We start from the raw sequence: 45,904 nt of genomic DNA on the forward strand, positions 1-45,904 counted from the left end.
TTGCCGAAGGCGCGACGCGCGACGTCGTGGTCGCCTACACCGTCTCGGACGGCAACGGCGGGACCAAGACGGCTGATCTGACCATCACGGTGACGGGCGTGAACGACGCGCCGGAGGCCGTGAACGACGCCAATTCCGGAGYCGAGGATGCCTCGATCACCGGCTCGGTGGCGACCAACGACAGCGACRTCGACGGCGATACGCTGACCTAYRCGGTCTCGGGCACCGTGCCTGCGGGCTTCACGCTKCAGAGCGACGGCAGCTACACCCTCGACACGACCAACGCGGCCTACCAGARCMTCGCCGAAGGCGCGACGCGCGACGTCGTCGTCGACTACATCGTCACGGACCCCACCGGCGCCAACGATACCGCACAGCTGACCATCACGGTGACGGGCRTGAACGACGCGCCGGAGGCCGTGAACGACACCAAKKCCGGRGCCGAGGATGCCTCGATCACCGGCTCGGTGGCGACCAACGACAGCGACGTCGACGGYGATACGCTGACCTAYRCGGTCTCGGGCACCGYGCCTGCGGGCTTCACGCTGCAGAGCGACGGCAGCTACACCCTCGACACGACCAACGCGGCCTACCAGNGATACGCTGACCTAYRCGGTCTCGGGCACCGYGCCTGCGGGCTTCACGCTGCAGAGCGACGGCAGCTACACCCTCGACACGACCAACGCGGCCTACCAGAACCTCGCCGAAGGCGTGACGCGCGACGTCGTCGTCGACTACATCGTCACGGACCCCACCGGCGCCAACGACACCGCACAGCTGACCATCACGGTGACGGGCGTGAACGACGCGCNGACGCGCGACGTCGTCGTCGACTACATCGTCACGGACCCCACCGGCGCCAACGACACCGCACAGCTGACCATCACGGTGACGGGCGTGAACGACGCGCCTGTCTTCACCTCCGCAGGCACAGCATCGTTCCTTGAGAACGGCACTGGCACGGCCTACCAGGCCGTCGCAACGGATGCCGATCAGGGCCAGACGGCCTCCTATGCCTTCGGTTCGGGCGGAGCCGACAATGCCCTGTTCAACATCGACACCAGCACCGGTCTGGTGACCTTCAAGACAGCGCCCGACTTCGAAAACCCCGCCGATGCCGGCAAAAACAACGTCTACGACGTCGTCATCCAGGCGACGTCTGGCGGCGAGACGGTCAGCAAGTCCGTGGCCATCACCGTTACCAACGTGGATACGAAGGTACTCAACGACGGCGGTGAAACCTTCAACGGCACCGGTGCGATCGACGAGGTCAAAGGCGGCGCGAGCGACGACACCATCAACGGAGCGGGCGGCGACGACGACCTGTTCGGCGGTGCCGGTGACGACGTCATCAATGGCGGCTCGGGCAGCGACCAGATCTTCGGTCAGGCCGGCGACGACACCCTGGCCGGTGGCTCGGGCAATGACATCCTGACTGGCGGCGGCGGCGACGACACCATCGACGGCGGAGGCCAGGATTCGGGCGGGGCCGACGTCGCTGCCTTCAGCGGCAACCTGCGGGATTACACGATCGTCGCGAGCGGTTCCGATTTCCTCATCACGGACAAACGGCTCAACAGTCCCGATGGGACCGACACCGTGCGCAACGTCGAGCAGTTCCGGTTCGCCGACGGCACGATCTCGGCGGTCCAACTCGTCAACGACGCGCCGGTGGCCGTCGCCGACGCCCTGACCGCCACGGAAGACACGGTCGTCACGTTCACCGCGACCCAACTGCTCGGCAATGACACCGATGCGGATGCCGATGCCCTCGTCATCCAGTCCGTCACGGAAGGTACCGGCGGCACCGTTGCGATCGTGAACGGATCGGTGGTCTTCACACCGACGGCCAACTTCAGCGGTCCGGCCACCTTCACCTACACGGCGTCAGACGGCCGCGGAGGCGTCAGCGCTCCCGCGACCGTGACCGTGAATGTCGATCCGGTGTCGGAYRCKCCGACCCTGACGGTCGGTGCGACGGCGACGGGCGACGAGGACARCGCGATCGCGCTGGAGATCACCCCGTCGCTCACCGACGGCAGCGAAGTGCTGACGGTCACGATCAGCGACATCCCTGCCGGCGCGACCCTCTCGAACGCGGCAGCGACGACGACGGCCGAGACCATCGCGGTCACGGTGAACCCGGTGTCGGATGCTCCGACCCTGACGGTCGGTGCGACGGCGACGGGCGACGAGGACAGCGCGATCGCGCTGGAGATCACGTCGAGCCTGGTGGATAGCGGCGAGACGCTGTCGATCCGGATCAGCGGTCTTCCGGAGGGAGCGGTGCTCTCGGCCGGTACGCTGAACCAGGATGGCAGCTACACGCTGACGTCCGGCGAGCTCACCGGTCTGACGGTGACGCCCGCCCCCAACTCGGACGCGGACTTCCGCCTGACGGTGGAGGCGATCTCCCAGGACGGGACGGCCGTGGCCGCGAACGCGATCGCGCTGGAGATCACCCCGTCGCTCACCGACGGCAGCGAAGTGCTGACGGTCACGATCAGCGACATCCCTGCCGGCGCGACCCTCTCGAACGCAGCGGGTGACACGCTGGCGGTGTCGTCGGGCTCGATCACCCTGACCGCGAGCCAGCTCGCGGGCCTGGCGATCACGCCTGCGGCCAACTCGGACGTGGACTTCAGCCTGACCGTGACGGCGACGTCGAAAGACGGGACGGCGACGGCAGCGACGACGACGGCCGAGACCATCGCGGTCACGGTGAACCCGGTGTCGGATGCTCCGACCCTGACGGTCGGTGCGACGGCGACGGGCGACGAGGACAGCGCGATCGCGCTGGCCGAGACCATCGCGGTCACGGTGAACCCGGTGTCGGATGCTCCGACCCTGACGGTCGGTGCGACGGCGACGGGCGACGAGGACAGCGCGATCGCGCTGACGATCACCCCGTCCCTGACCGATGCCGGCGAAGTGCTGACGGTCACGATCAGCGACATTCCGACCGGCGCGACCCTGTCGAACGCGGCGGGTGACACGCTGGTGGTGTCGTCGGGCTCGATCACCCTGACCGCGAGCCAGCTCGCGGGCCTGGCGATCACGCCTGCGGCCAACTCGGACGCGGATTTCCGCCTGACCGTGACGGCGACGTCACAGGACGGAACGGCCGTGGCTGCCACGACGACGGACACGATCCGCGTCACCGTCGATCCGGTGAACGACGCGCCGGTGGCAGGGAGCGACACGAGCACCGTGACCCAGCGTCTCTCGGTTTCCGAGAACGTTCTCACCAACGACACCGATGCCGATATCGGTGACACTAAGACGGTGTCGACCATCGCCTTTGCCGGTGGAGGTTCGGTCGCCTTGGTGAACGGAACCGCGTCGATCGCCGGTGCCTATGGCTCGCTGACGATCAACGCGGACGGCAGCTACACCTACGCCGCGGATAGCGAAGGCCTCTTGAAGGTCGGTGAGACCCGAAATGAAACCTTCAGCTACACGATGCGGGATGGAGCCGGCTTGACGAGTTCGGCCGATCTCAAGGTGGCGGTGACCGGGTCGTCGCTCGGAACGGAGGGGGCCAACATTTTCCTCCTCACCGGCAGCGGCACGTCGGCCAGCGGTCTCGGTGGTAGCGATACCTACGTCGTCGACGATGCGAGCGATCGGGTAATCGAAGCGAAGAACGGTGACGGAATCGATGTCGTACAGTCCTCGGCTTCCTACTCCCTCGGTGGGACCTATGTCGAAGAACTGACCCTCACTGGCTCCGCCAATCTCGACGGAACCGGCAACTCTCTCAACAACATCATCCGCGGTAACGGGGGGGACAACACCCTCGATGGCGGGCGCGGTGCCGATACGATGATCGGCGGCGTGGGCTCCGACACCTTCATCGTCGACAGCGCTGGCGATCGTCTCGTCGAGTTGAAGGGCGATGCAGGAACGGACGTGGCGCAGGCTTCGGTTTCGTACTCGCTGGCCGGTCTCTATGTGGAGAATCTGACTCTCACCGGCACCGGCAACATCAACGGCACCGGCAACTCGCTCGCGAACGTCATCACGGGTAACGATGGCGCCAACATCCTCAACGGCGGCACCGGGGCCGACAGGCTGATCGGTGGTGTCGGGTCGGATACCTATGTCATCGACAATGCCGGTGACCGGGTGATCGAGCTGAAGGATGACGCGGGCATAGATCTGGTCCAGTCGACAGTGTCCTTCTCCCTCGGGGGAACGTATGCCGAGAACCTGACCCTGACGGGCTCCAGCGCCATCAACGCACTGGGCAACTCGCTGGATAACACCCTCATCGGTAATGCGGCGAACAACCGGATCGATGGCTTGGCCGGTCAGGACATTCTGACCGGAGGTGCCGGGCGCGACACCTTCGTCTTCAGTACCGCATTGCGGGCCAGCAACGTCGATCACATCACGGACTTCATCGCGTTGTCGCCGACCACATCGGCAACGCACGACACCATCGCGCTTTCTCAGGCAGTCTTCGCCGCTCTGACGGCGGGAACATTGGCTGACGCTGCGTTCAAGGATATCTCGGCGACATCCGGTGGGATCGTCGATAGGACCGACCGGATCCTCTACGATCGCGACTCGGGCGCATTGTTCTACGATGCGGACGGAAGCGGGAAGACCAAGGCGGTTCAGTTCGCGACCTTGGACAACAAGATCGTCCTCACCCATGACGACTTCTCGATCATCGGTTAAATAGACCAGAGGCGGGTCGTCATTCGATCCGCCTTTCGAATTCGACACAGTATCGCCGAGACGAGTTGGCCTGTAGGCCGGGTCGCCTCTCGTCTTGAACGGCATATCGGGCTCGGCGAATCGAAGGATTCGTCGGGCCCGAAGCCGTATCTGGGCGATGTTGGCGGCCGTCTCCGCGAGAAGCGGCGCGGAGGCGCCCATCGCCGCGTGGTCGGAAGTGCCGAGGAGTTACTTGTCGATGGCGGTGGCGGCCAGGGCTTGGCCATCCCGGCGCAAACAGGCCGGACGACCCATGAAGATTCAGACCGAGCTCGCCAGCTCGCGCGCCAGATCTCCGACCCGTTTCAGGTCGGCCACGAAGGCCGCGTAGGCTTCGTCTTTGGCCTCGTCCGGCAGGCGCAGGAGATAAGAGGGGTGCACGGTGATGAACCCCTCATAGGCCTTGCCGAAGGAGGCCGGGCCACGGGCGCGGGTGATGGGGATCGCCTTGCCCGTCAGGGCCAGGACGGCGGTGGCGCCCAGGGCCACGACGAGCTTGGGAGCCACGAAATCCAGCTCCCGGTCGAGCCACCAGCGGTAATGGCTGACCTCGCCGGCGGTGGGCTTCTGGTGGATGCGGCGCTTGCCACGCTCTTCGAACTTGAAGTGCTTGACCGCATTGGTGAGGTAGGCCGCGTTCCGCTCTATCCCGGCATCCGCCATGGCGCGGGACAGCAGCTGCCCGGCCGGTCCCACGAAAGGACGGCCCTGCCGGTCCTCCTGATCGCCCGGCTGCTCGCCGACGAAAGCGATGGCGGCATGGGCGGGGCCTTCGCCGAGGACCGCCTGAGTCGCGCCCGGCACCAGGGGCTCGGAGCGCCGGATGATGGCGTTGAGCTCCTCCAGTGAGGCGGGATCCTGGTCGGACATCGCGGCGACGGCCTTGGCGGGATTGCGCTTGGTCGGCATCTGCGGCTCCCGTTCGATCATGGCGTCCGTGCGGGCGGACGCAGCACGGACGAGGCCGGGAATCGCCGCAGTCTCCGGCATGTTGCGCCAGTACTTCTTCGGCATCTCCGCCCGCATGGCGGCGAGGTTGGTGCGGGCGGGGTTGAACGTGCTCTCGTAGTAATCGCGCCAGCCGGCCTCGAACCCATCGGCCTCGGGGGCATCCTCGCGACGTCCCGGCGGCCCAAAGGTCAGGGTGTCGCCGTCCCAATGGGCCGAGCCGTCCGGCGTGAGGATCGACCAGTTCAGGGATCGGAAGCGCGCGACGAAGAACGTGCTCGCCGCCTCGAGGATGTGATGGTCCGGCTCGAACCAGGCGACGAAGCGCTCGACGCCATCGGCTTCCGTCCGCCGGAACCGCAGGAAGGCGTGCATCTTGTGGAGGTCGCGGGCGATGGCCTTGCGCATCCGGTCGAGGCGATGGACCAGCGGATCGCTTCCGACCTCCATCAGCCCGCGCTCGCCATGGGTGACGCGCCAGATCAGGGTGTAGAGCAGGGCATAGCGCTCGGGGTCGCGGTGCGGGACGACCATGCGGATCAGGTCGGCCGCCGCGCGCGGCAGGCTTAGTGGCGCATCGGAGCCGGATTCTGGCTGGGAGACCTGTCCGAACAGGCCGGGGGCCTGCCCGATGGACCAGACTACTCTATCGGGCGGGACCGATGCGGCGGCGAGCAGGCGCGCTGCGGCGCGGAACCCGTCGAGATCGGCGCCCTCGCGGAGGGTGATCGTTTGGAGTGATCCACCCGACCTTGCCCCCTCTGCGAGGGAGAGTGGCCCTCGCGTAAGCGAGGGTCTGGAGAGGGAAGCGCCATCTCCGGAAAGGTCGCCCCCTCTCCCGCCTGCTCCGCAGGCACCCTCCCCCGCAGAGGGGGGAGGGTGGTGCTCACCATCGCGGTCCATCAGAACAGGCTCAGCTGCCGCGCCGGCTCGACGAGCTTGGCGCGCAGGTCCAGCCTGTCGGTGCCCCCGGGTCCCGGGTGATAATCGGCGGCAATCAGGAACGGGCGGGCGCGCTTGAGGCCGGAGGTGAGACGGGCGACGTCGTCCAGGCGCAGCCGCGTGTGGCGGCGCGCCTTCACGATCTTGTCGACGGCCCGCGCACCGAGGCCCGGCACCCGCAGCAGCATCTCCCGGTCGGCGACATTCACGTCCACGGGGAAACGCCCCCGATGCTTCAGCGCCCAGGCCAGTTTCGGGTCGATGTCGAGAGAAAACATCCCGTCTTCGGCGGCATCGGCCACGTCGTCGGCGGAGAAATCGTAATACCGGATCAGCCAATCGGCCTGATAGAGCCGGTGCTCGCGCTGGAGCGGCGGGGATTTCAGGGGCAGGATGGCGGAGCCGTCTGGGATCGGGCTGAAGGCCGAGTAATACACCCGCTTCAGGTTGAACGAGCCGTAGAGAAGGGCGCTCTTGCGGATCAGCGCCTCGTCGGTGGTGGTGTCCGCACCGACGATGACCTGCGTCGACTGCCCGGCGGGCGAGAACCGGCGCTTCTCGGCCTTCGCCTCGGTGATCCGGGCGCCGATCTGCTTCATCGCGTTCTGGATGACCGGGCCGTTCTTTTCCGGCGCCAGCCGGTGCAGGCTGGCATCGGTGGGGAGTTCGAGGTTGATCGAGAGCCGGTCGGCATAGAGCCCCGCCTCCTCCACCAGCCACGGGCTCGCCTCCGGGATTGACTTGAGGTGGATGTAGCCGCGAAAGCCGTGGTCGCGCCGCAGGGACTTCGCCACCCGCGTCAGCAGTTCCATCGTGTGGTCGGGCGACTTGATGATGCCCGAGGAGAGGAACAACCCTTCGATATAGTTGCGCTTGTAAAACTCCACCGTGAGGGTCACGACCTCCTCGACGGTGAACTTGGCGCGGGCGACGTTGGAGGAGCGCCGGTTCACGCAATAGGCGCAGTCGAACAGGCAGTAATTGGTCAGCAGGATCTTCAGGAGCGAGATGCAGCGCCCGTCCGGCGTGTAGGCGTGGCAGATGCCGGCGCCGGTGGTCGAGCCGAGTTCGCCCTTGCCGGCCACCCGTTTGGGCGCCCCCGACGAGGAGCAGGACGCATCGTATTTCGCGGCATCGGCCAGGATGCGCAGCTTCTTGGCGAGGGTCTCGTCCATGATAGGGACATGCGCGTCGTTCGTGTTTCGTTCAAGTTTTTGTCGGGCGCGGCCGAAAATGTCGCAGCGCGCTTTCCCGTCTCCCCGCATGTGGGACCACCGGGTTCATCTGGCATCGCGCGTCCCTCTCCCCCCTGTGGGGAGAGGTCAGGAGTGGGGGTGGCGCCGCTGGCCTCCGACGGCTGAGGGTCACCCAACCACCCCCACCTCCAATTCCTCCCCACAAGTGGGAGGACGGCCGCGTAGCGCGCGAAAGGTGTGAATGCCGTAGGCGTGCGAGGAGTGGGGCAGCACCGCCCGGCTCACGACGAGACGGCCATCACCGGTCGAGCCCGTCCTCCGCAATCACCTCCTCGTCGACGATCGTTTTCGCCAATCCGTACGAGAACCCGGCCCTCGCCATCGAGGCGAGATCCTTGTCGCGGTGGGCGGCGCGGAGGTCGGGGCGGCGGAACGGGCCGAGCCGGCGGCGCTTGGCATAGGCGCGGGCCGCCACCTCCTCGGCATCGGTGCCCTCCTCCTCACCCCGGTCGCGCTCGGTCTCCAGGGTTTCGGCGATGAGCGTCCGGTCGACCCCCTTGGCGGCGAGCTTGGCCGAGAGGCCGCGGGCGGAGGCCCCGCGCCGGCGCAGGGTCGCCGCCCGCGCGGCGGTGAACCGGGCGTCGTCCACGAGGCCGGAGGAACGGGCGCGCTCCACGATGGCGGCGACGGTCTCGGCGAAGGCGGCGGGGTCTTCGTCCCGGAGCCGGCACCGCTTGGCGACCCGGCGCTCCAAGGTCTGGCGCAGCATCGCTACGGAGGCGCTGTAGCGCTCCAGATACTGCAGGGCGACGCGCTCCAGATACGCGGCCGTGATCGGCGGCGTAGGTTTCGCCGCGCGGGGCGTGGGCTCTGCCTCGCGCGACATTGGCTTTGCCTCGCGGGGCGTGGATTTTGCCTGTCGCGAGGGCACGACACGTCCCGCTGCAACGTTTCGAGCGCTCATCGGTTCATCACGCTTCGGACAGGTTTCAGGATCATGAGGCGCCTCGTCTCGACCGTGAACCGGTTGCCTGTCTTACCCCGAGAGGACGCATGCATGTCATGCCGGCATTCCTCCTGAAGCGCGAGTGGCTCCTGGTCGCGCTCGGCCTCGGCTTCGCCGTTCTCGCGGCCGCCGTGGTCTACCTGTCGCGCCCGACGGTGCTCACCGTGGCGGTCGGTCCGCGCGACGGGGCCGAGGCGCAGTTGCTCGAAACCTATGCCCAGGCCCTCAAACGGGCGCGGGAGGACGTGCGCCTCAACGTGCGGACCTATGACGACGTGCGCGACAGCGCCGCCGCGCTCCAGGCCGGGAACGCCGATCTCGCCGTGGTCCGGCCCGACGTCTTCCTGCCCGATAACGGCCTGACGCTGGCGCTCCTTCACGAGGAGACGCTCCTCATCGCCACCCCCGAGGCCAGCGCGATCGAGAGCTTCCCCGACCTCGCGACCAAGCGCCTCGGCATCGTCGAACGACACGCGGCCGACCGGCCCTTCGTCACCAACCTCCTCGGCTTCTACGATTTCACCCCCGTGCCGGCGCCCGAGCCCGGCCATGCCCTCACCGCCGGCCATATCGCCCTGGTGCCGCTCAAGCCCGGCGAGGTGACCGCCGCGCTGCAGGCCGGCACCGTGGACGCCGTCGCCGTCATCGCGGCGCCGACCTCGAAGGCCGCGATCTCCACGGTCCGGGCGGTGGAGATGGCCTCCCATGAGAAGAAGATCACCATCGTCTCCGTCCCCGACGGCGACGCCATCGTGCAGCGGATGCCCGAACTGCAATCGGCGACGATCCCCGCCGGCACGTTCGGCGGCCGGCCCAAGCGCCCCGAGGAGGACGTGAAGACGGTGGGCGCTTCCTACCGGCTGATGGCGCGGGGCGGGGTGAGCCGCTACTCGGTGGCCTCCGTCACGCAGCACCTGTTCGAATGGCGCTCGAAGCTGGCGCCCGGCGCGCCCATCGCCAACCTGATGAAGGCCCCGGATTTCGAGACGTCGGTGGCCGCCACCAGCGCCCGCCTGCCCAACCATCCGGGCGCGGTCGATTATTTCGAGCGGGAGCAGCAGACCCTGTTCGAACGCTACGAGGATTACGTCTACCTCCTCGCCTTCTTCGGCGGCACGATCGGCTCCGGCATCGCCTGGCTCGGCCAGCGCCTCGCCCGCCAGCGCCGCGAGCGGGTGGACGTGGTCCTCGACCGGCTCCTCGACATCCTCAGGGACATCCGCTCGGCCACCACGAGGGAGCAGCTCGACGGCCTCGTTCGCGAGACCGACGACCTCGTCACCGACGTCGTCCAGCACGCCCGCGAGCGCAACGTCGACACCCGCGCGATGAACGCCCTGATCCTGGCCATCGACGCCGTGCACGGCGCCATCGCCGATGCCCGCCGGTCCCTCGTCACCGGCGCCGAGCCCGAGCGCCGGCCCCTGCGGACGCGGTCCGCGCGTCTTCTCAGGCTGGATCGGCCGGCGGCGGAATAGGCGCGGCTTCTCCCCTCATCGCCTCATCTCGTCGAGCATGGCCTCGACGACGTTGCTGAAATCGTCGCTCCAGGGACGGCGGCCCATGTCGGGCACGACCCGCGTCCACTCGCCCGGTTCGGCGAGCGTCCCGAGATGGGCCTCGTCGCGGGCGATGGCGACGACGATGGAGGCCTGACGGAAGCGCGGTCCGTCGATGCTGTCCATCAGGCGCCCGTCGCGGACGAAGGTGACGAGGCCCTTGTCGGCTGCCGCGCGGGCGAGGATGTGGCGCAGTTCGAGGTGCCGGTTCGAGATGTGGACGACGAGGGCGCCGTCGGGCGCGAGCTTCGCGGCGTAGAGCGCCAGTGCTTCCCGCGTCATGAGATGGCTCGGGATCGAGTCGGAGGAGAAGGCGTCGACCACGATCAGGCTCTTCCCGCCGGGCTCGTCGGCCAGGGTCAGGCGCGCATCGCCGAGGACGATCCGGGCATCGGGGGCGCAGGCGCCGAGGAAGCGGAACAGGGCGGGATTCCGCGCGATGCGGACCACTTCCGGGTCGATCTCCAGGAAGGTCCAAGCCTCGCCGGCCTGGGCATGGCAGGCGAGGCTGCCGGCACCGAGCCCGACCACGGCCACCGTGTCGAGGCGTCCGCCTTGGCGTGACCGGACGGCTGCGATCGCGCGGCCGATGCCGCCCTCCATGGTGAAGTAGGTCACCGGCTCGGGCCGCCCGGTGAACGGCGTACCGTCCTCGTTGGTGATCCGCATCGCGCCGTGCAGGGTGGTGCCGTGGCTGAGGGTGCGGAAGTGTCCGTCCGTCGAGGTGGCGATCTTGTGCACCCCGAAGAACGAGCGCACCGACGCGCCCGAGGTCAGGGCTCCGCTGACCGTGGCCGAGAACAGGGCGAGGCCCATCGCCAGAAGCGCCACGTTCTGCGGCTTGCGCCAGAATGCGATCATCGCCCCCATCAGGCAGAGGGCGCCGACGATGAGCCATGAGCGTGGCAGGATCGTCAGGTTGATCAGGAGGGCCAGCACGATCAGCCCGGCCAGGATGGCGAGCGACCGCCGGTTCTCGCGCCAGGACGCGGCGGACAGGATGGACAGGTCCGGCCGGCACAGCAGGGCGGCCACGAGCAGGATCGGGTATTCGAGGACGGTGGAGAAGATGCGCGGCGCGAGGAGCCCACAGAAGATGCCCCCGAGCATGCCTCCGAAGGACAGGCAGAGATAGAACTCGGTGAGCCGCGCCGCATCCGGGCGGCGCGTGTAGAGCGCCCCGTGGCAGATCATGGCGTTGACGAAGAAAAGGCCGAGATGGAGCGCCAATCCGATGCCGAGCGGGAACGCCGCCGTCATGGGCAGGAGCGCCATCGCGGTGCCGAAGACCTGGATACAGGCGAGGACGGTCTGGGACGGGACCATCCGCTCGCGGAAGGCGAGGACGAAGGTGAGGAGGAACAGCGCCAGGGGCGCGACCCAGAGCAGGGGCGCAGCCGCCACATCGGTGGAGATGTGCGCCGTCACCGAGACGAGGAGGCCCGAGGGCACCAGGGAGAGGGCGATCCAGCCGAACCGCTGGCGCCAGATCTCACGCCGGGAGGCGGAGGCCGCTGCGACGCCGGCCGCGATCCGGGACGGGGCCGAGGCGTTGCGCGCGGCTGCGGCGGCGCAGATCGCGATCAGTCCGGCGAGAACCGCGAATCCCAGCATCCAGACCTGGCTCTGGTCGCGCAGGGTGAGGAGCGGCTCGATGGCGAGGGGATAGGCGATCAGGGCCGTGAAGGAACCGATGTTCGACGCCCCGTAGAGGAAGTACGGGTCGCGCGCATGGGGGTGGTTCGAGCGCGAGAACCAGGCCTGCAGCAGCGGCCCGTTCGCCGACAGGGCGAAGAACGGCAGGCCCACCGAGAGGAGGAACAGCCCGAGCAGCCAGACGGCTTCCCCATCGGCGGGCGGCTTGCCCCAGCCCGCGGCCAGTTCGATCGGCAGAGCCGCCAGGGCGCAGCCCATCACGGCGAGGTGGAGCGGGGCGGCGACGCGCAGCGGCAGGTAGCGGGCCAGGGCATGGGCATAGGCGTAGCCGGCCAGAAGCAGGGACTGGAACACCACCATCGCCACGGACCAGACCGAGGGCGAGCCGCCGAGGACCGGCAGCACCATCTTGGTGAACATCGGCTGGACGCCGAAGAGCAGCAGGGCCGAGAGGAAGATCGTGGCGACGAACAGCGCGAGAAACGCCGTCGCTCGGGACGATCCGCTCAAACCGGCATGCCGGGCTCCGTCCGCTGCCATGGTCATTGGTCGAGCCCACTCCGTTTCCGCCGGCCGATTAACGGAAGAGGCCGTTAAATTGTGGTTGCTCCGGAGGAGGCGGATCGCTCGCGGACGTCATGATTCGTCATGGACGGCGCTCGTCCGACCGGCTTCGATGACCGGGGGGACAAGCGAGTTGGTCGAAGCGTGCGGCCGATCCTTTGCGGAAACCTCGCCCGCGACGTCGAGGTGAATGCCGGTTCGGCGAAAAAGAGCGCGGCACAACAAAGGCCGAGAGTTGTGCCTCGACCCAACCTGGTCGGGCGCAGCTCTCGCCGGGCGCACGCTCCGCGCGATTGATCTCAAATGGCCGATACCGCCGTTCGAGGGTGCGCGGAGGCCGGCTCGTGCCAGGACCATTTGCGCCCATATGCGCTGATCGGCGCCTCCACGAGACGCGTCAGAAGCCAGCCTACGGCAACGCAGACCGGCAGGGCCGCGACGGTGACCCCCCATTGCGCCGCCGTTCCGACATCGGGTTTTGTGCCGAGAATGAGCCCGTGCATCAGGCCCAGCACCGGCATGTGCGTCAGGTAGACGGCGTAGGAGGTCGTGCCGAAGAAGCACAGGATCGGCGAACGGAAGCGTATCGCTTCGGGTGCGCCGCGCACGAGGGTCAGGAGAAAGGCAGTGCATCCCACTGAAACGGCGAGCGGCCCGAAGACTTGGAAAACGATGCCTTGTTCGCTGTCCATCAGCTTCAACAGGCAAGTCACGAGGAGAAGCAGCGGCGCGGCCAGCCGCAGCGGCAACTCCAGGCGTGACCCTAAGGTTCGCGGCGAAGCTATCGCGAGTGCCCCGAGCACGCCGCAGATGAGTACGTCGGCTCGGGTGGGCAGGAAGACGAGTGTCGCCATCCGCCAGTCCGGCGCCAAAAGAAGAATGCCTGCCCGAGCGCACACCGCCGCGAGCATGATGATGCAGAGCACTGCAGCGAGGCGGCGACGCGGCACGAGCAGGCACAAGAGTGGCAGCGCGAGGTAGAAGTGCTCTTCGAGGCCCATCGTCCAGGTCGGACCGAGCCACTCATGTCCAACGTCGTTGCGGGCCGCCATGAACACGTTTTGGCTGAAGGTGAGGTAGGACCAGAGCGGGAAGGTCGTGTCGGCGTGTGCCCAGGGCCGATCGACCAAGCTAACGAGACCGAAGATCGCGAGAACGCACAACATGTAGATCGGCAGCGTGCGGCAGGCCCGACGCACGTAGAAGACGGTCAGAAAGTTCCGCGCGTGGCTCTTGTCGAGGATCAGCTTGCCGACGAGGTAGCCGCTCAGCACGAAGAACATGTCCACCGCAAGCCAGCCCACCATGAAGACGGAAAGGCCCCTCGGCACTTCGCCGAAGTAATGCGAGATCACAACGAAGATCGTCATGAGACCTCGAAGACCGTCGAGAGCAACCACACGTCGATCAGGGCTGAAAGGGCTGGCAGGATCGCGGCGGCTCATCGTGACAGTCGTCATCAGTTCCGTTGGCTGCATGAAGACTGCCCCGGTGATGAGCTATTCTACCGCGGAAGCGTCAACGCAGTCTGAAGGCACTCATCGATGAGCAGGGATAGGTGGGGAGACCTCCCGATCCCCGGGCACACCAGCCGTGTCGGCAACGAATCGATGTCCGCGTCGAGTCGACGGTGGAACGTCCACCTTTGGGTTGAAGGCCAGAATCCGGCCGCCATCCGACCCGGTCCTTCGGGGCGGGACCCGACGACGGCGTCCTGTCACGAGGACCGCGACGCCGGCCTTCCACCGCCGGCCGGAGCGTGTCCGGGGGGCTTCAATAATGCGGCGGGGGCGGTTCCGGGGCGCCGGTGCCCGTGCGGGAGCCGGCCTCCTCGACCTGCTCCACGAGCTTGGCCAGATGCCGCGTCAGGGCATCGATCTGGCGCCATTGCGCGGTGATCGTCGCGTTGAGGTCGTCGATCACCACGTCCTGCTCGGTCAGCCGCATCTCCAGGGCGTCGATGCGGGCGGAGAGCGTATCGTCATCGGTCATGGCTGGCCCCGCCTCATCGCAGCGTCTCGGGATCGTGGTCGGGCCGCTCGACGAGGCCGGGTCCGAGCGCAATGCGGTGGTCGAAGACGAAGCAGTCGCCGCGCCAGCGGCTCTCGGCCTCGGGGATCGTCTCGAGATAGCGCAGGATGCCGCCCTCGAGATGGTGGACGGTGGCGAACCCCTTGGCGCGCATATAGGCCCCGGCCTTCTCGCAGCGGATGCCGCCGGTGCAGAACATCGCCACCGCCGGATGCGCGGCGGGGTCGAGGCCGTCGACATAGGCCCGGAAATCCGAGAACCGCGACAGATGCGGGTCCGTGGCCCCCTCGAACGTGCCGAGATTGACCTCGAAGGCGTTGCGGGTGTCGAGGAGGAGGAGGCCCGGCGTATCGAGCAGCGCGTTCCACGCCTCGGGCGGCACGGGAATCCCCGCCTCGCCCGCATCGGTGGCGCCGTCGTCGAAGGTCACGATCTCCCGCTTCACCCGCACCTTGAGATGAGCGAACGGCGCTGCCACCGCCCTCGAGAGCTTCACGTCGAGATCCCTCAGGCGCTCGCCGAAAAGCGGGCCGTCGCGCAGGTCGGACAGGAGCGTGGCCATGCCGGCCGCGCTGCCAGCGATGGTGCCGTTGATCCCCTCGCGCGCCAGGAGGAGCGTGCCGAGGATGCCGAGTTCCACGCAACGCCGCTCCAACGCGTCGCGCAGGTCTGCGGCGTCGGGCAGGGGAACGAAGCGGTAGAGGGCGGCGACGGTGTAGGGCATCGGCGGCAGGGTCTATCAGGCGTGGCCTTTAGGGGGAACCGCTGGGCGCCCCGCCCTCGATCCGGCGCAGGACGAAGGTGGTGCCGACTTCCGGCTCGCGCCGCCAATGGTTCTCCCCCGCCGGCACCAGGCCCACCACATGGCCGCGCCGTGCCACCAGGGTGAGCCGGCCGGGAGCCGCCAGCCAAGCGGCCGGATCGAAGGTCGTCAGCCCGCTGTCGCGGCAGCCCTCGAGCAAGCGGACCGGGGCGGTCCCTCCCCCCTCCGCGGGTTTCAGTTCCAGGCGGCAGACGTCCTGCTCGCGGTAGCGGTCGAGGGCGTAGACGCCCGCCGTCGGCCGCGCGCCGGCAGGCGTCGCTGCGCCAGTCTGCGCCCCGGTATTCTGGCCCCCTGCGGCAGTCGGATCGTCCCGTTCGAGCTTGAACCCGGCGCCGCCATCCGGCGCGGGCGCGGGAGGGGGCGCCATCGCCACGATCTGGAGCGGGACGAGGCTGTAGACCTCACCCCCCTCGGTCTTGGCCATGAGGCTGCGCCGGTCGTCCCGCGCCTTGAAGATCAGGACCGGCCGGACGTTCTTGTCCACGAGGCGGACGACGCCGTCCACGAACAGCCAGGCGGCGACCTCGTTCAGGATCGGCAGGGCGCGGCGGCACCCGGCGGGAAACGACAGGCGCCGCCCGCCCTCGAAGCTCTGCGACGCGAGGGTCATGACGCAGCGCCGCGTGCTGCCGTCCCGCGACAGGTCCCAGGTGCCGGGAACCCCTTCGATGGTCGGCGGCAGGGTCTCCACGAAGCCGGGGGGCGGGCTCGCCGCGGCGGGCGTCTCCGAGGGGCCGGCGGCGGCGGGGGGCTCCGAAGGTGTCGGCGCGGGCGTCGCGGACGGGGCCGGTGTCGAGGGTGTCTGGGGAGCACCCTGAGCCATCCCCTGCCCCCCATTCTGGGTCATAGTCTGGGCCTGCGCCGGACCGGCCAGGGCCGCGATCGTCACCAGGCCGGCGAGAAATCCGGCGCGGGACCGTGCGAGACAAATCATCGGGCTGCTCCGTTCGCCGGCGTTTCCGGCACCGGCGTCAGCGCCCCTCTGCCGGAGAACCAAGAGAGCAGGTTGTCGACCACGAGCCGGCCCATGGCCTCGCGGGTCTGGACGGAGCCCGAGCCCACATGCGGCAGCAGGACCACCCGTTCCAGGCCGAGGAAGGCCTCCGGCACCTGAGGCTCGGCGGCGAAGACATCGAGCCCCGCGCCGTGGATCGCGCCCGATCGCAGGGCCTCGATCAGCGCCGGCTCGTCGACGAGGCTGCCGCGGGCGACGTTGACGACGATCCCGTCGGAGCCGAGGGCGTCGAGGATCTCGGCATTCACGATGCCGTTCGTCTCCGGGCCGCCGGGCGCCACGATCATGAGGACGTCCACGGCCCGCGCCATTTCCAGCAGGGTCGGGTGGAAGGCATAGGCCACGTCGTCCTGCCGGCGGCGGCCGTGATAGGACAGGGTCACGCCGAACCCTTCGAGGCGGCGGGCGATGGCCCGCCCGATCCGGCCGAGGCCGAGGATGCCGACATGCCGGCCGCGCAGGGTCGCGGTGAGCGGGTAGGTCCGCGTGGGCCAGTGCCCGGCGCGCAGGTAGCGGTCCGCCTGCGGAATCTCTCGGATTGTCGCCAGGAGCAGCCCGAGGGCGAGGTCGGCCACCTCGTCGGAGAGCACGTCGGGCGTGTTGGTGACGACGATGCCCCGCTCCGCCGCGGCGCCGACATCGATCGTATCGTAGCCGACGCCGTAACTCGCCACGATCTCGAGATGGGGCAGCCGCTCGAAGAGGGCGCGGTCGACGGGGGCCTGCGCCCCGATCGCCATGGCGCGGATGCGCGGTCCGATCTCGCGATAGAACGCGTCGGGATCGGGCGCGGTGTCGGCACGGTGGAGGGTGAAGGCGCCCGCCAGCGCCTCCATCACGCTGGGCTGCATCGGCTTCAGGAGCAACAGGTCGGCAGGCTGCATGTCGCGCTCGTCATCCGTCCCCGGAACCGGCCATGGAAGGAGTGGCCATGAGAGGATACGGCTGTAATCCGCCCTCCGGGCAGGGTCCAGCCATCGCGGCCGGCCCGCATCGGCCAAGGCCGCCATGCGGCGCGTGGGCGGCAGTCATGAGCCCGATGCGCCGTGTGCGCCGGCCTACTTCCAAGCGGGCCTTTCGAACATTACTAAAGAGGTCGAGAGTCACATATTCGCCCGTGATCCGATCAACGACGAAAACCGAAACAGCCACGCCATGACTGCCCCGCGCACCCTCTACGACAAGATCTGGGACGACCACGTGGTCGATGTCGAGCCGGACGGCACCAGCCTCCTCTACATCGACCGCCACCTCGTCCACGAGGTGACGAGCCCACAGGCCTTCGAGGGGCTGCGCGTGGCCGGACGGCGCGTGCGCCACCCGGAGAAGACCCTGGCGGTGGTGGACCACAACGTCCAGACCTCGGACCGCCGCTTCGGCATCGAGGATCCCGAGAGCCGCCTCCAGTTGGAGACGCTGGCCGAGAACGTGCGCGACTTCGGCATCGAGTTCTACGATGCCCTCGACCGCCGCCAGGGCATCGTCCACGTCATCGGCCCGGAGCAGGGCTTCACCCTGCCGGGCCAGACCATCGTCTGCGGCGACAGCCACACCTCGACCCACGGCGCCTTCGGCGCGCTGGCGCATGGCATCGGCACCTCGGAGGTGGAGCACGTGCTCGCCACCCAGACGCTGCTGCAGCGCAAGGCCAAGAACATGCGTGTCACCGTGGACGGCACCCTGCCGCCGGGCGTCACCGCCAAGGACATCATCCTCGCCATCATCGGCGAGATCGGCACCGCCGGCGGCACCGGCTACGTCATCGAATATGCCGGCGAGGCGATCCGCGCCCTCTCGATGGAGGGGCGCATGACGATCTGCAACATGTCGATCGAGGGCGGCGCCCGCGCCGGCCTGGTGGCGCCGGACGCCATCACCTACGCCTACGTCAAGGATCGCCCCAAGGCCCCCAAGGGCGAGGCGTTCGAGCGGGCCCGCGCCTATTGGGACAGCCTCGCCACCGACGAGGGCGCCTTCTTCGACCGCGAGGTCCGCCTCGACGCCGCGAGCCTGCCGCCCCTGGTGAGCTGGGGCACCAGCCCCGAGGACGTGGTCTCGATCTCCGGCCTCGTGCCCGATCCGGCCGCCATCGCCGACGAGAACAAGCGCCAGTCGAAGGCGAAGGCCCTCGACTATATGGGCCTCACGCCGGGCACGAAGATCACCGACATCAGCGTCGACCGGGTCTTCATCGGCTCCTGCACCAACGGCCGTATCGAGGACCTGCGCGCTGTGGCCAAGATGGTGGAGGGCCGCAAGGTCCACCCGTCGGTCTCGGCCATGGTGGTGCCGGGCTCCGGCGTGGTGAAGGCCCAGGCGGAAGCGGAAGGCATCGACCTCATCCTCAAGGAGGCCGGGTTCGACTGGCGCGAGCCGGGCTGCTCCATGTGCCTCGGCATGAATGCCGACCGCCTCAGCCCCAACGAGCGCTGCGCCTCCACCTCCAACCGCAACTTCGAAGGCCGCCAGGGCCATCGCGGGCGCACCCACCTCGTCTCCCCGGCCATGGCCGCCGCCGCCGCCGTGGCCGGCCGGTTCGTCGACATCCGCGAGTGGCGCGGCGAGGCCTGAGCGCCGAGCTTGGGCGGAATCGGCGAAACGGGCCGGAATCGCGATTGACGCGGCCGGCCCGTCCGCCTAAACGAACCTCCGCGTCGGCAAACATCTGCCGACCGGCCCAGGTGGCGGAATTGGTAGACGCGCTGGTTTCAGGTACCAGTCTTGCAAGAGGTGAAGGTTCGAGTCCTTTCCTGGGCACCAAGCAAAAACTAAGTGACTGATGTTGACTTAGTTTTTGGCCCCGCTTTCCGCACTTCGTCGATCGATGCGGGATAAACCGAGCCTAGCGGGCTCAACGGGCATGACCCGCGATTTCGGCACAGGTCGTCCTGTCCCAACTTCAGCATTCCCATCCTATGGCGCGCGTCGCGCTGCGCCGGGCGTTCCAGCTTTGCGTCGGTTCTTTCCAAACGACATCCCGAACCATGTGCCGTCGGAGCGTGGCGGCGGCGGGTGAACGCCCGAAGCCGCAGGCCATTGGTGGCCGTCATTCTCCGGCTTCCTCGCCTGGGGCGCGCCGGATCCACACCGTCGCAAAGGGTTCGCCCGGTCGAAGTGCGGTCTCGAGGGCGCCTTTCCGGTGGAGGCCCTCGAGGTCAGGCCCGATCGGCAGGCCCGCCTTTGCGGCGATACGCTCGCTGAAGGCCACCCGTTCGACCCATTCGGCCGGCACGTGTTCGAGCACGGTGCGTTCCTCGTCGGTGAAGACGGGCGGCACGTTGAGCGCATCGATCGCCGCCTCGAGGCTGGCGACCGGCATTCCGTCCACGCACCAGACCCGCTCGAAAGGCAGTCCGGCCGCCTGCCGCGCCGCGCCCGCATAGCCCCGGTCGATGCAGGTCAGCCGCGGGATGGCGCTGTGCTGCATCAGCCAGCCGGAGCCGTTCGGCCCATAATTCATGTGGCCGTCGTCACGGAGTTTGCCGGCCTTCACGTCGTCGAGGGTGATCGTCATGCTGCGGCTCCAAGGTCGAGCGCGTTGGAGCGTGCCGTGCGTGCGAGGCCCGACCGTGACATCCGCCTCGGCCTCTTCGGGCGGGATTCCGGGCCAGCGTTCCCGCCGGGCCAGCGCGGTCCCGGTGCACTCTCCAAGCGCCCCATCGCCGGCCAGGATATCCCGGTGCCCTCGGCAGGCAAGTCGCAGGGCAGCTTTACCGCCCCTTCGCCGGGACACAGGCCCTCGCGCGCCGGGCCGATGCGGACGGTTCACGCACGGCTCCCGGTGACTTGACGCTCCAAGCGTCCGCCGGCCAAGCTCTCGCGGCTTCCGAGCAGGCGTCGGGGCAAGCCCCGCCGACGCCGATGTCCCACTCTCGAGAGACGCTTCCAGAATGGTTCTTTCCCGTTTCCGCCGGGCCACCGGCCGCCTCCTCGCCCTCCTCGGCCTCGTCTCCCCGCTCCTCTCCGTCCCGCTCCTGCCCGCCCTCGCCGCCGAGGCGGTCTTCCCGCCCGCCGGCGGGATCGGTCTCGTGCCGCCCGCCGGCATGACGCTCTCCAGGAGCTTCGCCGGTTTCGAGCATCCCTCCGGCGCCTCCATCGTCATCGTCGCGATGCCGGCCGAGGCCTACGGGCAGCTCGCCGAAAAATTCACCCCTGATTCCCTGCGCGCGACGGGCTTCGCCGCCGTGGGAGCCGCCGAGCCGCTGGCCGTCGCCGGCGGCGAGGGGCGGGTCCTGCGCGGCAGCCAGTCGGCCAGGGGAATCGCCTATACCAAGTGGGTCGCGGTGGTGCGGGGCGGGGACGGCACCGGCCTCGTCACCGTGCAGGTTCCGGAAGCGGCCCGTGCACAGGTGCCGAACCAGGCGGTGGAAGCCGCGCTCGGCACCATCGCCTTCCGCTCCCCCGGCAGCGTCGCCGACCAGATCGCGGCCATGCCCTATTCGGTGGGGGACCTGGCCGGGTTCCGCCCGGTGCGGACGCTGATGGGAAACACCCTCCTGCTCACCGATGGCCCCAAGGACGTCGATCCCGAAGGCACCCAGCCGCTCGTCATCGTGGCGCCCTCCCTGGGCAAGGCCCCGGTCGCGACCGGCCAGCAGAGCGCCTTCGCCCGCAAGGCGCTGGGCACCATCCGGGAGGTGAAGGACATCGCGGTCACCGACGAGAGCCGCACCAGCGAGGGCGGCGCGGTCCTCATCCGCCTGCGCGCCACCGGCAAGGACGTGCGGTCCGGCCGAAAGGTCGGGGTGACCCAGACGATCCGCTTCGAGGGCAAGAGCTACCTGCGCGTCATCGGTCTCGCCGGCGCGGACCAGCCGGACGCCCTCGCGCGGGCCGAGCGCGTCGCCGCCTCGGTGATTCCGCGCTGAGTGGGCGTGTCCTGGTGAAGGGCAATCCGTCGGCCTTCACGAAGGTGGAGCATGCCATGAACGCCACGATCCGCTGCGTCTGCGCCCTCGCCGCGTTCGTTCCCGTCGCGGCCCCGGCCCAGGATGTCGGAGCGAGCATCCCGCAGGGGCTTCAGCAGCAACAGTTCCAGAACCTCGACGCGACCATCGGCGCCGGATGGTGGAGCCCCTGGCGGGCAAGACGCCCCTGTCGCGGCCCGCCACGCGCGCCGCCTTCGCCGAACGGGTGAAGCTGCGCGCCGTGCTGCACCATGCCGGCTGGCAGGCCGCCCGGCGCCTCGGGACGGTGCCGGCTTTCGTCGCCGGACTCTCCAAGGACTTCATTCCGCCAGCGACGCTCCGGGACGTCACGCTGACGGAGGACGGGCTGGTCGCGAAGGACCGCCGGAACGGCCCCGCGGCCGGGGCGGGCGGCGGCCCGGCGCCTCGGCGGGCGCCGTGAGAATGCCTCACAAAACTTCCGATCCCGGGCGGTTCTCGCTCCAGGCACGACAGTGCAGCGGGAGTTTTGTGAGAGACACTCAATTCGGGCGTGACCTCCGGGACGGACGCTACGGTCTCGACCACCCCTCGCCGACCCCGATCGGCGATGGCGGGCGAAGTCGGCGGCTGTTCCCTCGCGAAAGCCGCCGCCGCGACCCGGCCCGGAGATGGTCTCCATCGGCACCCGCATGGCCTCGCGTGAGGAGAGCGGACCCGGTGTGACCGCACGGTGCGGGACTATTCGTGGCCCGGCCCACCAGGGTTGCCCCCGCGATCCCAGGGCGGCTAGACATCCCTGCGACCGGAACGCCGCATGTCACCGCGCCGGTCGCCGCCTCTTCCCCGTTTCGCGAGGAGCCACGATGCAGAGACCCGAGGATCGCACTGTTGCCCAGACCGGGTCCGCTGCATGAGGGTCGTCCGCGCGGCGCGCCTCCACCTGAAGGAGGGGGCCTCCGACAAGGTCTACGAGGTGGACCTCGTGGAGAACGACGCGGTCGCCGCCCCTGAGCGCTTCCTCGTCAATATCCGCTACGGACGACGCGGCACGATCCTGCGCGAGGGATCGAAGACGGCGCAGCCGATCACCGCCGATGCCGCCGCGAAGGTGTTCGACAGCGTGGTCGTCGCGAAGGTCAATGCCGGCTACCGCCGGATCGACCCGGCCGCTTCCTTCCCCGGACCGACGGTCGAGGCGGAATCGCGGGAGGGCGGCACCCCGGCCGAGGGCCGCGACGGCATCCTTCTCGCGCGGCTGGCCTCCTGCCGGCGCGGGCTCTGGCCGGAGAAGGATCGCGAGCGCCTGCTCTGGCGCATCGGCCAGCTCCGCATCGCGCGAGCGGAGCCGGACCTCGTCGCCCTGGTGCGGGACATCGGTCCGGCGGGGGCGAGCTACGCCCTGGTCTGGGCGCTGGCGCGCGCCGTGGGGGGCAAGGCGGCACCGATCCTCGAGGCCGTGGCGGCCGAGACGAGCAGCGTCGTGATCCGTGACCTCGCCCGCTTCGCCCTGGTCTCGCCGCTGATGGGCGCGCAGCGACGCTCCTCGGGAGAGGAGGCCGACCTGCCGGAGGCGGTCGCCCGGCCGGCCCGCGCCGGCGACGCGGACAGCCTCGTCGCCGCGCTGACCGCCCTCGCGAGGGGCAAGCCCATCTCCGTCGGGCCAGCGCTGGTGGCGCTCGGCCGCTGCGCGCAGGACGATGCCGTGCTGCATGCGGGCCTCTGCGCCGCGCTCCCGCATCTGCCCGCCCGGCCGCCCTACCTCATCGGCCTGCGCCGCCTCTTCAAACATGCCGAGATGGCCGACGATGCCGGCCTCTTCGGCGCCACCGCGCTGCGCCTCGAGACCGCGAAGGCGATGTACAAATCCGGCGCCCCCCTGGTCTACTCGGCCGAGTTGCGGCGGCAATTCGTGGTGCGCGATGAACGGGGCGGTCCGGATGCGCGGATCGGCCTGTCCTCGGCCACCTCGCTCTACCTCAAGCGCCGGATCTGGCGGGCCTTGCGCAAGCGCGGCGAGGTCGGCGATCCGGCCTTCGCCGAGATGGCCGCCGGCCTGCTGATGAGGGTGCGGCCGGAGGATTTGGGTCCGCGCACGGTCTCGACCCTGTGGCGGCGTCAGGCGAACGGCAATTGGGGCCGCGATGCCCGCCTGCGCGGGCCGCTCGCGACCCACTGGGCGGCGAGCCAACTCTTGTTCCGCCACGCGCGCCAAGCACGGCCGCGCTCGGGCTCGGCCACGTTCTTCCTCGATGCCGATACCGACCTCGACTCGCGGGACGAGGCCTTCCCCGACCTCTGGAGCGCCCGGCCCGACCTCGCGCTCCGGCTCGCCACGAAGGGGCGGATCGAGCCCGTGGCGATGCTGGGCCTGCGCGTCCTGCGGGCCGACACCGCGGCCTGCGCGGCCCTGGATGCCGCCGTGATCGGCCGCCTGCTCGGCGCGACTCTGCCCGCCGTCGCCGCCCTCGGCCTGGAGATCGCGCGGGAGCGTCTCGCCCGGGGCGGGGCCGATCCCGAACTCCTCGCCGTCCTCGTCCAGGCCCGGTTCCCGGAGGCGCGGATGCTGGCCCTGCTGCGGATCGAGGCCGAGGCGGATTTGCCCTGGTCGAACGTGGCGCTGGCCTTCGCCCTGCTCACGAGTGCCGCGCCGGAGGTCGGGGCCGCGCTCGTCCCCCTCGCCCGCGAGCGCGGGCTTCCGGGCGGCGTGGCCGGGCCTTTGGCCGAGCGGCTGGTGGCGTGGCTGCGGGCGATGCCGCCCGTCCTCGACGAGGAAGCGAAGGCGGCGATCCGGGCCATGCGCGGCAGCCTCCCGCTGCTCTGGCCGAACAACGACATGCCGGTGGCCGGGCACGACATCGGCGCGCTGATGGCGCATCCGGCCCCGGAGATGATCGCTGCGGGCGTCGCGCTGCTGGCCCTGTCCGGCACCGATGCCGATGGCCTGCCCGCCGAGCAATGGTACGCCCTGATCGGATCGGACTCCCTGGACGTGCGGGACGCCGCGATCGGCCTCCTGTCGCGCCTCGACGATGAGCGGCTCCGCCGGCACGCCGACCACATCCTCGCCTTCGCCTGCGGTCCTTCGCCCGTCCTGCGAAAGGCGGCGCGGCCCCTGGTCAAGCGCCTGGTCGATGCCGACCCGGACAGCGCCGCCCCCCTGGCGCAATCCCTCATCGGGAGCCTGTTCCGCACCGCGCCGGACGACCAGTTCGTCGCCGATGTGGTCGCGCTCCTGAGCGAAGCGATGCCCCGCGAGCTCGCCGCCCTCGACGCCGGCACCCTGTGGCGCCTCCTCCAGGCGCAGGCCAAGGGCGCGCAGCGCCTCGGCGCCGTCGTGCTGGCCGAGCGGGCGCCGGGCCTCTTCAGCGTGCGCCAGATCGCGCGGCTCGGAGGGCATTCGCATCTCTCCGTGCGGCAATGGGCGATGGCCGCCTATCTGGCCGAGCCGGCCCGCTTCCAGGCCGAGGCGGCCGAGGCCGTCCTCCTCGTCGAGAGCGACTGGCCGGAGACGCTCGCCTTCGCGGAGAGCCATTTCGCGGCCTGGCCGGAGGAGGCCTGGACGCCCGATGCCCTCGCCGTCGTCACCGACAGCGTCAAGCCGGAGGTCTTGGCCTTCGCCCGCCGGATCCTGCGCAGCCGGCTGCGGCCGGGGGAGGCGGATGCCCAGATCCTGCGCCTCCTCGAACATCCCTCGCCCTCGATGCACCTTCTGGTGACGGAACTGCTGACGGCAGAGGCCGTGGCCAGCGAGGACGCCTTCGCGCGTCTCGTGCCGCTGGCCCGCATCGTCATGCTGCAGGTGCTGACGGGGCGGACCGCCAAGGACAGGATGGCCGCCTTCCTGAAGGGGGAAGCCCTGCGCAGCCGGGAACGGGCTCAAAGTTTGCTGCCCTTCTTCGCCGACCTGTCGCTCAGCGGCACGGCCCGCGACCGGAACGCCGCGATCCTGGCGCTCCGCGACATCGCCGACGCCTATCCGGATCTCGAGACGCCCCTCGTCCGGCGACCGTCCGCGGCACGGCCCTCCCCCGGATCCCTGTCGGAGGGTGCCCGATGAAGCTCCATCACCGCTATCTCGGCGAGAGCCGCGCCGTCACGGAAGGGGGCACGACGCGGCTCGGCTTCGCCCCCGACACCTTGCGCGCGCCGACCTTCTTCAACGGACGGGTCGCCCGCCACCTGCCGTTCCGCGAGGCGATCTCGGCCCTCCACCACGTCGTGGTGTCGGATCTGCGCTTCAAGCCGAAGGACCGCAGCGCCTATTTCGCCTGGCTGCAGGCCAACGAGCAGCAGCTCCTGGCCGAAGCGCTGGCCGGCAGGGACGAGCTGGAAGCCGAGATCGAGTCCCTGCGCCGCGAACTCACGGACATCGGCATCCGGTACCAGACGGTGATGCGGCCGTTCTACAAGGCCCGGCAGCTTTATTTCGACCGCCTCTACAAAGAGGATCTCGACGCCTGGATCGTCCTCGACCCGGTCATCACCGTGCATCCGGACGAGATCTTCTTCGAGTGTTTCAGCCTGGACGAATCCACCTACGGGCGCCTCTCCTGCGACCATGACGTGTTCGAGCGCATGGGCGAGATGGCCTTCGGCACCACCAACATCGATTACAGCCACGCTTTGTACGACGAGTTCCAGAAGATCCGCAGCGACCGGGACACCGAGCTCGCCATCGACCCCACCGGCTTCTCGGTGCAGACCAGCGGCACGGAGGAGTATCGCGAGGACAAGATCGATCTGCCCGATTCCTGGATGCGGGGCTTCCTGCAGGTCTCGAGCGCCATGACGCAGCCCGCCAGCGTGGTCGATCTGCACCCCGTCGACCTGCACACGATCCTCACGCGGCTCGCCGCCCGCCGGGAGCGGCACGGCCCGCGCTCCCTGCGCTTCCTGCTCGAGCCGGACCGGCCGGTGAGCGTGCTGATCGAACCCTGGAACGAGCGGCTGACCTTCCGGCGCTCGATCTACCGGGGGCCGGCGAGCGCCGAGATCCGGCTCTGGGGCCGGCGCCGGCTGGCGATCCTCGCCCGCGCCCTGCCCCTCGCCCGATCCGTGCGGCTCCATCTCCTCGGCACCGGTCTGCCCTCCTTCGCGGTGGTGGATTACGGCGGCCTGCGCTTCACCCTCGGCCTGTCCGGCTGGACCGCCAACGACTGGTCCCGCGCCGGCCAGTTCGACCTCCTCGCGCCCCGCACGGATGTCGATACGGGCACCGCCGCGCGGGTCTTCGCGGCGCTGGGCCGCCATCTCTTCGCCGATGCCGGGACCCTCGCCGCCGAGACCGGCCTCGACCGGGCGACGGTGGAATCCGCGCTCGGCGGCTACGTCCAGGCCGGCCGCGCCATGTTCGACCTCGACAAGCGGGTGTTCCGCCTGCGCGAACTCACCCGCGAGCCCCTCGATGCGGGCGCCCTGCGCTTCGCCTCGGAGCAGGAGGCCAAGGCCGACCGTTTCGTCGCCGCCGGGCTCGTGACCCTCGGCCCCATCACCCGCGCCGAGGGCCGACGCAGCCTCACCGGTTCGGTGCTGGACGACGGCCGGGCCATGGCGACCGCCGTCGAGATCGACGCGGACGACCGGATGGTCGGCGGCCACTGCACCTGCGGCTTCTACATCCGCAACAGACTGATGCGCGGCCCCTGCGAGCACATGCTGGCCCTGCGCCGCATCGTTCACACGCAGGTCGAGGGCAAGCCGATGAGGAGTCAGGCGTGAGGAACCGCGTCCGTAACCGATTGATGCCGTCCCCGGCATGCTCTAAGTCTCATCCCCAGAGGGACGTCGGGCGGAGCGGACCTTGCAACCTGGGCGGCGTTTCGCCGTCCCTGCACCCTGCCCGGCAAAGCGTCACTGGCCCGCTCTTCACTGGGCCGGCACAGACCCCTACCGCGCGCTTTCTGTTTGGGTTCCTTGAACCCAAACGCGCGGTAGGGGTCGTGCCGGCATCGAGTGGACCGGACCAGTCCCGAGACTTGACGAAGGCTTTCCGGCCGGCGTCCCTCATTCATCTTCCCGTCCGGGCGAGCCGCCCATGAGCGTCCAGCCCGGCTCGCTCACCCGCCAGCAGCTCTACGACCGCATCCGCGAGAGCTCGAAGGACGAGGTCGTCCTCGAAGAGATGATCCGGCTCGGCTACTGGCCGGCCGGAAAGGATCAGCCGAACCTCCCCGAGGAGGTCATCCGCCGCCGGGGCGAGCTCGCCCGCGAACTGACGGAGCTGCATCGCAGCGCGGCGCTCTGGACGAATCCGGATGCCGCCCTCAAGGCGATGCACAAGCGCCGGAAGAAGGCGGCCCTGGAACGGCGGCGCGAAACCAAGCTCAACGGCGCGCGCGGGCGGCACGAACGCGCGCTCGCCTGGCACGGGCGCCGGAACCGGGAGATCCTCTATCTCGGCGAGGGCGTCTCGGCGGGTCTCTCGGGGGGAGACGCCGGGGCGTCGCGAGCCGACGGCCTGCCGGAACTGGCGAGTCCTGGCGCTGTGGCCGAGGCCATGGGGATCGGCCTCGGCGAGCTGCGCTTCCTCGCCTATGACCGGGCGCTCGCCACGGTGAGCCACTACCAGCGCTTCACCATCCCGAAGAAGACCGGCGGGCTGCGCGCCATCTCGGCGCCGATGCCCCGCCTCAAGCGGGCGCAATATTGGATCCTCGATGCCGTGCTGGCTCACGCGGGCATCCACGACGCGGCCCACGGCTTCGTTCCGGGCCGCTCGATCCTGACGAACGCCGCCCTCCATGTGGGGCGGGACGTGGTGGTCAACCTCGATCTCAAGGACTTCTTCCCGACCCTCGACTACCGCCGGATCAAGGGGAAGTTTCGCGGTCTCGGCTATGCCGAGCCGGTCGCCACCGTCCTTGCCCTGCTCTGCACCGAGCCGGATGTGGACGAGGTCGAGATCGACGGACAGCGCCTCTACGCGGCGCGCGGACCACGGCGCCTGCCGCAGGGGGCGCCCACGAGCCCGGCGCTGACCAACCTCGTCTGCACCCGCCTCGATGCGCGGCTCACCGGCCTCGCCGCCTCGCTCGGCTTCACCTACACGCGCTACGCCGACGACATGACCTTCTCCGCTTCGGGCGAAGCGGCGGGCAAGACCGGCGCACTCCTGAAATACGTGCACGAGATCGTCGCCGGGGAAGGCTTCACCGTCCATCCCGACAAGACGCGGGTGATGCGGCGGGGGCGGCACCAGGAGGTCACCGGGCTCACGGTGAACGAACGGGTCGCGGTGCCGCGCGAGACCCTGCGCCGGTTCCGCGCCCTGTTGCACGGCATCGAGGGGCACGGCCCCGCCGGCCGCCGCTGGGGCCGAAGCGAGGGGCAGGCAGTGCTCGGGGCGGCTTTGGGCTTTGCCCGCTTCGTCCGGATGGTCACGCCCGAAGCCGGTGCTCCCCTGGTTGCGCAGGCGCGGAGGCTCGCCGAGAAACACGGGACCCCGCATCAGCCGGCCCAGCCACGGATCACCCCCTTCCGCGCGCAATCCGCGCGGGGCGTGCCGCCGCGCGAGGGCTGGTGGAGCCCGGCCGAACGCCCGCCGCCGCAGCCAGATCCCATCCTGCTGGAGGCGGAGCGGCCCGCCCAAAGCGTACCCGGACGCAGCGGCCTGCCCTCCATCGGCCGCCGCCCCGCGCCGGCCTCCGACCAGCCGCGTCCCGTATCGCCGCCCGGCGGCGATATCGAAGAGGACACTCCGCTGAAGCCCTGGATGGCGGTGCTCGGCGTGTTCGTCCTGTTCCAGGCGGGCGCCATCGTGCATCCGGTTCTCGGATTGCTCGTGCTCGCGGCGGCTCTCGTCATCGCAATCCGACGCTGGCTCCGCCGCCGACGCCGGCGATAAGGATCTTGGCAGCGGCCCCGTGTCCGGCCGCATTCCGACCGCCCCTAAAACCGAGCCGCGCTGCCCCTGATCCATGGGTCGGGGTCTTCGAGACCCGGCGGAGGACGCCGTCGCTGGCGATGTGACGGCGGCTTGCTCATGGTGGTGGGCATCCGACGCTTGGTACCGACCCCTGAACGTCCGCGATATGTGGAAAAAAGACCCCGACCTTTCGCCTCTCAGCCGACCTTTCCCCACAACACGATGGGCATCGTCATGTCTTCGCACTTGTAACCCCAGGAGGCGCCCCCTCTTCCAGCTGATAATAGGGCAATATGCGCGACCGCAACCAACGTCTGGTTGGCAACTCAAACCACCGATAGACAAGGTGAGCCAAAAGAACCGTCACAAAGATGAATGCGCCGCTGACTATGATGTCCGCGATCTTTGACTGACCAAACTGCCAACGCTGGAGCAGGATACGCCCAAGAACCATTTGAATGGGCGCGTGGATGAGATAAAGGGAATATGATATTTGTCCCAAATATTCAAACGGTTTATACACGAAAGTGCGCTCAATTCTATTGCCTGGATAGGCGCATGCTAAAACGATAATTGAATAGAACATTAGAAGCGTGAGTGGTCCGGCAATGGTGCCCCATGTAAATGTCAAAATGGCAATTGCAAGCAAAGCGATGGGGACAAACGGAATGCTCTTTACTAAATTTAAGTAAGTCAGCTGAAAGCAGAGCATTCCCAATAAAAAACCAGCCGTACTTCTTATCAAAGGCATACTTTCGAAGTAATTCAGTCCGCCATAGGCAATAAGGGCTCCGGCGGCAACTACCAACACGAAAGCGCCCTGCCTTTTTCCCAGACCAACGACCCCAGAAGCGATGAGGGGAAATATAAGATATTCAAACCATTCAGCGCTGAGCGACCACCCTGGATAATTCCAGACCATGCCGTCTGAATGCCATGCCTGGGTCATGAGCAAGCAGTCTAGTAATCGGCCAAAATCTGCGATTTTGGGATTGTACGGCAAGTGGAGCATGATCGCGCCGGCCGTCATGCCGACCATAAATATGACAGTAAGCACGTAAAGCGGGTAGATCCTGGCGAGTCGCAAAAGTATGAATCGTCCGATACCCCTACTACTCAAATTCTTGAAATCATTCAGGTGAACAAATGAAATAATGAATCCGCTAATGATAAAAAAGATGTCGACGGCCGTATTTCCGAATTTAAAAAATGGCAGCCAGGTCGCCACTTCCATTGAGCTGAGCGGCATAATATTGAAATGAAAAATGACGACGCTGAATGCGGTAATACCTCGAAGACCCGTCAAGCCGTCGAGGCGCTGTTTCACGACATGCTCTCCGGGATATTAAAGTCACTACAGTGTGGTTAGACATTCACATCCAATGCAGGCCATTGAAATTTGCAAGCGAGCATTGGAGTTACTCATATTTTGAAATGTGTTGTGGGCGCGCCTGCTTTAGGGTCGCGGGTCGGTGGGGCGACGTTCACTTCGGTGCTCTTGCCGCTCGTAAGTCGGCATTGGCAGAGCCACCCAACCCTGTCCTGCTCGATGTTTCATCAAGCATGCCGAACGCGAACACTCCCGGAGCAAGCTTCGAGTTGTAAGCGGGCGCGAAGGCGGTGCCTGCTTCCACCCACTCTCGCCCGGAAGCGGCCTGAACAGCCTGGAAGCGGACCTTCCGAGGGTCTGCAAGGGGTCGCGCGCGAACGGTACCACCCGTGAAATTTCAGCCACTCGCCTGCTGGCGACCTGGGCGGAGGCCCCTTTGAGTCGACGTACGCCATCGCGGATGCGTCGGCTCCCCAGACACGTCTTGCAATTATAGATTATAATCATAATCTATAAGCCGAAGCGGTCCCCCGAGGGGGCGCATCGTGGGAGAGCGTCGTGGGCAAGACGGACATCAAGACGGCCATCGTTACCGGAGCGGCATCCGGCATTGGCTTGGCGACGGCCAAGGCCCTGAAAGCGGCGGGCTACCGGGTCTACGGAACGAGCCGCAGACCCGCTCAGGGACGGGACGGGGACATCACCATGCTGGCCTGCGACGTGACCGACGACGCGTCCGTCGAGGCCCTGGTGAAGACGGTCCACGGCGAGACCGGGCGGATCGATCTGCTCGTCAACAATGCCGGTTTCGGCATCAGCGGGGCGGCGGAGGAATCCACGGTCGCGCAGGCGCAGGCGCTCTTCGACGTCAACCTGTTCGGCGTCATCCGCACGACCCGGGCGGTGCTGCCGCTGATGCGGGCGCAGTCGGGCGGCCGCATCGTCAACATCAGCTCCATCCTGGGGCTCGTCCCGGCGCCCTACATGGCTGTCTATTCGGCCAGCAAGCACGCGCTGGAAGGCTACTCGGAATCCCTCGACCACGAGGTCCGCGGCCAGGGGATCCGGGTCGTGCTGGTGGAGCCGGCCTATACGCGCACGGCCTTCGACGCGAACCTGGTCTCCCCCGATGCCCCGTTGAGCCTCTACGATTCCGATCGCGCGGGCCGGGAGCGTTTCACGCGGGAGGTCATGGCCACGGCCGACGCGCCCGAGATCGTCGCCGCGGTGGTGGTGAAAGCCGCCACCGCGGCGGCGCCCCATCTGCGCTACACCGCCGGATCGATGGCGCGGCAGGCCAGCCTCCTGCGCCGATTCGTGCCGGCCAAGCAGTTCGACAAGAGCTACCGCAAGCAGATGCGCCTTCCCCCGGTCTCCTGAGCCTCCGCGCTTCGGGGGGCGTGGGAAGCACGGTCCGCCCGTCTCTCAGGCACGGCCGGGATTGACCATCGGGTCGGCCTGGAGCCTCGCCGCGGCCAGATCGATGAAGGCGCGCACCTTGGCCGGCGCGCGCCTTCCCTCCAGGGTCACGATATGGACCGGGAGCGGCACCGCGTCCGGATCGTCGAGGACCAGCCTGAGCCGGCCCTCGGCGACCGATGGCGCCACCTGATAGGACAGCAGGGGTGCGATCCCCTGGCCCGCGATGGCAGCCGCCAGGACCGCGTCGATGGTGTTGCAGATCAACCGACATCGCGTGGCGCCACGCGTCGGCCCTTCGACCGGGGAATGGTGCTCGAAGGGCAGTCGCGTTCCCATCAAACCGATGGTCGCGTGGCGGTGCAGATCCCCCATCGATTCCGGTGTCCCGTGCCGGTCGAGATAGTCCGGCGCGGCGCAGAGAACCCTGCGGACCGTGCCGACCCGGACCGCGACGAGCCCGGAATCGGCGAGGTGCCCGATGCGGATTCCCACATCGGCACCCTCCTCGATCAGGTTGACCACCCGGTCGAGGAACAGCGCCCGCACGCTGACGGCCGGGTAGCGCGCAAGAAATTCGGTGACGGCAGGCAAGACATAAAGCCGGCCGAATTGCACCGGAGCGGTAATCGTCAAGGTTCCGGAAGGTGTCGCGTATGCGCCGGCCGCGAGTGCTTCCGCCTCTTCCATGTCCGAGAGGATGCGGCGGCAATCCTCCAGATAGCGTCCGCCCGCCTCGGTGAGCATCAGCGAGCGCGTGGTCCGCGTCAGAAGACGGGTTCCGATCCGGTTCTCCAGGGCGGCCACCGCACGGGTCACGGCGGGCGGGCTCATGTTGAGTTGGCGCGCCGCAGCAGCGAAGCCCCCGCTTTCCGCCACCCGCACGAAGACCCGCATCGCCTGCCATCGGTCCATGCCGGCCTCCTCCTAACCCGCGGATTATTCAGAAACTTGGAATAGTCGATTGCGGAGAATGCCGGTTCACGCGTTCCAGGCAAGGGTCTCTCATGTGTCCGTGGCCGGCGCCCTCGTCCGGCCGTCGCGGAGATCCATCATGAAGCTGTTCCACATGGCCCTGTCCGGGCATGCGCACCGGGCGCGTCTGTTCCTGTCGCTGGTGGGTGCTGATTGCGAGATCGTCGAGGTCGACCTCGCCGCCGGCGCGCACAAGACGCCGGATTTCCTGGCCCTGAACCCGTTCGGACAGGTGCCGGTGCTCGTGGACGGCGACGTGGTGGTTCCGGATTCCAACGCCATCCTGGTCTACCTGGCGAAAAAGCTGGGGCGCACGGATTGGCTGCCGGAGGATGCTTATGGTGCGGCGCAGGTGCAGCGCTGGCTCTCGGTGGCGGCCGGACCCATCGCCTTCGGCCCCGCCGCGGCCCGCATGATCACCCTGTTCGGCGCTCGCTTCGACACGGCCGAAGTGATTGCCCGTGCCCATCAAATCCTAGGCCGCATCGAGGCGGAGCTCGCCGATCGCGCCTGGATCGCCGCCGACCACCCGACCATCGCGGATGTCGCCCTCTACAGCTACGTCGCCGCAGCCCCCGAGGGGAATGTCGAACTCGCGCCCTATGCCGAGATCCGCGCCTGGCTCGGCCGGATCGAGGCGCTGCCCGGCTTCGTGGCCTTTCCGACGACGGCGGCCGGCCTGCGCGCGGCCTGAGACGACCCCCTGCCACAGGAGATGCCCCATGTCCTCATCCGACCCTCACCCCGCCTCGCCCTGGCACCCGGGCGAGATCGCGATCCAGGACCATGCCGGCGTCGCCGAGCGCATGGCCGAGATCGGCCCCCGCGTGATCCGCGACCATATGATCGAGCAGCATCGCGACTTCTTCCGGCACCTGCCCTTCGTGGTGCTCGGGGCGGTGGACCCTGCAGGTGACGTCTGGGCGACGATCCGGACGGGCGAACCGGGTTTCGTCGAGGCGCCTGACCCCTTCCGGCTGCGCGTTCGGGCAGCCGCCGAACTCGGCGATCCGGCCGAGGCGGGCCTGACGGAGGGTGCGGCGGTGGGTCTGCTCGGGATCGATCTAGCGACGCGGCGGAGGAACCGCCTGAACGGGATCGTGGAGCGCCGGGAGGGCGACGGTTTCGAGCTCCGGGTGCAGCAGAGCTTCGGCAATTGCCCGCAATACATCCACGTCCGGCAGGGTGCGGAGCGTTGGCGCAATCCCGTCGCGGCGGCTCCGGAGACCGGCCATGGCCTCGACGAGAGCGCCCGTGCGCTCATCGCCGGGGCCGATACGGTCTTCGTCGCCACCTATGCGGAGGGGAAGGACGGGGACCGGCAGGTCGACGTCTCGCATCGCGGCGGCCCCAAAGGCTTCGTGCGCGTCAGCGAGGACGACGTGCTCACGGTCCCGGATTATTCCGGCAACCGCTTCTTCAACACATTGGGAAACATCCGCGCCAATCCCCGTGCCGGGCTCGCAGTCATCGATTTCACCACCGGCGACCTGCTGCAGATGACGGGGCGGGCGGAGGTGCTCCTCGATTCCCCCGAGATCGCGCGCTTCCCGGGCGCCGAGCGGCTCTGGCGCTTCGCACCCCGGACCTTCGTCCGGCGCGCGGGGGCCGTGCCGCTCTGGTGACGGAGCGACCGGCGCCCGTGCCGCGCCGGCCTCAGCGACGGCGGCCCTGGCTCTGGCTCGCGCGGAGCACCTTGCGGGCCCGGGCCTCGTGGATCGCGGCCACCTTCATCAGGAGGTGGCGTTCGATATCCGAAGGCGCGCTCGCGGCACAGTCCCGCAGGGCGATCGCCGCTCGCACATGCATCAGCGCCCGACCCAGCATCCGATCCCCGCTCCCCGCCCGATCCTATCCCGGTCTAGCGGCGCGGTGCTTAAGGCATCATCAAACGGAATGCGCAAAGGCCGGTCCGGTGCCGGGGATGCCCTGCGGGCGCCGCCGATCCGCTCCGAGAGTTGACGCAGGCCGTCGGGACTGCCAACCCGGCCGCATTGCGGGCGCGGCCGATCCCTCGGTCCGCAGGAGTACCGAATCTTCATGTCCGATCTGCTTGAGACGATCCGCAGAACCCTCGTGCCGATCCACAAGGAGGGCTACCCCTTCATCCTGATCGGCATCGTGCTGACCGTGCTGTTCGGCTATTTCGCCCAGTTCGCCGGCTGGATCTTCCTGATCCTCACCCTCTGGGTCTGCTACTTCTTCCGCGATCCCGAGCGGGTCACCCCGGTGGCGGACGGTCTCGTGGTCTCGCCGGCCGACGGCCGGGTCAACCTAATCTCCACCGTCCTGCCGCCGCCCGAGCTCGACCTGCCGCAGGAGCCGATGACCCGGATCTCGGTCTTCATGAACGTGTTCGATTGCCACGTGAACCGCGTCCCCGTCACCGGCAAGATCGGCCAGATCGTCTACACGCCCGGCCTGTTCCTCAATGCGGAACTCGACAAGGCCAGCGACGACAACGAGCGCAACGGCCTCGTCATCGAGACCACCCATCGCGGCAGCCCCCTGCGCGTCGGCGTCGTGCAGATCGCCGGATTGGTGGCCCGCCGCATCGTCGGCTGGGTGCAGGCGAACGATACCTTGAATGTCGGCGAGCGCTTCGGCCTGATCCGCTTCGGCTCGCGTGTCGACGTCTACCTGCCGGTGGGCACGCGCGTGCTGGTCGGCCTCGGCCAGAAGGCGGTGGCGGGCGAGACCGTGCTCGCCGATCTCGGCGGCGGCCCCGAGCGCAGCTTCCGCCGCATCTGATCTCGCCCGGCCCCGCCCGGGCGGGGTCGCGATCCTTCGCGGACGGTGCCCCATTGGCCCGTTCGCCCGTCTTTCTGAAAAGGCGCGTCATGGACGATCTCTTTCCGCCATTCGAGCCGGATGCTAACGAGCCGAAGCCGCGCCGCTTCAAGGCGGTGCCGTTCCGGATGATCGCGCCCAACATGATCACCCTGATGGCGGTCTGCCTCGGGCTGACCGCGATCCGTCTCGCGTTCGAGGGCAAGTTCGAGCCCGCCGTCATCGCCATCGTCGCGGCCGCCTTCCTCGACGGGATCGACGGGCGCGTCGCCCGCATGCTCAAGGGCACGTCGCGTTTCGGGGCCGAGCTCGATTCCCTCGCCGATTTCGTCAATTTCGGCTGCGCCCCGGCGCTCATCCTCTACGGCTTCGCCCTGAAGGAACTGCGCTCGCTCGGCTGGATCGTCGCCCTGATCTTCGCCATCGCCATGGCACTGCGTCTCGCCCGCTTCAACGCGATGCTCGACGATCCCAACCGGCCCGCCTGGAAGAAGGACTTCTTCGTCGGCATGCCGGCGCCGGCCGGAGCGCTGACCGCGATGCTGCCGCTCTATCTCCACTTCCTCGGCCTGCCGTTCGAGCGCTGGGCCGCGCCGGTGGTGCTCGGCTACACGCTCTGCATCGCCCTCCTCGTGGTCTCCACCGTGCCCACCTTCTCCGGCAAGACCATGGGCAAACGCGTGCCGCGCGAATGGGTGCTGCCGATCTTCCTCGTGGTGGTCGCAGCCTTCGGCCTGTTCATCAGCTATCCGTTCGAGGCCATGGTGGTGATGGCGGGCGGCTACCTCGTCACCCTGCCGATCGGGGCCGCGCAGTACCGGCGCCGGGCGAAGATCGAGGAGCGTCTCGACGTAACCGGCCGTGGACAGATCGAACCGGCGCCTGTCGAAAGCTGATCGGCTCGCCTAACGTCTCTGCGGGAAGCCCGTTGGGCTCACGCTTTGGAGGCGACGGTGCTGGAAGAATTCAAGAAATTTGCGCTGCGCGGCAACGTCGTCGACCTGGCGGTGGGCGTGATCATCGGCGCCGCCTTCGGCTCCATCGTCACGTCGGCCGTCCAGGACGTGTTCATGCCGATCATCGGGGCGATCACGGGCGGCCTCGATTTCTCGAACTATTACATCGCGCTCTCGTCGAGCGTGCAGAAAGGCGCGGCCTATGCCGATGCCAAGAAGCAGGGCGCGGTGATCGGCTACGGCCAGTTCATTACCGTGGCGCTCAATTTCATGATCGTCGCCTTCGTGCTGTTCCTCGTCATCCGGGCCATGAACAAGCTTCAAACCCAGGAAGAGGCAAAGCCCCTTCCCGAAACCCCGGCGGACGTGAAGCTGTTGGGCGAGATCCGCGATATCCTCGCGGCCAAACCCAAGGTCTAGGGTCCCGAGGTCCGAGTTCAGATCGACGTCGCGGGCGGTGCGTTCAGGTCGTCGAGGAGGCCATCCAGAGCCTGCTCGACTGCACCGGTGCCTTCCTCATGCGTCTTCAACCGAGTCTCAAGGCGACGCAATTGCGGCGCGAATTCCTCCGGCACGGCAGGTTCACCGAGGAATTTCGGCGCATCGTCCTGCGTGGTGAAGACGGAGCGCAGCTGTTGGCCGAGATGGTCCCGCACCGGCTCGGGCAGAGACGGATCGACATCCGCGGCGCCGGACTGTCCGGAGGCCGATTGATCAATGCGGAGAATCGGATCGTTTGCCATATCGGGTGTCTCCCTCAGTCAAGAGCAATAACCGGCCGGGGCGGCGAGTGTTGCGCGTACCGACTCACAAATGTTGAGGGTACCCGATCCTGCGCCGGTATTTCAGGTGTTTCTCCTGCGAACCCTGACGATTCTTCGATCCACGAAAAAGCCCCCGGTGCCGTGGCACCGGGGGCTCTTGCCGAATGGTCAGCGTCGATCGATGTCGACGATCAATCGATGACCTCGACGATGCGGCGGCTGCGGTCCACCAGCACCGGACGGTCGTTGACGATGGTGTAGCGCGCGCCGCGGGCGTTGTACTCGGACGGCACGTCGTAATAGGTCACGCCGGTGCCGGGCAGGGTCGCGCCGACGCGGACATCGCCGTCATAGGCGTAGGAGCTGTGACGCTCGCGGGTGACGTACTGGCGGAAACGGGGGCGGTCGTCGACACCCAGGATGCCACCGACGGTTCCGGTCGCTGCGCCGACGGCACCGCCGACGATGGCGCCCAGCGGGCCGGCCGCGTCAGCACCGTCCTGCGCGCCGCGCTCGGCGCCGCGCACGAGGCCCTGGGCCTGGGCCGCGAGGGGGAGGGAAAGGGCGATCGCCGAAGCGGCGAGAAGGGTCTTGATGTTCATGATCGAGATCTCCGTATCCGATGACCCGCGAACGGTGACGCTCAGCGGGGTTCGGGGCAGTAACGCCCGATCTCCGGAAAGGGATGCCTCGAAAATCGATTTTGCCGGATTGTCCCAACCATGCCCCCGAGTGGGGGACGACGTTCCTCATGTGCCCGGTGTCGCGATACGATAGCGCTTCGTGAGTGCGAAGGAGCGCCGATCCCGACGGCTCGGCGGCCGGAATCAGGCGTCCTTCGGCATGGCCGATTGGATCAGCCGGTCCGAGCTCAGGTCTTCCTCGTCGTAGCCGAGCAATTCGGCGAGGCGCCCGCGGGCGCGGCTGACGCGGCTCTTCACCGTGCCGACCTTGCAGCCCATGATCGTGGCCGCCTCCTCGTAGGACACGCCCTCGGCGCCCACGAGGACGAGGGCCTCGCGCTGGTCGGGCGGCAGTTTGGCGAGAGCCGTCTGCAGGTCCTCCACATCGAGGCGGTCGCCCTGGTGCGGTGCCGTCGCGAGACGCGCCGCGTAGGAGCCGTCCTGGTCTTCCACCTCGCGCACGCGCTTGCGGTGGTCCGAGTAGAAGATGTTGCGCAAAATGGTGAAGAGCCAGGCGTTGAGGTTCGTGCCCGGCTGGAACCGAGCGCGATGCTGCCAGCCCTTGAGCAGGGTGTCCTGCACGAGATCGTCCGAGCGAGCCGGATTGCTGGTGAGCGAGAGCGCGAAGGCCCGCAGCGATGGCACCGCCGCGAGCAGACCGTTGCGGAACTCGGGCTCCACCTGCTCGCCGCGCGCTTTCAGGGCGGCTTCCAGCTTCTCGATGAGCTCGGCGAAACGCGTGGACGGCTCGTCCGTGCCGAGGCGGTCGTAGACCGTGCGGAGCTGGTCTCCGAGATGGGAGCGAATGGTCGCCGTCAGGCTCGGCCGCCCGTCGCCATTCGTGTCGCTCAAGCGGTCGGGGCTGGTGTCAAGGACGTCGCGTGTCATGGCTCGTCGTATTCTGATCGTTTGGCAGGAAATCGTCCGGTTCGGGCCGGCCGTATCGGATCGGTCCGCCTGACGTCGATGGCGAGCCCGTAGCATGTGACGGGGTTGTAGCGCATCCCATCCGGTCACGCATCCCGCCAAGCTGCGCATATGGCGAAGTACGCCCTTCGCGTCCACATGCGGCGGATGGCGCCGGAGGCAGCGACATCTTGGTCATGTCCCAAAGCGCAGCGGCCTCTGCTGGCGTGATCGGTGGTCTATATGATCCGGTCATGGCCATCGGGAGGGCATGGTCATTGGGAGGGCATGGCCCTCGGGAGGGATCGTCCATGGATCGTCGCGCCTTCACCGCGAGCCTGACCGCGGCCGTTCTGTCCGGTCCGGGCGAGGCCGCTCGCGCGGCGGCGCCCGAGCGGCCGCCCGTGCGGATCGCCATGCTGATGTTCCCCGGCATGACGGCGCTCGACCTCGTGGGCCCGCAGGCGATCCTGGCCGGGTTGGCGGGCGATCGGCTCCATCTCGTCTCCCGCCGAGCCGGACCCGTTCCGAGCGATACGGGCCTGACCCTCATTGCCGACACCTCCTTCGAGACCTGCCCCCTCGATATCGACGTGCTCTTCGTGCCGGGCGGCGACGCGACCCCCGCCCAGATGCGCGACGCGGCGACCCTGGCCTTCCTGCGCGACCGGGCTCCACGCGCATCCTGGGTCACCGGCGTCTGCACCGGCTCGCTCATCCTCGGCGCGGCGGGGCTGCTCGACGGCTACCGCGCCACCTCGCATTGGTGCGTGCGCGAGACCGTGCTGCCCCGCCTCGGCGCCATTCCGGTGAACCGGCGCGTGGTGGTGGACCGCAACCGGATCACGGCCGCGGGCATTTCCGCAGGCCTCGACTTCGCCCTCGTCCTGGCGGCCCGCCTGCGTGGCGACGACTATGCCAGGACGAGCCAGCTCGTGGCCGAATATGCGCCGGAACCGCCCTTCTCCGACGGTACGCCCGAGACGGCCGGGCCGGACATCTCCGCCCGCGCCGGAGCGATCCTCAAGGACCTGGCGGCTGGCTGTCTCGCGGCAGCCACGCGGTAGACGCTGCGGCTGAGGGCCGGGGCTTGCCGCCTCGGGCGGCCTCCGCGACCCGCGAGACGGCGCGTCATTTTGCCGGAACCTCGTTGAATGGCCAAGGTTTAGCCCTTGGCGGGAAAGCTGCATGGTCGCCATGCGCTGGACGCCGGACCTCCGCGCTCCAACCATGAAGGGCATCGATCAATGGCATCAGGCCTCGCAGGCGATCTCACCCGGACGAAATCCCTCGAGCGACTGAATGCCGACGCCGAAGGGGGTGAGCACAAGCTCGAACGTACCCTCGGCCCCTGGAGCCTCGTCGCCCTCGGCATCGGCGCGGTGATCGGAGCCGGCCTGTTCTCCCTCACCGGCATCGCGGCGGCCGAGCATGCCGGCCCCGCCGTGGTGATCTCCTTCGCCATCGCGTCGATCGCCTGCGCCTTCGCCGGCATGTGCTACAGCGAGCTCGCCGGCATGATCCCCGTGGCGGGTTCGGCCTATACCTACGCCTACGCCACCATGGGCGAGTTCGTGGCCTGGATCATCGGCTGGGATCTCGTACTGGAATACGCTGTCGGCGCGGCCACCGTTTCGGTGAGTTGGTCGAGCTACGTCACCCGGTTCCTGCGGGACACGCTCGGCATCAACCTGCCGCCCAGCCTCGTCAATTCCCCCTTCGAGACCTACACGGTCGACGGGGTGACGGCGCATGGCATCGTCAACCTGCCCGCCATCCTCATCATCGTCGCCGTCTCGGCCCTGCTGATGATCGGCATCCGCGAATCCGCTCGCGTCAACGCCGTCGTCGTGGCGATCAAGCTCGCGGTGGTGGCGGTCGTGGTCGGCGTCGGCCTGTTCTACATCAAGGCGCAGAACTACGTGCCGTTCATCCCCGAGAACACCGGCACGTTCGGCGAGTACGGCTGGAGCGGCATCATGCGCGGCGCCGGCGTCGTGTTCTTCGCCTATATCGGGTTCGACGCGGTCTCGACGGCGGCGCAGGAGGCCAAGAACCCCCAGCGCAACATGATGATCGGCATCCTCGGCTCGCTGGCCATCTGCACGGTGATCTACATCGCCTTCGCCGGCGTGCTCACCGGCCTCGTCCATTACGACGCCATGAAGGGCGATGCCGCCCCGGTGAACACGGCCATCGCCCAGACCCCGTTCCCGTGGCTGAAGAGCCTCGTGACCCTCGGCGTCATCGCCGGCTTCTCCACCGTGATCCTGGTCCTGCTGCTGGGCCAGAGCCGCGTGTTCTATTCCATGAGCCAGGACCGGCTGCTGCCGGGCTTCTTCTCGAAGATCCACCCGACCTGGAAGACGCCCTACCGCTCGAACCTGTTCTTCATGGTGTTCACCAGCGCGCTCGGCGGGTTCCTGCCGATCAGCCAGCTCGGCCACATGACCAGCATCGGCACCCTGCTGGCCTTCATCCTGGTCTGTGCGGGGGTCATCATCCTGCGCCGGACCCAGCCCGATGCGCGACGGGACTACCGGACGCCGCTGGTGCCGCTGGTGCCGATCCTCGGCATCGTCAGCTGCCTCGCCATGATGGTGTCCCTCGACGGCCAGACCTGGCTGCGACTGCTTGCCTGGCTCGTGGTAGGACTTGTGATCTACTTCGCCTGGAGCCGGCGCAACAGCCGCCTCGGCCGCGACGAGGCCGTCAGGCCGTCTTGATCAGGGACAGGTGCCGGCCGTCGCGGGCCGGCTCCGTCACCTCGCCGACGGCGACCATCTGACGTTCGCGCGCGATGAACGCGGTCGGCATCACGGCCTGCATCTCGGCCTCCACGCTGCGCAACTGCGCATCGCCATGCGACGGGTGGAGATGAATGATCGCCAAAGCCTTCGCCCCCGCCGCCCGCGCCAACTCGACGCCCTTTTCCCAGGTGGAGTGCCCCCAGCCACAGCAGCGGGGATACTCGGTCTCCGTGAACATGCCGTCGTAGACGAGCAGGTCGGCCCCCTCCACGAAGCGACGAAGGGCCTCGTCGGGCCAGGGGTCGGAATGCTCGATGTCGCTGATGATGCAAAGGCGCTTGCCCGCATGGTCGAAGCGATAGCCCACAGACCCTTGTGGATGATTGAGCAGGATGGTGTCGACCCGCGCGCCGTCGGCGAAACTCAGCGACTCGCCCGCCTTGAAGCCGTGATGGGAGAATGTGCACGGGATGACGTCGAGCGTCACCGGAAACAGCGGCGGCGAGAACAGCCGGTCCAGGGCCGCCTTAGCGCTGTCCCCGTCGAGGTTCCCGCAATAGGTGTTGATCGTCCGCTCTGGGTTGAAGATCACCGGTTTGAAGAACGGCAGCCCAGCGGTGTGATCGAGATGGAGATGGCTGAACAGGAGATCGATCTCCTTGGGTAGCGCCTCGCGATGATGGAGACCGCAAGCGTTAAGGCCGGACCCGGCATCGACCACGAACAGGCGCGTGCCGCATCGGACCTCCATGCAAGGCGTATTGCCCCCGAACTCGGCATAATCCGGCCCGCTGACAGGCGTGGAACCTCGAACGCCCCAGAAGCGTAGGGAGAGGCCGTCCTCAGCCGAGGTCGTGTGCGTCATGGTCATCGTTCGACTACCGATTGCCCGATCCATCTGAGATCCGGTGCCTTTCGGCGCACCGATGCGATCCGTTCCTCGCGAGAGCGGCCACGATCAGGTTGCCAGGATCGAAGTGGGGTTGACCATGAGGTAGTCAGCCCGTTTCGACATCGATGTGCGGCCACGCACACAGCTTAGAAGACCCGATTCTGCGGAAAGCCGGCTCCCGCCTGACTGTTTCCGCGTCGGGCAAGAGCGCCTTGGGCTCATATTCACGAGCGATAGATAAGGCGACCCGCCTGTTGGGATTGCGCATCGAAACGCCCTCGAGAGGGCGTGCGGGAAGAGAGCTCCTCGGCCCTGCGGCGGGTGGTGCTAGGGCCGGAAACCGGCCTCGCCGTTCAGGCCTTCAATCAGCCGGGGAAGGGGAACGGTGCCCGGAGAGCCGTCGTGTCGATCGGCGACGGCAGCAGGACGCACTCGCACGCTTCGAGCCACTTCAAGTCGATAAATCTCGGAGGGACGCCGAAAGCGGGATCATCGAGACCGACCAAGAGCTTGTAATCCCATATCTTGAACAAATCCCGCGCGTTTTCCAGGTCGCTCGTCACGCGGAGCGACTGACAGGGAATAACGTAGGCATGGGAAACGATGACGCCGTGGAGCGAGGTGGAGACGATCTCCTCGCAGTTCATGATGTCCCCGATCACGCCCTCGATCTCGTCGAACGCAACCGATCGCAGCGAGATGGGACTGATGCGATCCGCACCAAGCTTCTCGATGGCGGCCCGGAACATCGCTTCCTGCAGCAGGTGTGGATTGATGCTGATCTTATGGGTCTCGGGCACATTCGGCACATCCACCTCCGGTAGCAGGGCGGCCGCATCACCGTAGATTTCGGGGCATTCTCCGCCGCTGGCGATGACTGCCGAACGCGTTGGCAGCCCGCCTCGATCGCCATTTCGTAAAAGGTGCTCAGGGTGGGGAACGCAGATACGAAGGCACGCCATTTTTGCTTCAACCCCGCAAAATGAGGCGCTAAGGGCAGGCAACGTAGAATAGATCTAAATCTAAATTGTAGCCCGAACGGTTTGCGTGAGTTTTATACTCTTTCCAATATTCGCCAATACGCTTGCTTGATCGATCAGCTTGCTTCTTTATGCCCGCTGTCGGGGCACTGCAGAATTTGGAGGTCGGACGATATGGAACGGGTGCTGGAACTGATCCGCGGTTATGCACGGCTGGCATGGTGGGATGGTTGCACCGTCGACATGCGTCTGCACCGCATCGCAGACTTCGTCGATTTCCTGACTGCCGCAAAGGAGCCGGGCCTGATGCACAAACCGATCCCGATCGTAAAAGGAGAGATCGCGTGAGTGTTATCCGTTCTTCCCGGCCCTGTATCGATCCGCCCAAGGAGGGAAGCGAACTGGACGAGGCACTGCGACGCGCGTTCTGGACTAGTCTGCACCGACAACCTCTTCCGGCGCTCCAGGCGCTGGCGGTAGCGGCGCGCACCATCGGAACGCTGTATCGACAGGTCGCCGAGGCCCACGAAGGTCCAGGCGGCTGCAATTGCGGGTGGGAGCCCAATCCTGATAGCGATCTCATCGTGCTCGAGGCCAATCTGGCGGCGACCCTGCTCAAGCCGCCGGAAGCCGACCTCGCCCATATGACAATGCTCGGAAGAGCGTGACGGCTGGGCGTGCCAACCTTTGTGTCTCTCACAAAACTCGGATTGCCCCGTTTCTATGATCGGATCAGGGGGCTTGGTGGAGCTGAGTCTCCGGCAACGGATCCGACTGAGTTTCCTGTTCGTAGACGAAGCACGAGCGGTAGCTGAGCGCTGAGTGCCGGCACAGCGGATTGTAGAAGCCCTCGATGTAGCGGAAGCAGGCCATCCGAGCCTCGGCCTGCGAGCGGAAGCGACGGCGGGCGAGCAACTCGCAATTGAGGATGGAGAAGAAGCCCTCAGCCATGGCATTGTCGTAGGCGTCGCCGACCGAACCCATCAAGGGTCGCACGCTCACCTACTGGCAGCAGCTGCCGAAGGCCCTCGACGTGTGTTGCGATCCCTGGTCCGAGCGATGGATCACGCCACGGGGCCTGTGCTGGGTGATGGCCATCTCCAGAGCATCTAGGACGAGTTCCGAGCGGAGGTGATGACCCAACGATCCGGCGGCTGAAGGCATCGAGCCCGACGCTGAGGTAGAGGAAGGCGGCAGCAGTCGGCACGTAGGTGAGATACTGTCGGCGAATCAGGGGTTGCGGGCATTGTAATGGCGATGCTCGATAAGCTTGCGACCGGAACCGATCGGCACGATCCTGGCTGAGACAGTGCGGCTTGCGAAGGCGGCGTTCTTTAAGGGAACGACGGCCACGCGACTGCGCGACGAGTTCAGTTCAGCGCCCTCTATCAGGACGAGGACTTCGGTGGCCTCTACCCAACCCGTGGCCAACTCGGGCTTCCGCCGTGGCGGCTGGCTCTCTTCACGGTCTTTGAGTTCTCAGAGCAACAGAGCGATCGCCAAGCTGCGGATACCGTGCGTGCCCGGATCGACTGGAAGTATGCGCTCGGGCTCGAACTCACCGAGCCGGGCTTCCACTTCAGTGTCCTGACTGAGTCCCGCGCCCGCCTCATCGCCGGCGACGCCGAGCACCTGCTTTTGGATCGAATGCTCACGCGCTTCAGGGCCCGCGGCTTGGTCAAGGCACGCGGCAAGCAGCGCACTGATAGCACGCACGTTCTGGCCGCCGTCGCGCCGGGCTGGCTGCGCGGGATCACGCAGCCGGTTTGGGTCGAGGGCTACCGGCCGCCCAAAGGTCGGGCGGAGCGGGAAGCACTCCCTCTTGCGATCGGTGTCGACGGGTTCTGTCTGCTTGAGGCCCTGGACGCGCCGGATGCACCCGCTGAGGCACGTGGCGTGTCGATGGTCGGCACCCTGCGCGACGTGTGGCGCGTGCATTATGCCCGTGAGGGAGGCGGGACGCTGCACTGGCGCAGCGGTCCGGAGCTGCCGCCGGTCGGTGAGCGGCTGCAATCCCCCTCCGACCCCGAGGTCTGCGACCCGGATGTAGCTCATCTTGTCACGAACGTGATGACCTGCCCCGCGATGCAGCCCGAAATGGCGAGCACGGCCGCGATCCACGAGCAGCTGTGTAGGGCGGTGACAAAACCATCCACTGGAGCGTCGGCGGGGTGCTGATGCGGGCGGAGTAAAATCCGGCCAGTGGAGAAGCTTCTCTTTCGAGAGGAGCTGAGGATGTTT

38 protein-coding genes, 1 tRNA gene and 2 pseudogenes are annotated in these 45,904 nt (G+C 67.8%); 22 read left to right on the forward strand and 19 right to left on the reverse strand.

The genetic code is table 11. The features are described 5' to 3' along the window. The 3 genes from ASF08_RS25535 to ASF08_RS26220 all read left to right on the forward strand — a co-directional run. A partial coding sequence (locus tag ASF08_RS25535; protein WP_210166700.1) for an Ig-like domain-containing protein occupies positions 1-596 on the forward strand: 596 nt, incomplete at both ends. A 49-nt stretch (positions 597-645) separates the two neighbouring features. Continuing rightward, positions 646-811: VCBS domain-containing protein (locus tag ASF08_RS26215; RefSeq protein ID WP_443136817.1), on the forward strand; the 166-nt coding region annotated here is incomplete at its 3' end. A 395-nt stretch (positions 812-1,206) separates the two neighbouring features. Then, positions 1,207-4,686, forward strand: coding sequence for a beta strand repeat-containing protein (locus ASF08_RS26220; protein ID WP_443136818.1), 3,480 nt, complete (start codon positions 1,207-1,209; stop codon positions 4,684-4,686). 300 nt (positions 4,687-4,986) lie between these two features. On the opposite strand, the gene ASF08_RS11010 is transcribed toward ASF08_RS26220, so the two are convergent. From ASF08_RS11010 to ASF08_RS11020, 3 genes are all read right to left on the reverse strand, one after another. Further along, on the reverse strand, positions 4,987-6,576 hold the full coding sequence (locus ASF08_RS11010) for a UdgX family uracil-DNA binding protein (RefSeq protein WP_244474504.1): 1,590 nt from the start codon (positions 6,574-6,576) through the stop codon (positions 4,987-4,989). Beyond that, entirely contained in the window at positions 6,576-7,790 is a 1,215-nt protein-coding gene (locus ASF08_RS11015) for a putative DNA modification/repair radical SAM protein (RefSeq protein WP_027171783.1), read from the reverse strand. The genes ASF08_RS11010 and ASF08_RS11015 overlap by 1 nt, the downstream gene beginning before the upstream one ends. A 319-nt stretch (positions 7,791-8,109) precedes the next feature. Then, entirely contained in the window at positions 8,110-8,697 is a 588-nt protein-coding gene (locus tag ASF08_RS11020) for a RecX family transcriptional regulator (protein ID WP_056145000.1), read from the reverse strand. 167 nt (positions 8,698-8,864) lie between these two features. On the opposite strand from ASF08_RS11020, the gene ASF08_RS11025 reads away from it, so the two are divergent. Continuing rightward, a complete protein-coding gene (locus ASF08_RS11025; protein WP_056145003.1) occupies positions 8,865-10,295 on the forward strand; it encodes a TAXI family TRAP transporter solute-binding subunit in 1,431 nt (476 codons plus the stop codon). Positions 10,296-10,310: 15 nt separating this feature from the next. On the opposite strand, the gene ASF08_RS11030 is transcribed toward ASF08_RS11025, so the two are convergent. From ASF08_RS11030 to ASF08_RS11055, 6 genes are all read right to left on the reverse strand, one after another. Next, positions 10,311-12,578, reverse strand: coding sequence for a fused MFS/spermidine synthase (locus tag ASF08_RS11030; protein WP_082473159.1), 2,268 nt, complete (start codon positions 12,576-12,578; stop codon positions 10,311-10,313). A gap of 317 nt (positions 12,579-12,895) precedes the next feature. Beyond that, the gene (locus ASF08_RS11035) at positions 12,896-13,966 is read right to left on the reverse strand and encodes an acyltransferase family protein (protein WP_056145006.1); all 1,071 of its coding nucleotides are present in this window, start codon (positions 13,964-13,966) and stop codon (positions 12,896-12,898) included. Between the two features lie 403 nt (positions 13,967-14,369). After that, positions 14,370-14,588 carry a SlyX family protein gene (locus tag ASF08_RS11040; protein WP_056145009.1) on the reverse strand — a complete coding sequence of 73 codons (219 nt, stop codon included), beginning with the start codon at positions 14,586-14,588 and terminating at the stop codon, positions 14,370-14,372. 13 nt (positions 14,589-14,601) lie between these two features. After that, the gene (gene trhO, locus ASF08_RS11045) at positions 14,602-15,351 is read right to left on the reverse strand and encodes an oxygen-dependent tRNA uridine(34) hydroxylase TrhO (protein WP_056145012.1); all 750 of its coding nucleotides are present in this window, start codon (positions 15,349-15,351) and stop codon (positions 14,602-14,604) included. Between the two features lie 28 nt (positions 15,352-15,379). Next, on the reverse strand, positions 15,380-16,384 hold the full coding sequence (locus ASF08_RS11050) for an AprI/Inh family metalloprotease inhibitor (RefSeq protein WP_056145015.1): 1,005 nt from the start codon (positions 16,382-16,384) through the stop codon (positions 15,380-15,382). Continuing rightward, on the reverse strand, positions 16,381-17,349 hold the full coding sequence (locus ASF08_RS11055) for a 2-hydroxyacid dehydrogenase (RefSeq protein WP_056145018.1): 969 nt from the start codon (positions 17,347-17,349) through the stop codon (positions 16,381-16,383). Before ASF08_RS11055 ends, ASF08_RS11050 begins: the two co-directional genes overlap by 4 nt. A gap of 271 nt (positions 17,350-17,620) precedes the next feature. Between ASF08_RS11055 and leuC the strand changes: the two genes are divergently transcribed. Both leuC and ASF08_RS11065 read left to right on the forward strand, forming a co-directional pair. Continuing rightward, a complete protein-coding gene (leuC, locus tag ASF08_RS11060; protein WP_056145021.1) occupies positions 17,621-19,036 on the forward strand; it encodes a 3-isopropylmalate dehydratase large subunit in 1,416 nt (471 codons plus the stop codon). A 104-nt stretch (positions 19,037-19,140) separates the two neighbouring features. Next, positions 19,141-19,225, forward strand: a tRNA-Leu gene (locus ASF08_RS11065). 286 nt (positions 19,226-19,511) lie between these two features. On the opposite strand, the gene ASF08_RS11070 is transcribed toward ASF08_RS11065, so the two are convergent. Then, positions 19,512-19,979 carry a hypothetical protein gene (locus ASF08_RS11070; protein WP_056145024.1) on the reverse strand — a complete coding sequence of 156 codons (468 nt, stop codon included), beginning with the start codon at positions 19,977-19,979 and terminating at the stop codon, positions 19,512-19,514. Positions 19,980-20,355: 376 nt separating this feature from the next. Here ASF08_RS11070 and ASF08_RS11075 point away from each other — a divergent pair, with 376 nt between their 5' ends. The 5 genes from ASF08_RS11075 (at position 20,356) to ASF08_RS11095 (ending at position 29,197) form a co-directional block, all read left to right on the forward strand. Then, positions 20,356-21,333, forward strand: a complete 978-nt coding sequence (locus tag ASF08_RS11075; protein ID WP_056145027.1) for a hypothetical protein — start codon at positions 20,356-20,358, stop codon at positions 21,331-21,333. 196 nt (positions 21,334-21,529) lie between these two features. After that, a complete protein-coding gene (locus ASF08_RS11080) occupies positions 21,530-21,814 on the forward strand; it encodes a hypothetical protein (RefSeq protein WP_056145031.1) in 285 nt (94 codons plus the stop codon). Positions 21,815-22,264: 450 nt separating this feature from the next. Then, on the forward strand, positions 22,265-25,411 hold the full coding sequence (locus tag ASF08_RS11085) for a hypothetical protein (protein WP_056145034.1): 3,147 nt from the start codon (positions 22,265-22,267) through the stop codon (positions 25,409-25,411). Beyond that, the gene (locus ASF08_RS11090) at positions 25,408-27,072 is read left to right on the forward strand and encodes a hypothetical protein (RefSeq protein WP_056145037.1); all 1,665 of its coding nucleotides are present in this window, start codon (positions 25,408-25,410) and stop codon (positions 27,070-27,072) included. Before ASF08_RS11085 ends, ASF08_RS11090 begins: the two co-directional genes overlap by 4 nt. A gap of 316 nt (positions 27,073-27,388) precedes the next feature. Continuing rightward, positions 27,389-29,197: a reverse transcriptase family protein gene (locus ASF08_RS11095; protein WP_056145040.1), complete on the forward strand. Its 1,809-nt coding sequence runs from the start codon at positions 27,389-27,391 to the stop codon at positions 29,195-29,197. Positions 29,198-29,450: 253 nt separating this feature from the next. Here ASF08_RS11095 and ASF08_RS11100 read toward each other — a convergent pair whose 3' ends face one another. Beyond that, positions 29,451-30,545 carry an acyltransferase family protein gene (locus tag ASF08_RS11100; protein WP_056145044.1) on the reverse strand — a complete coding sequence of 365 codons (1,095 nt, stop codon included), beginning with the start codon at positions 30,543-30,545 and terminating at the stop codon, positions 29,451-29,453. Between the two features lie 561 nt (positions 30,546-31,106). Here ASF08_RS11100 and ASF08_RS11105 point away from each other — a divergent pair. Then, on the forward strand, positions 31,107-31,928 hold the full coding sequence (locus tag ASF08_RS11105; protein ID WP_056145047.1) for an oxidoreductase: 822 nt from the start codon (positions 31,107-31,109) through the stop codon (positions 31,926-31,928). Positions 31,929-31,973: 45 nt separating this feature from the next. On the opposite strand, the gene ASF08_RS11110 is transcribed toward ASF08_RS11105, so the two are convergent. Beyond that, the gene (locus tag ASF08_RS11110; RefSeq protein WP_056145049.1) at positions 31,974-32,882 is read right to left on the reverse strand and encodes a LysR family transcriptional regulator; all 909 of its coding nucleotides are present in this window, start codon (positions 32,880-32,882) and stop codon (positions 31,974-31,976) included. Positions 32,883-33,021: 139 nt separating this feature from the next. On the opposite strand from ASF08_RS11110, the gene ASF08_RS11115 reads away from it, so the two are divergent. Together ASF08_RS11115 and ASF08_RS11120 are read left to right on the forward strand one after the other, a co-directional pair. After that, positions 33,022-33,636: a glutathione S-transferase family protein gene (locus ASF08_RS11115; protein WP_056145051.1), complete on the forward strand. Its 615-nt coding sequence runs from the start codon at positions 33,022-33,024 to the stop codon at positions 33,634-33,636. Positions 33,637-33,664: 28 nt separating this feature from the next. Next, positions 33,665-34,567 carry a pyridoxamine 5'-phosphate oxidase family protein gene (locus ASF08_RS11120; protein ID WP_056145053.1) on the forward strand — a complete coding sequence of 301 codons (903 nt, stop codon included), beginning with the start codon at positions 33,665-33,667 and terminating at the stop codon, positions 34,565-34,567. Positions 34,568-34,598: 31 nt separating this feature from the next. On the opposite strand, the gene ASF08_RS25315 is transcribed toward ASF08_RS11120, so the two are convergent. Continuing rightward, positions 34,599-34,769 (reverse strand): hypothetical protein, encoded by a 171-nt coding sequence (locus ASF08_RS25315; RefSeq protein ID WP_187273446.1) that lies wholly within the window; start codon positions 34,767-34,769, stop codon positions 34,599-34,601. A 213-nt stretch (positions 34,770-34,982) separates the two neighbouring features. Between ASF08_RS25315 and ASF08_RS11125 the strand changes: the two genes are divergently transcribed. The 3 genes from ASF08_RS11125 to mscL all read left to right on the forward strand — a co-directional run bounded on the left by ASF08_RS11125 (position 34,983) and on the right by mscL (position 37,108). Further along, the gene (locus tag ASF08_RS11125) at positions 34,983-35,693 is read left to right on the forward strand and encodes a phosphatidylserine decarboxylase (protein WP_018045459.1); all 711 of its coding nucleotides are present in this window, start codon (positions 34,983-34,985) and stop codon (positions 35,691-35,693) included. A gap of 89 nt (positions 35,694-35,782) precedes the next feature. After that, positions 35,783-36,628, forward strand: coding sequence for a CDP-alcohol phosphatidyltransferase family protein (locus tag ASF08_RS11130; protein WP_056145054.1), 846 nt, complete (start codon positions 35,783-35,785; stop codon positions 36,626-36,628). A 57-nt stretch (positions 36,629-36,685) separates the two neighbouring features. Continuing rightward, positions 36,686-37,108, forward strand: a complete 423-nt coding sequence (mscL, locus tag ASF08_RS11135) for a large conductance mechanosensitive channel protein MscL (protein WP_026176221.1) — start codon at positions 36,686-36,688, stop codon at positions 37,106-37,108. Between the two features lie 17 nt (positions 37,109-37,125). Here the strand turns inward: mscL and ASF08_RS11140 are convergent, their stop codons facing one another. From ASF08_RS11140 to ASF08_RS11150, 3 genes are all read right to left on the reverse strand, one after another. Beyond that, positions 37,126-37,431: a hypothetical protein gene (locus tag ASF08_RS11140; protein ID WP_018045462.1), complete on the reverse strand. Its 306-nt coding sequence runs from the start codon at positions 37,429-37,431 to the stop codon at positions 37,126-37,128. 212 nt (positions 37,432-37,643) lie between these two features. Then, a complete protein-coding gene (locus tag ASF08_RS11145) occupies positions 37,644-38,054 on the reverse strand; it encodes a DUF1236 domain-containing protein (RefSeq protein ID WP_018045463.1) in 411 nt (136 codons plus the stop codon). A 225-nt stretch (positions 38,055-38,279) separates the two neighbouring features. Beyond that, the gene (locus tag ASF08_RS11150; protein WP_018045464.1) at positions 38,280-39,023 is read right to left on the reverse strand and encodes a sigma-70 family RNA polymerase sigma factor; all 744 of its coding nucleotides are present in this window, start codon (positions 39,021-39,023) and stop codon (positions 38,280-38,282) included. 329 nt (positions 39,024-39,352) lie between these two features. Here ASF08_RS11150 and ASF08_RS11155 point away from each other — a divergent pair, with 329 nt between their 5' ends. Then, the gene (locus tag ASF08_RS11155; RefSeq protein WP_443136816.1) at positions 39,353-40,108 is read left to right on the forward strand and encodes a DJ-1/PfpI family protein; all 756 of its coding nucleotides are present in this window, start codon (positions 39,353-39,355) and stop codon (positions 40,106-40,108) included. Positions 40,109-40,288: 180 nt separating this feature from the next. Continuing rightward, positions 40,289-41,767: an amino acid permease gene (locus ASF08_RS11160; protein ID WP_056145057.1), complete on the forward strand. Its 1,479-nt coding sequence runs from the start codon at positions 40,289-40,291 to the stop codon at positions 41,765-41,767. On the opposite strand, the gene ASF08_RS11165 is transcribed toward ASF08_RS11160, so the two are convergent. Next, positions 41,754-42,662: an MBL fold metallo-hydrolase gene (locus ASF08_RS11165; RefSeq protein WP_018045467.1), complete on the reverse strand. Its 909-nt coding sequence runs from the start codon at positions 42,660-42,662 to the stop codon at positions 41,754-41,756. The genes ASF08_RS11160 and ASF08_RS11165 overlap by 14 nt on opposite strands. 386 nt (positions 42,663-43,048) lie before the next feature. After that, positions 43,049-43,645 carry a hypothetical protein gene (locus ASF08_RS11170; RefSeq protein ID WP_200931848.1) on the reverse strand — a complete coding sequence of 199 codons (597 nt, stop codon included), beginning with the start codon at positions 43,643-43,645 and terminating at the stop codon, positions 43,049-43,051. Between the two features lie 192 nt (positions 43,646-43,837). Between ASF08_RS11170 and ASF08_RS25320 the strand changes: the two genes are divergently transcribed. Beyond that, positions 43,838-44,011, forward strand: coding sequence for a hypothetical protein (locus ASF08_RS25320; RefSeq protein ID WP_018045469.1), 174 nt, complete (start codon positions 43,838-43,840; stop codon positions 44,009-44,011). Further along, entirely contained in the window at positions 44,008-44,331 is a 324-nt protein-coding gene (locus tag ASF08_RS11175; RefSeq protein ID WP_056145060.1) for a hypothetical protein, read from the forward strand. Before ASF08_RS25320 ends, ASF08_RS11175 begins: the two co-directional genes overlap by 4 nt. 64 nt (positions 44,332-44,395) lie before the next feature. Here ASF08_RS11175 and ASF08_RS25775 read toward each other — a convergent pair. After that, positions 44,396-44,879: pseudogene (locus tag ASF08_RS25775) on the reverse strand (DDE-type integrase/transposase/recombinase); the annotation flags it as partial. A 221-nt stretch (positions 44,880-45,100) separates the two neighbouring features. Here ASF08_RS25775 and ASF08_RS11185 point away from each other — a divergent pair. Beyond that, positions 45,101-45,841: pseudogene (locus ASF08_RS11185) on the forward strand (transposase); the annotation flags it as partial. Between the last annotated feature and the right edge of the window lie 63 nt (positions 45,842-45,904).

This window comes from Methylobacterium sp. Leaf85, assembly GCF_001422125.1.
Taxonomy (GTDB): domain Bacteria; phylum Pseudomonadota; class Alphaproteobacteria; order Rhizobiales; family Beijerinckiaceae; genus Methylobacterium; species Methylobacterium bullatum.

Bases quoted from the DNA above. Each gene is read 5' to 3' on its own strand.
- trhO (WP_056145012.1), bottom strand. From the start codon at position 15,351: ATGCCCTACACCGTCGCCGCCCTCTACCGCTTCGTTCCCCTGCCCGAC.
- ASF08_RS11130 (WP_056145054.1), top strand. From the start codon at position 35,783: ATGGACGATCTCTTTCCGCCATTCGAGCCGGATGCTAACGAGCCGAAG.
- ASF08_RS11160 (WP_056145057.1), top strand. From the start codon at position 40,289: ATGGCATCAGGCCTCGCAGGCGATCTCACCCGGACGAAATCCCTCGAG.
- ASF08_RS11115 (WP_056145051.1), top strand. From the start codon at position 33,022: ATGAAGCTGTTCCACATGGCCCTGTCCGGGCATGCGCACCGGGCGCGT.
- ASF08_RS11020 (WP_056145000.1), bottom strand. From the start codon at position 8,697: ATGTCGCGCGAGGCAGAGCCCACGCCCCGCGCGGCGAAACCTACGCCG.
- ASF08_RS11150 (WP_018045464.1), bottom strand. From the start codon at position 39,023: ATGACACGCGACGTCCTTGACACCAGCCCCGACCGCTTGAGCGACACG.
- ASF08_RS25315 (WP_187273446.1), bottom strand. From the start codon at position 34,769: ATGCTGGGTCGGGCGCTGATGCATGTGCGAGCGGCGATCGCCCTGCGG.
- ASF08_RS11050 (WP_056145015.1), bottom strand. From the start codon at position 16,384: ATGATTTGTCTCGCACGGTCCCGCGCCGGATTTCTCGCCGGCCTGGTG.
- ASF08_RS11085 (WP_056145034.1), top strand. From the start codon at position 22,265: ATGAGGGTCGTCCGCGCGGCGCGCCTCCACCTGAAGGAGGGGGCCTCC.
- ASF08_RS11035 (WP_056145006.1), bottom strand. From the start codon at position 13,966: ATGACGATCTTCGTTGTGATCTCGCATTACTTCGGCGAAGTGCCGAGG.
- ASF08_RS11080 (WP_056145031.1), top strand. From the start codon at position 21,530: ATGGTGGAGCCCCTGGCGGGCAAGACGCCCCTGTCGCGGCCCGCCACG.
- ASF08_RS11040 (WP_056145009.1), bottom strand. From the start codon at position 14,588: ATGACCGATGACGATACGCTCTCCGCCCGCATCGACGCCCTGGAGATG.
- ASF08_RS11030 (WP_082473159.1), bottom strand. From the start codon at position 12,578: ATGACCATGGCAGCGGACGGAGCCCGGCATGCCGGTTTGAGCGGATCG.
- ASF08_RS11155 (WP_443136816.1), top strand. From the start codon at position 39,353: ATGGATCGTCGCGCCTTCACCGCGAGCCTGACCGCGGCCGTTCTGTCC.
- ASF08_RS11090 (WP_056145037.1), top strand. From the start codon at position 25,408: ATGAAGCTCCATCACCGCTATCTCGGCGAGAGCCGCGCCGTCACGGAA.
- ASF08_RS11125 (WP_018045459.1), top strand. From the start codon at position 34,983: ATGTCCGATCTGCTTGAGACGATCCGCAGAACCCTCGTGCCGATCCAC.
- ASF08_RS25320 (WP_018045469.1), top strand. From the start codon at position 43,838: ATGGAACGGGTGCTGGAACTGATCCGCGGTTATGCACGGCTGGCATGG.
- ASF08_RS11015 (WP_027171783.1), bottom strand. From the start codon at position 7,790: ATGGACGAGACCCTCGCCAAGAAGCTGCGCATCCTGGCCGATGCCGCG.
- ASF08_RS11025 (WP_056145003.1), top strand. From the start codon at position 8,865: ATGCATGTCATGCCGGCATTCCTCCTGAAGCGCGAGTGGCTCCTGGTC.
- ASF08_RS11095 (WP_056145040.1), top strand. From the start codon at position 27,389: ATGAGCGTCCAGCCCGGCTCGCTCACCCGCCAGCAGCTCTACGACCGC.
- ASF08_RS11075 (WP_056145027.1), top strand. From the start codon at position 20,356: ATGGTTCTTTCCCGTTTCCGCCGGGCCACCGGCCGCCTCCTCGCCCTC.
- ASF08_RS11110 (WP_056145049.1), bottom strand. From the start codon at position 32,882: ATGGACCGATGGCAGGCGATGCGGGTCTTCGTGCGGGTGGCGGAAAGC.
- ASF08_RS11120 (WP_056145053.1), top strand. From the start codon at position 33,665: ATGTCCTCATCCGACCCTCACCCCGCCTCGCCCTGGCACCCGGGCGAG.
- ASF08_RS11165 (WP_018045467.1), bottom strand. From the start codon at position 42,662: ATGACCATGACGCACACGACCTCGGCTGAGGACGGCCTCTCCCTACGC.
- ASF08_RS11140 (WP_018045462.1), bottom strand. From the start codon at position 37,431: ATGGCAAACGATCCGATTCTCCGCATTGATCAATCGGCCTCCGGACAG.
- ASF08_RS11055 (WP_056145018.1), bottom strand. From the start codon at position 17,349: ATGCAGCCTGCCGACCTGTTGCTCCTGAAGCCGATGCAGCCCAGCGTG.
- ASF08_RS11010 (WP_244474504.1), bottom strand. From the start codon at position 6,576: ATGGACCGCGATGGTGAGCACCACCCTCCCCCCTCTGCGGGGGAGGGT.
- leuC (WP_056145021.1), top strand. From the start codon at position 17,621: ATGACTGCCCCGCGCACCCTCTACGACAAGATCTGGGACGACCACGTG.
- ASF08_RS11170 (WP_200931848.1), bottom strand. From the start codon at position 43,645: ATGGCGTGCCTTCGTATCTGCGTTCCCCACCCTGAGCACCTTTTACGA.
- ASF08_RS11145 (WP_018045463.1), bottom strand. From the start codon at position 38,054: ATGAACATCAAGACCCTTCTCGCCGCTTCGGCGATCGCCCTTTCCCTC.
- ASF08_RS11070 (WP_056145024.1), bottom strand. From the start codon at position 19,979: ATGACGATCACCCTCGACGACGTGAAGGCCGGCAAACTCCGTGACGAC.